Below are 55,664 nucleotides of genomic sequence, written 5' to 3'. Positions count from 1 at the left end.
TCGGGGCAAGCGGCCCCTAGTCCACCGTCAGCGTGGTGCTGGCGGAAATGGCGGTGCCGTTCACCGACAAGGGCCGGTGATCGTTGCTGTTCAATGTGACCTCAACTGTGACCTCGCCCTTGGGCAGGCTGGCGATGTGCAACCAAGGCCCATAAACGCGGCCCAGCTTTTCTCCGTTGATATAGACATGCGCGTGGCCTTCACCCGGCGTGTGGGCAAGGCTGGCCTGCTGCGGGGCATAGGCAAAGTTGCTGGTGATGATGTGCAGGTTGTGACCTGCCATCGGATCGTCGGTCAACTCCATCGCGACTGTCGGCGCATTTGCTGCAGGCAGGTCGATGGGCGTGTCGTGCATCATCTCGTGATCGCTGCCATGGCCCATTGCGGCGTGATCCATTGCACCGCCGTGGGCGGATGGATCGGCGTGGTCATGGCCATCAAATGTGACGCCATTTCCGGCCGCAATGGCAAAGCCAAGACCGCCGCCAAACACCAGACCAATCACAAAAAGAGAAAGCGTCCGGTTCATGTCACTGCTCCCCTTCACGCTGCCAGAAATAGGCCGCGAAGGCACCAAGCATCACCCAAGCGGCAAGGCCAACGCCAAAGGCGCGGGCGGCAAACAGGGCCCCGATTTCGGTTGGGACAGGCCCGGCAAAGGTATCAGGTTCGGGCGCACCGATCAGGTGGGGCGCGGCCAACAGAACCGCTGCGATCAAGATCATGATCGGCGACCGGCCAAAAGCGATCAGCCAGAGCGCCACAACCGCTGCTGCCACGGTGGCAAACCACCAGACTTGCCGGGCGGTCACGTCAGCGGCAGCAACACCCGGCACTTCGGGTGCAAGGGTAAATCCGGGAGCGAGGTGGAATGCAACAAACCCCGCAATCCCCCACAGGATACCCCAACGGGCCGTGATGGGTGTGCCGCGCTCTTCGGCAAAACTCATCGCGCCGATGAGGATCAAGGCATAGCCCGTATACGTGAGCATGGTGAAAATCACGCTAAGGCCGTCGCGCATCAGGTCAAATCCGGGCAGTTCCGGATGGGCGCTGACGGCTTCGGCGCCAAAGTGGACAAGATCGCCGCCTTCGTAAAGTTCGGCGTGCAAGAGGACAGGTTGTACAAAAACAAGCTGTAGTAGACCGGTCAACAGACCAGCGGCGGCACCGGCAAAAACGGCGCTGATGGTAAAACGGGACAACATGGAAATCCAAATCCTTGTGGTACTGCGCCTGTGGCGCGAGATGCGGGATTTAAAAAAGCGGATGCCATAACGCAAAGAAAGCAGCCGATAACCGGCCGCCACTCCAAGCAATCAGAATACGGAAACGCCAAAAACCCCGCGAAGGGAAGACTATTTCAGCGGCTCACCCAACAAGGTGAGGCCGCAGAAAACCTAAACGCAATCGCGCTTAGTGGCAGGGAAAGCCTGTGGCGTGGCGGACATCATGTGCCGCATCGTGCAGGGCCGCTGCCTGAACGTGGCCGGTCAGGGTGATCAGTGCCGCACCCAGTGCCACTGCGAAAACCGCAGGAACAAAACGGGATGTGCTGATTGCGCGTGTCTTGGTTGTTGTTGTCATCTTCTTTTTCTCCTTACCGTCACACCCGACGGCATATTGCGTTTCATTTGCTTGGCAGGTCTCCTGGCTCGCGGGTCGTGGCCTTTGCCCGCCTTCCCCGTCCGAGGACGAGTGGCATAGTGGGCGCAGGCTCACCGCTTACAGTCGCGGGGGCGGCTTCGGCTTCGGATCGCGGACGATCCTTACTGAATTCCCTGTTCGGTTCCACACCCAGATTGGATGCGCTTCGGAACACCAAGCCCGGCAAATGTCGCATTTGACCAGAATGTTGGCAAGGTTGTTTTGCGACAGGCAAAGCGCCTAAAACGCATCTTTGCTGGCCTTATCTGAGGAATGTGCAGATAAATCATCGCATGGGCGCAGCGCCGCGCGAATCGTGCCCGCCAGAACGGAGCCTTATGCACCTCAGCCGAACGACCCTAGCGATATGTTATTCAATGATCGCGCTTGTCTTGTTCGATTCCATGGGATTGATCATCAAACACCTGTCCGGCGCTTACGGCGCGGCGGAATTGTCGGCCTATCGCAACCTCTTTGGCCTGATCCCGGCCGCGATTGCGCTTTGGTCGTCGCGGGCTTGGCATCAGGCGGGACGGCGCTGGTATCTGCGGCAATGGAAGCTGGCGTTGTTGCGCGGGTTCATACTGACCTTTGCGCAATATTTCTTCTATCTTTCCCTCGGGTTACTTAGTTTTGCCACCGCATCGACCATCACTTATGCCAATGCGTTGTTTATGGTCGCATTGGCGGCCGTACTGCTGGGTGAAAAGGTTGGGCCGGTCCGTTGGGCGGCTGTTCTGGTCGGCTTTGTCGGGGTGATCTTGGTGGTTGGTCCGGGGCGGGATACCTTTACGCCAGCGGCGCTTTTGCCCCTAGCCGCGGCGGCCTGCTATGCGCTGACCGGCGTGACCGCGCGGATGATGGACGCCGAAGTGCCGACAGGTTTGATCAACCTCTATTCATCGGCCCTCGCAGCCATCGGAGCACTTTTGCTTGCAGTGCTGACAACGGGTTTTTCACCGATCAGAGACACTGGTGATCTGATCTGGATCGGCGGGATGGGCGCCTTTGGCGGTACCGCCGTTTTGTTGCTGATCGCCGCCTACCGCATGGCCGAACAAAGCGATCTGGCCCCGTTCAGCTATTTCGGCATCCCCATCGCCTTTGTCTTTGGCTGGGCGTTCTTTGATGAGGCCCCATGGGGCGAACTTTTCCCCGGTGCGTTGTTGATCATCGTTGGCGGGTTGCTGATCATCTGGCGCGAACGGCGGTTGAGGCGGGCAGAACGCGCTTAAACCACCACCTCTTCTGCGGCCTGATCGCCAACGCCAAAAACGTGCTTGTAACGGTCGATCTGGTCTTGCGGTCCCATCGCCTTGTTCGGGTTGTCCGACAACTTGACCGTAGGATGCCCATTAGCCGACACCGCCTTGCAGACCAATGAGAATGGCGCAAGCGCGTCATTGGGCACCAGACCGCGAAAATCATTGGTCAGCAACGTACCCCAGCCAAAGGACACTTTGACCTTGTCGGCAAATTGCGCGTGCAAGGTGCGAATCTTTTCGACGTCCAATCCGTCTGAAAAGATCACCCGTTTCTCAAGCGGATCTTCGCCGCGTGACTTCCACCAATCAATCGCCGTTTGGGCACCGGTTGCAGGATCGCCGCTGTCGATGCGGATGCCGGTCCAACCAGCAAGCCAATCAGGCGCATTGTCGAGAAAACCCTTTGTGCCGTAGGTGTCAGGCAGAATGATGCGCAGGTTGCCTTCGTGCTCATCATGCCAATCGGACAAAACGTCATAAGGCGCTTGGGCCAGCGCGGCGTCATCTTTGGCCAAGGCCGCGTAAACCATCGGCAGCTCATGGGCATTGGTGCCGATCGCCTCAACCTCGCGGCTTTTGGCAATCTTGCAGTTTGACGTGCCGGTGAACGCATCTCCGAGACCTTCGTGCATGGCCTGCACACACCAGTCCTGCCACAGATAGGAATGCCGCCGCCGCGTGCCGAAATCGGCAATCGACAGGTCTGGGATATCACGCAGCACCTCGATTTTTTCCCAGACGCGGGTCATCGACCGGGCATAAAGCACCTGTAATTCAAAGCGGCCCATTTGATCCAGCACAGCACGGCCGCGCAGTTCCATCAGAATGGCAAGGGCGGGAATTTCCCACAGCATGACCTCGTGCCATTTGCCCTCAAAGGTCAGCTCATATTGATCGCCGCGCCGTTCCAATTGATAGGGCGGCAGGCGCAAACCCTCGAACCACTCCATAAATTCGGGGCTGAACATCTGGCGCTTACCGTAGAAGGTATTGCCGCGCAGCCAGGTGCTTTCGCCCCGGCTCAGCGAAAGGGTGCGCACATGGTCCAATTGCTCGCGCAGTTCGGCCTCGTCAATCAGTTTGGCCAGCGGCACATGTTTGGACCGGTTGATCAGGCTGAAGGTGACCTGCGTGTCCGGCTTGTTGCGGAAAATCGACTGGCACATCAACAGCTTGTAAAAGTCGGTATCGATCAGGGACCGGACAATCGGGTCAATCTTCCATTTGTGGTTCCAGACGCGGGTTGCGATATCGACCATGAGAGGCTCCGGCAATTAGGTTCGTCGGTTAAAGCAAAGCCGGGCGGCACTGGCAAGCAGGCTCAGCCCAGCTGTCACGCACTGCTGCGCAGTGCGGACCGGCAAAAACCCGTTCTGTCGGGCATTGCACTTTTTCAACTCACGGTGATAGGCCTGCCACATTATTCACCCATTGATCCGGCAGAATGCGGATATTCAAATGCCAGCGGTGTGGTTTGAAAGGCAGGTTCATGGATCAGTTTGATGTTATTCGTCTCGGCACGGTAATTCTGGCCTTCGTCGGTTTTTTCGCCTGCCTTGCCCGCTTTGGTTTAATCACCTTGGTTTTGACAGCGTTGTTCGGTGTGTATCTGTCCCGGTTTTATCCACTGACTGGGATCTATCAACCCTATTGGATCGGTGCGGCCCTGTTTGTCCTGATCCTCGCCCTTGGTGCGCGGCTGGGCAAATCCCGCCCTCCGGCACAAGACCGAACCGCGCCGCAGGATCCACAGCCTGACAGCAAGGAGATCGTCATCGACGGCACCAACGTCCTGTATTGGGATGGCGAACAAGCCGAACTGTCGACATTGTGTATCGTTGTCGATGACCTGCGCCGCCGCGGCTATGCGCCGTTTGTGTTTCTCGACGCCTCGTCGCGGCATCATTTGAACGACACATCCCTGACCGAAAAGAGCTTTGCCAAGGCTCTGGGCCTGCCGCAGGCCCGCGTGCGGGTTTGCCCGGCCAAAACCGAGGCAGATGCATTTATCCTGAAGTTCGCCCGAGAGCAGACCCTGCCCGTGGTATCGAACGACCGCTTTGGCGATCGCCACCAACAAACCCGCGGTCTCAAACTGGTGAAAGGGATCATTGCGCGGGGCAGGCCGATCTTTGACGGGCTTTAAGCCAGCGTCACACCAGCCTTTTCCATGCCTTCAAGCGCGGCGGCCAATGAGCCATCAAGATCAATCGCGCGGCATAGATCGCGGCGCACTGTCACGTCAAACCCCAGATTGGCGGCATCCACCGCTGAAAAGTTCACACAAAAATCCAGCGCAAGACCCACCATCGTCAGCTCCGTGATGCCCCGCGTGCGCAGATAGCCTTCGAGACCCGTTGCGGTCTTGTGATCGTTCTCGAAGAACGCGGAATAGCTGTCGATGGCCGGGTTGTAGCCTTTGCGAATGATCAGATCGGCGCGGTCTTGCTGCAATTCCATGTGGAACTTCGCGCCTATACTGCCCTGAATGCAATGGTCCGGCCAAAGCACCTGTGGCCCGTAAGGCATGTCGATCACGTCATAAGGGCTCTTGCCATCGTGACTTGAGGCAAAGGATGAATGCCCCGCCGGATGCCAATCTTGCGTGAGAATCACCGCATCAAAATCCGCCATCAAAGCATTGATCCCCTGCACGATCTGGTCCCCTTCTGGCACGGCAAGGGCGCCACCAGGGCAAAAATCGTTTTGCTGGTCGATCACGATCAGGGCTTTCATGGTGAATTCCTTTGTTTTTGGGCCGTTCTCAAGGGAAACTAGCCCAGCCCCCTCTTGCAGAACAGCCCCCCAAAGCCGTAATTGCAGGCCATGTATATTATCGCTGCACTCTACCATTTCACCCGGTTCGATGATCCGGCTGCCGTGAAACCTGCTTTGCTGGAGCTGTGCCTCGCGCAGGATGTCTCAGGTTCCCTGTTGTTGGCCCGTGAGGGGGTAAACGGCACCATCGCCGGCCCGCGTGCAGGCATTGATGCAGTGCTTGCCCATCTCAAGGCCCTGCCGGGATGCGCCGATCTGGAGTGGAAAGAGGCGACCAGCGATCGCGCACCCTTTGGCAAAATGAAAGTGCGGCTGAAAAAAGAGATCGTGACAATGGGCCAGCCCGATGTCGATCCGCGGGCAAGTGTCGGCCACTATGTCGATCCGCAAGACTGGAACGCCTTGATCCAAAGCCCCGACGTCGCCGTGATCGACACCCGGAACGACTATGAAGTGGCTATTGGCACATTTGATGGCGCGGTTGATCCTGAAACCAAAACCTTTGGTGAGTTCCCGGCTTGGTGGGAAGCCAACAAACACAGGTTCCACAACAAGAAAGTTGCGATGTTCTGTACAGGCGGGATTCGCTGTGAGAAATCCACCAACTACCTGCTCGGCCAAGGCGTCGAGGATGTTTATCACCTCAAGGGCGGCATCCTGAAATATCTCGAAGAGGTGCCCCAGGATGACAGCACCTGGAGCGGCGAATGTTTTGTTTTTGACAACCGGGTGAGTGTTGGACACGGCTTGGCGGAAGGCCCGCATGTCCTGTGCCACGGATGCCGCCAGCCAATTCTGCCAGAAGACATGAAACGGCCGGAATACGAGATGGGCGTGAGCTGTCACAAGTGCCATGACAAAACGTCGGACTGGGACAAGGAGCGGTTCCGCGAGCGGCAAAAACAGATCCGACTGGCCCAGGAACGCGGCGAACTGGCCTGAACGGCGGCATCATCACTCAATTTCCAGCGAAAGAAGGGGCCAGCCCCCATCGCCGCTGCGCGGCGATTCCCCCGGAGGTTTTTCTGGCCAAATGAAGACAAGGACGCCTTTTTCTTCATTTGGCCCTTAAACCTCTGGGGTCCGGGGCAAAGCCCCGGGTGTCTGCTGCAGGCTCAATTGGTTGGATATCTAGGCCGTTACTGCGCCGCGCGGCGCACGTGGCTTGCTGCGCAGCAAGAGCCAGAGCATGATTGCGATGTTCAGCCCATTCCAGAAAATGCCGTTGATAAAGGCCAGATGGTAAGACCCGCTGAGGTCATAGATCTGGCCAGACAGCCATCCGCCCAGCGCCATGCCCATGATGGTCGCCATCATCACAAAGCCGACCCGCGCACCTGCCTCTCGCGCGGGCATGTATTCGCGTACGATCAAAGCGTAGCTTGGCACGATGCCGCCTTGTGACAGACCGAAAACCAAACTGACCACATAGAGCGAGACCAGCCCGCCTGCGGGCAGGTAAAGAAACAGTGCCAAACATTGTAGGGTAGACCCGATCAACAGCGTTCGCACGCCCCCAAGCCGATCCGCCAGCAAGCCAGAGACCACGCGCGAGCCAACCCCGCCAAGCAACATCAGCGACAGCATTTCGGCGCCAACCACAGGGCCGAACCCGAGATCAACGCAATAAGACACGATATGGACCTGCGGCATGGACATCGCCACACAGCAACCGATCCCGGCAAGTCCCAGAAGATATTGCAAGGCGCGCGGGCTGAGCCCGGAAGACTGCGCATTCAAAGAGGAGGCCAACTGCGCCGCCTCATGGGCAGCATCCGAAACCTGCCGGCGCAGGGCAAGGGCCAGCGGGATCACCCCGACAAGCGTCACGACCGCCATCACTTGATACACCGCCCGCCAGCCGCTGTCTTGCAAGACGCCCGCCAGCAGCATTGGCCAGATTGCCCCACTGAGATAATTGCCGCTTGCAACCAGCGCCACCGCAATGCCGCGGCGACGCACAAACCAGTGGGATATGTCAGCAATGAGCGGGCCAAAGCCGATGGCTGACGCAAAGCCGATGATCAGCTGCGCCGCTGACAGCAGCACAATGGAATGTGACATGATCGCCAGCACAAGCCCGAGCGCCACCGTCAACGCTGCAAAAATCAGTGACAGGGCTACCCCAAACCGGTCGACCGCCCGGCCGAGGTAAAAGTTGCCAAGCGCAAAGCCGATCATCGTCAGCGTATAGGGCAAGGATGCTTCGGCCCGGGTGGTACCAAACTCGGCCTCAACCGCTGGCATGATCACGATGATCGCCCACATCCCCGCGTTTGCAATGGTTGCCACCAGCAGGGTCAGGACCAATCTGAACCAGGAATATCTGCTGTCCGTTTCGATGGTTTGCATGCAAGGCTCTCCGTTCGCTGCCATCTGGCGTCAGGTCCGGGCAAAGCGCAAGAGCCACAATCAAATCGTGACAATTGAACTTGTTAAGCAGGCGGTAAGCCCTGCTGCCGTAAACCTGTTGTCGGGTGAAAAGAGGTGGTGGAGATGAGTGCGCAAGCAAATGCAGCGCCAGTCATCATCAAGAAGAAAAAGGTCATCGCAGGCGGCGGGCACCATGGGGGTGCCTGGAAAGTTGCCTATGCGGATTTCGTGACAGCGATGATGGCGTTTTTCATGTTGATGTGGCTGCTGAATGCAACAACCGAACAACAACGCAAAGGGATCGCGGATTATTTTTCACCGACGATTCCGATTAATCGGGTCTCCGGTGGTGGCAATGGCGCCTTTGGCGGCGAGAGTATTTTTTCGGAAATGACCTTGCCGAAAAACGGCACTGGCGCGACTGCACCGCATTCCTCGATGGAGGATCAGGCGCGCGGGGCCAGTGGCACGTCCGAGGGCGAAAAGAACGCCGAGCAGGAGGCGGTTGAGGCGGTTGAGGCGGTTGAGGCTATGTTGATGGGCCGTGGCGGGGAAACCATGGTGATGGAAAACGCTCTCAAGCATATTGTCACGCGGATCACCGACGAGGGGTTGGTGATCGAGCTGTTCGAGCTTGAGGATGTCCCTCTGTTTAAAGCGGAGGATGATGAACCTGCGCAACTGCTTAGGGATCTGGCGGCGGTGATTGCAGAGTTGGCCAAGACCGTGACGAACCGCATTGCCATTGGCGGGCATGTACGATCAGACCCCGTGGTGTTGGCGCAAAGTGTTGTTTGGGAACGGTCTGCCAATCGCGCCGATCAGATGCGTCACCTGCTTGAAGAGGTGTCGATCGATGCCAAGCGGGTCCAGCGTGTGACAGGACATGCCGACCGATCTTTGGCGGTGCGTGATCCAATGGCGCGGCGCAACAACAGGATCGAGGTGATCTTGCTGCGGGATACCAAGCGGAATTGATCAAAAGGGTGGCGGAATAAGACGCATTTTATCTGTTAGCCTGCCCTTAAGTCCATGGCGGCTATGGGTTGGGGCAACGTTGATTGCCACCGCAGAAAGGCGCTTCCATGACAATCTCATCTTCCCTGAACGCTGGTGTGGCTGGGTTGCAGGCCAATGCAACCCGCCTTGCCTCTATCTCTGACAATATCGCAAATTCGTCGACCTACGGATACAAGCGGGTGCAAACCGACTTTGAATCTCTAGTCGTCTCGTCTCGGGGCGGCACGTATTCTGCTGGCGGCGTACGGGCAGACACCCAGCGGTTGGTCGACGAACGTGGGCCGCTCGTGTCCACCAACAATGCCACTGATCTGGCGATCCGAGGGCGAGGCTTTTTGCCGGTGGCACAAGCCACAGAGGTTGAGGTGGCCAATGGCGATACCTCGCTGTTTTTGACAACAACCGGTTCGTTCCGCACCGATGCAGAAGGGTATCTGCGCACCAGCTCCGGACTGGTCCTGCTTGGATGGCCCGCAAATACGGATGGTACAATCCCAACCTATCCGCGCGACACTGCTGACGGGCTGGAACCGGTGCAAATCAACGTCAATCTGTTCTCGGGTGAACCGACCACAAATATGACCTTGGGCATCAACCTTCCTGCCACGGAAACCGAAGCATCAGCCAGCGGCGACACACAGCAATTGTCGATCGAATACTTCGGCAATCTCGGTACATCAGAAAGCGTCAACATTACATTCACACCAACGGTTCCAGCGACGGGATCTTCGAACGAATGGACGATGACGCTGACCGATTCTGTCGATCCGCTTACCACGATCGGCGAATACACTTTGACCTTTGCCGATGATCGAACATCGGGCGGCACCCTGGCAACGGTGACCACGGTGTCCGGCGGGGCGTATGATCCCCTGACCGGCAGCCTGATCGTCAATGTCGCAGGAGGCCCGATTGAGATCGACATTGGGCAAATCGGGGAAAGCGACGGGATCACACAGCTGTCTGACAACTTTGCGCCGGTGTCGATTGCCAAAGACGGATCGCCCGTGGGCAATATGACCTCCGTTGAGGTGGACGCCAACGGCTATGTCTATGCCTATTTCGACACCGGGATCACCAGCCGGATTTATCAGGTGCCACTGGTCGATTTGCCAAACCCCAACGGGATGGTCGCGCTTGACCACCAGACCTTTCAACCATCCGTGGACAGTGGATCTTTCTTTTTATGGGACGCGTCCGATGGCCCAACGGGGGACGTACTGGCCTTTGCGCTTGAGGAATCCGCTACTGATGTCGCGGGCGAGTTGACCTCGATGATCCAGACCCAGCGGGCCTATACCTCCAACGCCAAGGTGATCCAGACCGTGGAATTATCTTTGGCTGATCCGATGTCTTTACCCGTCGAGATCGCGTTTTGCGTCATCGCCAGATCTTTGTTGATCGACCGCAGCGTTTGCAGCGCAACCATTGCGGAATTGTTTGTAAGAATGCTCGACATAAGCACGTTCCTTCAGTCATTGACGCTTTGCGTCCGTGAGGTCCCACCCCCCTGGGGCTGGACGAAATGTCGTTCTGACATGTGCAAGCGCCTTGTCTGAAAAGGCTGCGCCATCCGACCTCGGATGCAGGGACAACTTGCCGCGTGGAGCCTTAACACCTCCTAAATGCGTTGTGACTGAGTAGCCCGATTTTTATTTAAACCTCCAAACCCGACTTCTAGGCGCGTTTTTCGACCGAGGTTTCGGCGTTCATTTCGATGCTGTGTTTACGGCCGTCTGCACCATAGGTTTCCAATGAACCTTTGGTCTCTCGCAGGGCGGCCATGCGCCGTGCGACTTCGCGAATACCTTCCAGTGCCCCGTCCAGCAAAAGCTGATTGCGTCGCACCTTACGATCCAAGGCCTCCAGCGATTTCAGATCGTGTTTCTCGGGGTTTTGGTTCACCGATCCGATCAGGGCTTCTTTGGTCGAATACATGTCCGCCAAACTTTCCAGATCGCCACCAATGAGCGCCTCGCGTTCCGCATCCAACAACGCGCTCAGGTCGTCCAAGGCTAGGTCAGTCGATTGGGGTTGCATCATTTCTCTCCTTTAGGGATTCAAAAATTGTTTCGCTTAGTCCGATACCACCAGCACGCACCATTGCAGCCGCCTGTTCACGCAACAGAAATGAGGCGAACTGATCCTCGCCCGCACCTCCGCCAAAGGCCCCACGGGTTTCCCCCAGCCCTGCTGACTTGAGCATTTCTGCCAGAAACGTCGTTTCAAGGTCTTGCGCGGCAGTCCGTAATTGCTGGTCCCTATGCGCGGCGGCTTCAGGGGGGATGACGGGCACAATCTGCATCGTGTGATCCTTAAATTGCTGCGTATATTTCTCGGTTATCCGTTGTTTCGGTAAACAACAGGTAAGGACGATCGCGCATACCAGCAGCCACGGGCAGAAACTTCCGGAGGATGCGATGCAATCATTGGTAGGTCTATTGACGGGCACGGGCACCGCAGATGTGGCAAAACAGGGCGCGCTGGGTCAGTTGGCGCCTGCGGAGGTGCCAGCAAATGCTGAGGGAATTGCATTCAGCGATCTGTTTTCGGCCATGTTGCCAGCTGAAGTTCCGGTGCAGAAAGCGGCTCCAGAACCTGCCCCCAAGGTTGTTGAGAATGATCCCGCGTCTCACGTCGATGCTGCAGATGATCCTGAGGCGCAGTCTATTGAGGGTGAGATATTGGATGCCCAACAGGTGGACACCCCGGATCAGGGCAATCCAAAGCAGGCACTGACGACGTCATCCCAACCAACCGAAATAAGGGAAAAATCGACGTTTCCGCAGGCCGGGGTGGAGGAATGGGCGGCGATGCATCATGGCAAGAAACTCGCGACGCCTACCCCCGCCAGCTCCGCAGTGCCGGAGACAAATCTCGATCCAGACCGCCCCAACATGACCCCGGTTCGGGGCAACACCGGCGTAGTGTCAAAAGATGAAGTGCGGCCCCTACCAATTGTTCAACGGATCATTCTACGACCCTCGACGCAAGCGGATGGGCAAAAAACATCACTCCAAATGCCAGCGCATGCCCCAACACCAGCTCAATCACAGCCTTCGGCTGTCGCAACTCAGCCGCGCCCGGTCGAACCAGCCTTGGTGACGGCAGGAGAGGCGACGACTACACCTGAAAACGCACGGTCTTTGCAGGTAAATCCTTCCGAAACGCAAATAAGACCTGTGCAACACATGCCGCAAGAAGTTCCTGAATTCGGCAAGCCGGGCCGGCCAATTCTGACGCAAAATCAAGTGCAACCACTGGCCCCAAAAGTCCAAGACCAAGTGCCTGATCTACCTGCGGCTCCTGAGGTTCGCGCAACGAACAAAACGCCGGTTCGTTCGATGACAACATTCGTGGATGATGTGGCTCCGCCCCCAATCGTCAATCGCGAAACCCCCGCAGTACCCAATGACAAGATCCAGCCGCAGATCCGGCACCCTTTGCCAACTGCCCGTTTTGCCGATCCTCTAAAGCCCGATGCGGCAGGCACCAAAACTGCGCGAGCATCAGAGCTCCCCGCATCAAATGTCGCGCCGGCACTCCGAAGTCCTATCCAGCCTGTAACGTGGCAGACCCAGACGGGCGCCCAAACACCCTCGACCGCTGATCGTTTCAATGATCTCGGGCGGCGCCATTCCTATGTTGAGCAAAGCCCAATTGCACCTCCACGCAAACCAATACCGCGCCTCTCTCAAGCACACGTCGAGCATCTGCCAGCGCCTCCCAAGGCAGCCGCCGCGCAATCCTCCAAGATTGAACCGCGGCAAGCCTCGCAATTGCAACCGCAGGCCCAAATGCAAGCGAGCCCTCAAACCACATCGCAAATCGGCGCAACAACAGCCGCTGCACCCATGGCCAAGCTGCAAGTCGATCAACGGACCGAGGGGCGAAACAATTTGTCATCCGGGGCTGACTTTGCCCTGTCCTTTCGCACAGAACTGGCGGCCAGCCCCACGGTTATGACCCCAGTTATGGCCCGTCCAGAGCTGGCCAGCCATGTCGCGCAACAGATTGCCGATGCGATGCAATCCCTTCCCAATCGACCAGTTGAAATCACACTGAACCCCGAAGAGTTGGGACGCCTGAAATTACATCTCGTCTCCGCTGATGGAGGGCTCGCCGTCCATGTCACTGCAGAACGGCCCGAGACAATGGATTTGCTGCGCCGCCATATCGGCATTCTGGATCAGGAGTTCCTGAAGCTAGGGTTTGAAGACGTCGCCTTCTCCTTCGCCGGGGGGCAAACGCCCCAAGATCAAGCAGACGCATCCAAGGATCAAACCTCGGATCAACAAACAGGCAATCCAGATCTGCCGCCACCAACGAACACCGTACAGGCCACCGCACCGCCGCAGCGCGGCGGTGGTCTTGATTTGCGCCTATAGAAAGGAACGTCATGGACGTCACCGCCGCCACCTCGCCAACATCTGGCGCCCCGGCCCCACCGCCACAGACCAACGCAGTTCTTTCATCCGACTTTGAAACGTTTCTGCAAATGCTCACCGCGCAGGCCAAGTATCAAGATCCGCTAGAACCCATCGATTCTTCGGAATATGCCGCCCAACTGGCGCAGTTTTCCATGGTGGAACAGCAGGTCAAATCCAATGATTTGCTCACGGCTCTCACCGCCCAATTGGGGGCCAGCAACATGGCGCAGATGTCCAGTTGGATCGGGATGGAAGCCCGCACAACAGCGGCTGTACACTTTGACGGGGCGCCGCTGACAATCTCGCCAACTCCCGCAGCAGTGGCCGACAATGTGCAGTTGGTAGTCTATGACGCCGCCGGGGCCGAGGTGCAGCGCCTCACAATTCCCAACTCCACCGAACCGGTGCAGTGGGCAGGCGTCACGTCTGGTGGCGCACCCTTTCCGCCCGGCCTTTACCGTTTTGAAGTCGAAAGCCGCGCTCAGGGTGCGTTAGTCTTGTCAGAGCCGGCCGAAACCTACGGAAAAGTCACAGAAGCACAGATAATTTCCGGCCAAACGCTCTTGGTTTTGGAAGGTGGATCAACAGTAGCGGCCGATACGGTGACAGGTTTGCGCAGCCCAACGCCGCTGTGATCAAAGATCCGTCAAGGCAAAACCGGCATAGGCAAGAGGCATAACAGCCCGGCGATAACGGCCCAATTCAAACTTGGCCAAGGGGCGCTGGACGGCTTCGGGATAGATGTGTTGCGTCTGCTTGCCCTGAACCAGATCGGCCAGCAACGCGCCAGAAAAGCTCGCCATTGCGACACCATTGCCATGGTAACACAGGCCTGCAAACATCCCCGGCTGGTCTGGAACTTCGCCAACAAATGGCATCATGCTGCGGGCGATGCAGACCATACCGGACCAGGCATGCGGGGTTTCCACATGCCGCCATGCCGGGAACATACGGTCAAAATCCGCACGGGCCCGTTTCATCGCGCGGGCCTCTGATCCGGCTGTCGCCATCAAGCCGCCGCGCACCCCAAACAACATGCGATTGTCGGGCATCAGGCGAAAGTAATGCAGCAAACTGCGGGTGTCATAGCAAGCTTGCCTGCTGGTCCAGTTTTGCGCGGACAGTTCCTCTTGGGTAAGGGGCCGCGTCACGATGATGCTGGATTGCGTCGGCATATACCGCCCGGCCAGCCAAGGCGGCAGGTCTTCGGAGGAATACCCGTTGGTCGCAACAATGACTTTGTCTGCTGTCACGGTGCCATTGGGCGTTGCGACAGAGAATCCACTTGCTGTTCTGCGCACCGAAGTCACCGGGCTTTCGTGGTAGATGTTGGCGCCCGCCGCTTCGGCAGCGGATGCCAATCCGGTGATGTATTTACGCGGGTTCAACCCAAACCCAATCGGAATGGTCAGTGCCCCGTGATACCCCGCGTTCATCCCGGCATCCTGCAGGTCTTGCGGACCGGTAAGTTCCGTCTCTACGCCGTAGTTTTCAGCGTAATAGGCCCGAGCGTTCTTGAGGGCCTCGAAATGCCGCGCACGATGGACAAACATGGTTTCGCCGTTTGAATGGCGGTCCACGTCCATGCCAAAACGCGCAATCAGGTCTTCGACCAACTTGACTGCAGCCACCTCTGCGCTGCGCCAATCCGCCCGGCCTCGGCGACCAAACGCTTTGTCGAGCGAGGCGTCTTCCATCATGCCACCACCCAGGCAGCAGAATCCGCCATTGCGCCCGGACGCCCCCCAACCAACATATCGGCTTTCAAGAACAGTGGCAGAAACGCCTGTTTGCGCCAGATGAAGCGCCGCAGAAATCCCCGTGAACCCGCCACCGATAATGGCAACGTCACACCGGTGATCCCCGATCAGTTCTGGCCGATCTGGCGCCGCGCAGGTTTCATCCCACCAACACCCCGCGCGGGGTCCATCACCATAGGCAAAGTCAGGATAGATCCGTGTCATCCGTTGGCACGTTCCGCCGCCTGCGCATCCTTTTGGGCGCGAAGCGAATTGCGTTTGCTGACCAAAGAGGCGCTGATCACGCCCACGGTCACAATGGCGATCATAATCGTGGAAAGCGCGTTAATCTCGGGAGAGACGCCCAAGCGCACCGCGCTGAAGATCTTGATCGGCAATGTCGTGGCAGAGGGGCCAGAGGTGAATGACGCAATCACCAGATCATCCAAGCTGAGTGTAAACGCCAGAAGCCAACCGGAAATCACAGCTGGCGCAATGATCGGCAAGGTCACAAGGCGAAACGCCTCCCATGGGGAGGATCCCAAATCAAGCGCGGCCTCTTCCAACGACCGGTCAAAGGAGACCAGCCGCGATGAGACAACCACCGAGACATAGCACATGGAAAAGGTCGTATGCGCCAGAACGATGGTCAGAACACCGCGATCCAGCCCAATCCCGATAAACAAAAGCAGCAACGACAGACCGGTGATCACTTCGGGCATCACCAGCGGGGCGTAGATCATGCCAGAGAACAATGTCCGACCCAGAAAGCGCCCGCCACGCACCAATACATAGGCGGCCATCGTGCCCAGAATGGTCGCAAAGGTTGAGGATATAACCGCAACCTTGAGTGTAACCCAAGCCGCATCCAGAAACGCCTCGTTCTGGATCAATTCGCCGTACCATTTGGTGGAGAACCCGGCCCAAACCGTGACCAGTTTTGATGCGTTGAAACTGTAGATCACCAGAATGACCATCGGCAGGTATAGAAAGGCAAATCCCAGCGTCAGCGACGTGACATTGAACCAGCTTAAGCGCCTCATTGCTCTGCCTCCGCCTGTTTTTGCTGATTGCGCTGGAACAGCACAATCGGGATCACGAGGATCAGCAGCAAGATCACCGCAACCGCGCTGGCGACCGGCCAATCGCGGTTGTTAAAGAATTCTTCCCAAAGCACTTTGCCGATCATCAGCGTGCCTGATCCACCAAGCAGAGACGGGATCACAAATTCGCCCAACGCCGGGATGAACACAAGGAATGAGCCTGCAATGATTCCGTTTTTGGACAGAGGAATGGTCACCAACCAAAACGCCTGCATGCGCGAACATCCCAGATCTTCGGCGGCTTCGTTCAATGAATCGTCAAGCCGATCCAGCGCTGCATAAATTGGCAGGATCATAAACGGCAGATAGGTATAAACGATACCGATATAGACAGCGGTGGTCGTGTTCAGAATGGTCAGCGGATCATTGATCAGCCCGAGCCACTGAAGGAATTGGTTCAACAGTCCTTCGTTGCTCAGAATACCCATCCACGCATAAACGCGGATCAGAAAGGAGGTCCAGAACGGCAGGATCACCAACATCATCAAGGTCGGCCGCCATTCTTCGGGGGCGCGGGCCATGCCATAGGCGATGGGGTAGCCGACCAACAAGGTCAACACCGTAGAGATAACAGCGATCTTGAGAGAGCTGAGATAAGCCTTCCAGTAAAGATCATCTTCGGTCAGAAAGACAAAATTTTCAAAATCCAATTCCGCCAAGAGGGCAAATAACCCGTCGCGCATCGTCGGCGCGTAGGGCGGGATCGCAAGCGCGGTATCAGATAGCGAGATTTTGAAAACGATCAGAAACGGCACCAAGAACAGCAGCAAAAGCCACAGATAAGGCACCGTGATCAGGGCGGCGCGGCGCATCATTGGTCTAGCAAAACGCCGGCGGTGGCGCTCCATGAGATCCAGACGGGATCTTCCCATGTGATGTCTCGGCGTGCGAGGCGGCGGGTGTTGGCGGTCTGGGTTTTGATAATCTGACCGCCGGGCAATTCAACATGATAGGTGCTGAGATTGCCCAGATAAGCGATATCAAGAACCTTGCCCTGCATGGCGTTTGGCGCATCTTCCGGCTTCTCGGTCGAAATGCGGATTTTCTCGGGGCGAATGGCCAAATGGGCCTGCTGCCCTTCGGTGAATGGCTTGGTCGAGGTTGCCTTGATCGGGGGCTGACCATCAGCCCAGTTGAGATCATACATCTCTTCGCCGGACGCCTTTGCCGTCGCTTCGATGATGTTCACATCCCCAATGAAATCCGCCACATAGACCGAATTGGGATACTCATAGATCGCGGCGGGCGTGGACACTTGAATGATCCGGCCTTCGTCCATGACAGCCACGCGGGAGGCAACTGTCATGGCCTCTTCTTGGTCGTGGGTCACGATCACAAAGGTCGTACCGGTGGTTTCCTGAATGTCCATCAGCTCAAACTGTGTGTCTTGACGCAGCTTTTTGTCCAACGCGCCCAAAGGTTCATCCAGCAACAATAGTTTGGGTGCCTTGGCCAAGGATCGCGCCAGCGCCACACGTTGTCTCTGACCACCAGAGATCTGATGCGGCTTGCGTTGGGCAAATTTTTCAAGCCGGGTGAGTTTGAGCATTTCCTCAACCCGTGCATTGATCTCGTCTTTGGATTTGCGATCACGGCGGAGGCCAAATGCAATATTTTCCCAGATCGAAAGATGCGGAAACAGAGCATAAGACTGGAACATCATGTTCACCGCCCGCTTGTTTGGCGGCACCGGACCGATATCCTGACCGGCCAGTTCGATCCGGCCTTCGCTGGGCGTTTCGAACCCGGCCAACATGCGCATCATCGTGGTTTTGCCGCAGCCAGACGGGCCAAGCAGGGCAAAGAATTCCTGTTCAAAAATATCCAGCGTCAGATCGTCAATCGCGACAAATTCACCAAACTTCTTGGTTACATTTTGAAAGCGGATGAGGGGTTTTTCTTTGGGATCATCCCAAGGCGCAAAAACGGTTTGGCTCACGGCTGGCAATCCTTCGCTCGGCCCAATTGATCGGGCATGTAAAAAGGGCAAGGCATCGCTGCCTTGCCCCAATCAATTTTAGGTACCGGACTTAATCTTGGTCCACATACGCGTCACCAAACGTTGGGTTTTTGGCCCGTAAGGCGATGTCGTATAAAGATTTTCCAGTGTCGCGGCGTCTGGATAAATCGCGGTATCGCCGATCACGTCTTCCTCAAGAAATTCCTGAGACGCCAGATTGCCGTTGGCGTAGTAGACATAGTTGGAGGCCGCAGCCATGTTCTGCGCATCCATGATAAAGTTCAGGAATTTATGCGCGGCATCGGGGTTTGGTGCGTCAACTGGGATTGCCATGTTGTCAAACCACATCAGCGCGCCTTCGGACGGCGCGTAATATTCGATCTCAACACCATTTTCCGCCTCTGCCGCACGATCACGCGCCTGAAGGATATCACCCGACCAACCGAATGCGACGCAGATATCGCCATTGGCCAGCGCGTTGATGTATTCCGAGCTGTGGAATTTCTGCACAAACGGCGCGACGGGGGTCAAGACGCCCTCGGCCTTTGCGATCACGTCTTTGTCCTGGCTGTCGGGATCCTCACCGATGTAGGCCAGTGCCGCCGGGATCATTTCAGCAGGAGCGTCGAGGAAATGCACGCCGCAACCGGCCAGCTTTTCCATATTGGCAGGATCAAACAGCAACGCGAGAGAGCCGACAGGGGCATCCTCGCCCAGTGCCTCTTTGACCTTGCCAATGTTCACGCCGATACCTGTGGTGCCCCACATGTAGTTGATGGCGTATTCGTTGCTTGGGTCATATTTCTTCAGGCGATCTTCGATGACGTCCCAAAGGTTGCCGTTGTTGGACAGCTTGGACATATCCAGCTTCTGAAACGCACCCGCGCTGATCTGGCGTTGCAAGAACGTGCCGGAGGGCACCACAACATCATAACCGGACCCACCGGCCAGCATTTTGGTTTCCAGAACTTCGTTGCTGTCAAACACGTCATAGATCAATTCGATGCCGGTTTCCGCCTCGAACTTTTCCAGCAGGCTTTCGTCGATATAGTCCGACCAGTTGTACACACGTACTTCGTCGGCCATGGCGCTGACCGCGGTCAGGGCTGTCGCGGCAACGCCGCCAAGAATTCGGTTCTTCATAGTAAGCTCCCATCAGGTGACCGGGTTGACCCCGGCCTTACGTTAATTTGATCAAGTTTTGCCTCTTCGGGCAAGATGATTTATGGTTTCACGCACAACGCATTGGTGCAAGGTACCGTAACAGCGTAGAATTTGGGCGGCAGAAAATGGCGACAGACGTGATTTCATCCAATAGGGAAAACGGGGGGGAACAATCCGTAAAAACGCCCGCGCACCAACATGTCTACGAAGAGCTGCGCCAGATGATTCTTTTTGGCGATCTGGCCCCCGGCCAAGCGGTGACCATCCAGGGCCTGACCAAGCAGTTGGGCGCAGGGATGACCCCGGTGCGCGAGGCCTTGCGCAGATTGATCTCTGAAGGGGCGCTCACCCATCAAGGCAACCGCCGCGTTAGCGTCCCGGAGTTGACCGAAAGCTGCGCCAACGAGCTTTATTTTATGAGAAAAACCCTCGAAAGTGAACTCACACGTAGGGCTGCAGAACGCATGACACCGGATCGGCTTGCGGCGCTGCAATCCTGTGACAGGGATCTTAATCAAGCAATTGCACTGGGGGATGTGGGTGGATATTTGACGCACAATTACCGGTTTCACAGCCTGATTTATGATGGCGCCGATGCCCCGATCATGAGCGCAACAGTTGACAGGCTTTGGCTGCGCTTTGGACCCTCGTTGCGGGTCATTTGCGGGCGGTTCGGAACCAGCAATCTGCCGGACAAACACAAAGACCTGCTTGAGGCCCTGGCCGCGAACAATATCGAAGCCGCGGTTGCAGCCATGGCAGAGGACGTAGAGCAAGGTATGCTTCAGGTACAGGCCGCCTTTGAAGAAGGTCAGCAAGCCAACTGATTCGATTGACTTCGGATAATTTGATCATATTCTGCGCTCACTCCGTTAGGCCATATTGAAAGGCGCAGAATCATGTCTATCATCTCAAACCACCTTCCGACTGATGAATTGCAGGCATTGGATGCCGCGCATCACCTTCACCCTTTTTCGGAGAACGAGGCGCTGGGCAAAAAGGGTGCGCGGGTCATCACGCGGGCCAAGGGCGTCTATCTCACAGACAGCGAGGGCCACGAAATTCTGGATGCAATGGCGGGTCTGTGGTGCGTCAACATCGGATATGGCCGCGAAGAGATGAGCCAGGTCGCCGCTCGCCAGATGCTTGAGCTGCCGTATTACAACACCTTCTTCCAGACGACCCATGTGCCGGTGATCGCATTGGCGGCAAAACTGGCCGAACTCGCCCCCGGCGATCTGAACCATGTGTTTTTCGCCGGTTCCGGCTCTGAGGCCAATGACACCAACCTCCGGATGGTGCGGACCTATTGGGCGCAAAAGGGTCAGCCAGAGAAAAGCCATGTGATCAGCCGCAAGAACGCTTATCACGGCTCCTCGGTTGGGTCTGGGTCACTGGGCGGCATGACCTACATGCACGAACAGGGCGGCATGCCCATTCCCGGCATTCACCACATCGCACAGCCCGACTGGTGGGCCGAGGGCGGAGATCAAACACCCGAAGACTTTGGTCTGGCCTGTGCGCAGGAACTGGAAACCAAAATCCTTGAGCTGGGTGCGGATAAGGTTGCAGCCTTTATTGGTGAACCTGTTCAGGGTGCAGGCGGTGTGGTTGTGCCCCCCAGCACCTATTGGCCCGAAATTCAGCGGATCTGCAAAAAGCATGATGTTTTGCTGATCGCCGATGAAGTGATCTGCGGGTTTGGACGAACCGGCAATATGTTTGGATCTCAGACATTTGGGATCAGCCCAGACATCATGACCATCGCCAAGGGGCTCAGCTCCGGCTATGCGCCCATTGGCGGGTCGATCGTCAGTGATGAAGTGGCCTCTGTGATCAGTGCCTGTGAGTTTAACCACGGTTATACCTATTCGGGTCATCCTGTTTGTGCCGCTGTCGCGCTGGAAAACCTTCGGATCATCGAAGAAGAAAACATCGTCGATCACGTGCGCAATGTTGCAGCCCCTGCCTTAAAAGCCGCCTTTGAAGCGCTTGAAGAACATCCCTTGGTTGGGACGATCAATATGTCTGGTCTGATGGCTTCCATTCAATTGGCCCCCATCAAGGGCAGCCGCGCACCCTTTGCCGGAGAGCAAGGCGCAGTGGGCTATATCTGCCGCGAGAACTGCTTTGCCCAGAACCTCGTGATGCGTCATGTGGGCGACCGGATGATCGTATCGCCGCCGTTGGTCATCACCCTTGCAGAAATCGAAGAATTGGCAACTCGGGCCAAAGCCGCCTTGGATGCGACCTATGCGGAGCTTCAGGAAAAAGACATGCTCAAAGCGGCATCTTAAACAACATCTCTATAGGCCGGATTTATACCGGCCTATAGCGCTCTCAAACGCTCCAACAACCGCAATGACGGATAACCATCTGGCAAGAGCCCTCTGGCTTTCTGGAAATTACGCACGGCGTTGATGGTCAAAGGCCCCATTTTGGCGTCGATCTTGATGGTATCAAAGCCCGCCGCCGTCAGCCGCTTTTGCAATTCTATCCGCTCATCAAATGTCAGGGCGCGGTCGCCGCGCGGCCAATCATGGCGAATCGGCCCGCCGCCTTTGATCCGGTCGCTAAGATGCCCGACACCGATTACATAGGCATCTGCGGTGTTGTACCTTTCCAGCACTTCAAAGTTATCGAACACCAAGAACGCGGCACCCTCCGCACCGCCCGGCAACAGCACCGATGCCGTGCCGTGGTCGGCGATCGGACCATTCGTGCCCGTTACGCCTTGGGCGGCCCATGCGCTTGGCAGTTTCACCAGATCGCGGCGGGCGGTCGTGTAATCAAACCCCTCGGGCAACGAGACCTCAACACCCCACGGTTGTCCTTTGGTCCAGCCAAAATGTTTCAGATAGGCAGCGGTTGACGCCAAAGCATCCTTTGGATCATCCTCCCAAATATTGCGCCGACCATCGCCGTCATAATCGACCGCATGTGCCTGAAATGATGACGGCATAAACTGTGTATGCCCCATCGCACCGGCCCAGCTTCCGCGCATCCGGGACCGGTCGGTGTCCCCCGATTGCAAAATGGTCAGCGCATGGATCAGCTCCGCCTCAAAGAACGCGGCGCGGCGTGCATCATAGGCCAACGTGGCCAGTGAGCGGATGACGTTGTCACTGCCGCGAAAGGTGCCATATGCGCTTTCAAGCCCCCAGATTGCGGTGACAACTTCCTTCTCTACCCCATAACGCGCTTCGATATTGGTCAGCGTGCCTTGCCATTTGGCCAAGGCCTTGCGCCCGTTCGCAATGCGCAGATCAGATACGGCAGTGTCCAGATAATCCCAAATCGTTTTGGTAAATTCCGATTGGTTCCGATCGCGTTTAATCACCTGCGCATCATAGCGAAGACCAGTCATTGCAGTGTCAAAGGTCTGTGCCGAAATGCCTTGCGACAGAGCGCGTTTGCGAAAACCCGCAATCCAATTTCTCAGCCCTGCAGGCTCTTGTGCGGCCACGCCCGCAACGGCAGCCAAAGCGCTGCGCTGACCCGGTGGCCGAGACGATATTTCCGGCCCTGCCGCCAGTGCCAGAACCGGTGCAATAGCCAATGACATCGCACATAGAAGACTGCTCATCCGCATCATTTTTTACCTGTTGCCTGCAAGGCCATCTTATCAGGTTTTGCCATCCGCAGAAGGGCCGGTTGCGCTTGGGCGGCATCTTGCCCGCTCTTCGGCTTCGGCCCGCAATTGCTTTGTGTATTCTCGAAGCATTGGCACCCTGCGTGGCCGAAAACTTTGCCCGGTGCGCCGCAGATCATCCATCCGGTCAAGGCGGAACACCCTGAAATCACGGCGTAAATGACACCATGCCATTAGCATATTGGTGTCTTGCATATAGACGATACCCAGTGGATCAACCTCGCGCATCGACGGGGCGCCTTTGGCATCAACATAAGAGAACGCAACTGTTTCTTCGGCCCATGTGGCGGCTCGCAAATCCGCCACATCAATGCGAGGTGGATCGGGGCGAAAGAAACGGCGGGCATCTAGAATGGCGTGTTGCAGGCGATGGGCCTGCCGGGGCGGCACCCGCGCAGTCAGCTTGGCAAGCGCAGATTCCGCAGCGCGGGACAGGGCCGGATCGCCAATCACCGCCACATCGCGCAGGCCCAAGACCAACGCCTCCAGCTCGTCGTCTTCGAACCCAAGCGGCGGCAATGCGGCGTCCTCGATCAAGGTGTAGCCAAATCCGGCCTCGCCATCAATCACGGCTCCAAGCCCGCGCAACGCGTCAATATCGCGATAGACAGTGCGCAGGGACACGTCCATTTCATTTGCCAACTGCACTGCCCGAACGGGCGCAGGCAGGCGGCGCAAGGTTGTCATCATCTGAAAAAGGCGATGGGTGCGGTTCATCCTAAGATCATACTCTATCCTGTCAGAAATTGACAGTATCGAATGTTACTCCAGCTTCAGAAACAGGAGACACTGATGATCACCCTCTACACTTACAAACCCGCCTTTGGCGAACCCGCCGCAAGCCCATTTTGTACAAAGGCCATCTGGCTTTTGAATATGTCAGGGCAGGCTTGGCAACGTGAAGACCTTGCTGATCCGCGCAAGATGCCCAATCAAAAACTACCCGCAATCCAAACGGACGGCCAGCTGATCCATGACAGCGACAATATCCGCAGCCATCTTGAAGGTCTGGGCGCGGAGTTTGATCCAGGGTTGTCCGATATGGAAAAGGCCACGTCGCGTGCATTCATCCGCATGGCGGAAGAGCATATGTATTTCCACATCGTCGCGGACAGGTGGTGCAACGATGCAGTTTGGCCAGTGATCCGAGAAACCTATTTTGACAGCATTCCCAAGATGTTGCGCAAATTGATCACCAACAAATTGCGCAAGTCAGTCATTCAGGGCACGCAATTTCAAGGCCTTGGCCGATGGTCCGACGAAGAACGCCTCGCTAGGCTTGAGCCAGACCTGCAAGCCATTTTGACGCGGCTTTGGCTTGGCGCCTACCTGTTCGGCGACAGGCCCACAGCGGCTGATGCTTCGGTCGCGGCGATGCTGACCAATATGCGGGCCACGCCGGGCAAAACCCTGCTCAAGACACGCGTTGCCGAAGACGAAGTGCTGTGCCGTTATATCGACCGGGTCAGTGACGCCTTGGGCAAACAATGGGTCACCGACGGCTCCGCGTCACTTTGCGCTTGATCTTGTCCTTCTTGCGTTTGGCTTTATGCGCCTTGCCACGCGGGCTTCGGCCTGCGGGGCTGCGCGAGCCTTGTTTTATCTTCTGATCCTCGATCTCAAGCAGCTCAAGTGCGATGCCACCAGTGACAGGAACGGCCTCCGAAAGCCTCACTTTGACCCGCTGGCCCAAACCAATGATCATGCCAGTGTCAGACCCCATCAGGGTCTGGCTATCCGCATCGTGGTGGAAGTATTCACGCCCCAGATTGCGCATCGGAATAAGACCGTCCGCGCCGGTCTCGTCCAGCTTCACAAACACTCCGAACCGGGCAATGCCGCTGGTCCGGCCAGTCATTTCATTGCCAACACGTTCTGACAAATAGGACGCAAGATAACGATCCGTCGTGTCACGCTCCGCCATCATCGACCGGCGTTCAGTGTCCGAAATATGCGCCGCGGTTTGTTCCAGCCGCTCGGTTTCTTCGGGGCTGAGCCCGTCTTTGCCCCAGCCATGCGCCGTGATCAATGCACGGTGCACGATCAGATCGGCATAGCGGCGGATGGGCGAGGTGAAATGTGCGTAGGACCGCAGCGCCAAACCAAAGTGACCCAGATGTTGCGGCGCATAATAGGCCTGTGTCATTGACCGCAGGGTCGAGATGTTGATCAGCTCGGCCTCATCACTGCCCGCCGCATCATTGAGCAACCGGTTCAGATGTGCAGTTTGCAAAACTTGACCCTTGGCCAGCTTGAACCCTGCCGCTTGCGCGGTCTCCCGAAGGCTTTCCAACTTTTCGGGTGAAGGTTCCTCGTGGACCCGAAACAGCAGATCAACCTTCTTTGCCAATAGCGTTTCTGCCGCCGCGACATTGGCCAACACCATGAATTCCTCAATCAGCCGATGCGCGTCCAGCCGTTCCTTGAAATTCACCGATTTAACAGTTCCGTCAGCCTCAAGTTCGATGCGCCGCTCTGGCAAGTCGAGATCTAGCGGTTGCCGCTCAGCGCGGGCCAGTTTTAGCGCCTCGTAAGCGGCATAAAGCGGCCTTAGCACCGGCTCCAGCAAAGCTTCGGTCCGGTCGTTGGGCTGTCCGTCGATCGCGTCCTGCACTTCTTGATAATGCAGCGATGCCGGAGATTTCATCAGCCCCCGATGAAAGCTGTGGCGCAGTTTGTTGCCTTTGGAATCAAGCACCATGCGCACAGCAATACAGGCCCGCGGCACGCCTTCATGCAGGCTGCACAAATCCCCAGAAAGGCGGTCCGGCAACATCGGAACAACGCGGTCCGGAAAATAGGTCGAATTGCCCCGCCGGCGCGCCTCTTGGTCCAGCGGCGATCCGGGTGTGACATAGGCGGCCACATCCGCAATCGCGACCCAGACGACATGTCCGCCTTCGTTCTTGGGATCGTCATCGGCATGGGCATAACAGGCATCATCATGATCCCGCGCATCGGAGGGATCAATTGTGATCAACGGCATTTCGCGCAGATCCTCCCGCCCTTTCAAACCCATCGGTTTGGCCGCATCCGCTTGCGCGATCACATCATCGGGAAACTGATCGGGAATACCGTGTTGATGGATCGCAATCAGTGACACGGCTTTGGGCGCTGATGGATCGCCCAACCGGTCAACGATGCGCGCACGCGGCAGGCCCATCCGACCTTTCGGGCCGGCCAATTCCCCTTCGACCAGCTCACCGTCCTTGGCTCCGAAGGTGGCATCATCGGCGACGATCCACTCTTTGTCAGAGCCTTTGTCGATGGGAATAATCCGGCCGCCTTCAGTCCGTTTGCGGAAAATACCCAAGACTTTCTTGGGATTGGTCCCGATGCGCCGGATAAGCCGCGCCTCATAATGATGATCTTCGTTCTTGATCAGGGTGAGCCGCGCCAGAATGCGATCCCCCTCGCCCAGCGCCGGATCAGTGGCACGCGGCAAAACCAGCACACGCGGTTCCTTCCCTTCGCCCTGCCATTCCATCGGCTTCGCGTAAAGGTCGCCGTCGCGGTCCGGGCCAGTGACCACCAAAACGGAGACCGGCGGCAAACGGTCAGGGTCTTGGTAGCTGCGATTGCGCTTTTCCAGATGACCTTCGGCTTCCAGCTCTTTCAGCACCCGCTTGAGGTCGATACGCGCGGCACCTTTGATCCCGAACGCCTTGGCGATGTCGCGCTTGGCGGTCAAGGTCGGGTTCTGGGTGATCCATTCGAGAATTTCGGGTTTGGAGGGGATTTTGCTCATATCCCTGAGGTAGCACGCGACCTGCGGCGCGTCATCGCAAATCGTCTGCTGTGTCTATGTCCCGCAGTGGCGTAATCTCAGCAATCCGGTAGCCCGCAAGCGTTGCCTTGCTGTCTGACAGTGCATCTGCGCTGGACCAATGCACACCCGCGAAAAACCCAGCTGGCTGGCGTGCGGGATGTTTCAACCCGACAAGCCAGTAACCGCCATCTGGCGCGGGGCCAAAAACCGCATCATGATCGCCCAGCGCGGCAAATGCCTCGGCAATGTGGTGACGGGTGATGCCGGGAATATCGGCGCCAATCACGCAGGCCGGCCCCGGTGCGGACAGACGCAGCATCCGCGCCATACGGTCGCCCAGGTTTCCGTTGCCTTGAGGAAAGCGGGGGAGATGTGACGGCCAGTTGCGGCTTTTCAGGCCTTCAACATCCGGCGCGACAGCCAGAACAACCTGCCAGCGCGGATCTTCGATTCGGCGCAACAGACGGCGGGTTTGATGGCGGAACCACCACGCCGCAGCTGTCATTCCAATGTCACGTCCCAGCCGTGTTTTCACCCGTCCGGGTCGCGGTTCCTTCACCATCACGATGAGGGTGGCGTTTTTCACGCAAAATAGTCCCACAGAATGCGGCCATAGATCGCTTTGAGCTGGTGAATATGGTCCACCTTCACATGTTCATCGACCTTGTGCATGGATTGGCCGACCAACCCGAATTCCACCACCGGGCAGTGATGTTTGACAAACCGCGCATCCGATGTGCCGCCCGATGTGGACAACACAGGTTTCACCCCCGTTTCAGCCTCAACCGCCTTGCCGATCATATCCGACAGGGGTCCAGGCGGTGTGATGAAGCTTTCACCGGAAATTTTGACGCTCATCTCGATCTCAACGCCAAATTCGTCACGGATGAGCGCGTTTTGTTGCTCCAGCCATGTGGTCAAGCTGGCCCCTGAGTGAAGATCATTAAAGCGGATGTTCAAACCCGCTGTGCAATTTGCCGGAATGACATTTGTAGCCGGGTTGCCGGTATCAACGGTCACAATTGCCAGTGTGGAGGCGTCAAAGTGATCTGTGCCTTGATCCAGCTCATGCGAGGCCAACCTGTCCATCAGGCGGACCATCGCATTGAGCGGATTGTTGGCGCGGTGCGGATAAGCCGAATGCCCCTGCACGCCCGTGACCGTGACGCGGGCATTCATCGACCCGCGGCGCCCGATTTTCATCATCTCGCCCATGGTTTCCGGGCAGGTCGGCTCGCCCACCAAACACACATCCATGCGTTCGCCATTGTTTTTCATGTACTCAAGCAGCGCAGTGGTGCCATCCAGCGCGTCACCTTCTTCATCGCCCGTAATGGTCAGAATGATCGACCCGTCGGGCGGGGTGTCTTTTACAAAATCCACGGCTGCGGCGGCAAAAGCGGCAACGCCGGATTTCATATCCGTGGTGCCGCGCCCGAACATGATGCCGTCTTTGATCTCGGCCCCGAACGGCGGCATGGACCAATCCTCAGGATTGCCAATCGGCACGACATCGGTGTGACCATTGAACCCGAAGGAGCGTGTGTTGCCCTTGTTGCCCCAGCGGGCGAACAGATTGCGAATGCCGCCCCGATCCGCCCAGGCACAGTCAAAACCGGCCTCGCTCAGCAGATCATGCAGGATTTCCAGAGCACCTTCATTGGCAGGCGTTACAGAGGCACAGCGCACCAGTTGCGCGGTCAGTTCGGCGGGATCAACACCGGGCATGGCGGTTCCTTTTGGCTAGGTCAGTCAAATTTGCCCTGTTTTGTGGCGAAAAACACGTGATGCCAAGGGGGATGGCCCAGAAAAGGTTAACAGTTCTTAAATCCTCGTGTTAAGTTTGTGGCAATAATATGACCCGAGGCAGGGCGCAGCAGCATATCGCAAATGACGGAACCGGAAAAATCCGGCCGCGCTTGCATCCAAGAACAATCGCATGGGCATACCATGCAGGCTGCCACGTTCTGTCTGAACCAGAGGTTTGAGGCACATGGTAGCAGCGTCGGAACTCCCTATTGAAACGGTGCGCGAAGGCACAACTGCGCTTGATATGGCGCAGGCGATCTTTGGCAATGGCGTCACGGTCACTGGCGCCACATACTACGGTGATCGCGACAGCGCAGGCATCTACTCCAACGGCAACAGCGTCGCGCCGGGGGTCACGCCATCTGATACCGGTGTGATCATGTCCACGGGCGAGGCTGAGGATTTCACCAATTCCAGCGGCCAGTCCAACCAAAGTACGAACACCGGCACCAATACCTCTGGCAGCAACAACGTCAGCATGTACAACAACCACGCTGGCGCACGTACCTATGATGCCTCAACGCTGGATGTGGATTTCATCCCCGATGCGGCCACCATGACGATGCAGTTTGTGTTTTCATCCGAGGAATACCCCGAGTTTCAAAATTCGATCTATCAGGATTTTGTAGGCGTCTGGGTCAATGGTGATCTGGTGGAGATGGATGTTGGCAATGGCGATACCGATCCGGGTAACGTCAATACGACCAACAACATCAACATGTACGTCAACAACCAGTCCGACGATTACAACACCGAGATGGACGGCTTTACCATCACCATGACTTTGACGATGGCCGTGAATCCGAATGTGGTGAACTCCATGCGGATCGCCATTGCGGATGTGTCGGACAACCAATTTGATTCAAATCTCTTGATCGCGGGCAATTCGGTTCAGACCGGCCTTGTCGCGGTGTCGGATGACATTGATCTTTACCCCGACGGTGACAAAGACATTGATGTTCTGGCCAATGACATCAACAACGCACCCGGCAGCACGCTGACGATCACACAAATCAACGGACAAGACGTTTTTGCCGGTGATACGATCACCCTGCCCACGGGCCAGACAGTCAAGCTGAACCCGAACGGCACCTTTACCGTGACAGGTGACGGCGATGTCGAGAACTTCAATTTCACCTATACTGTCGACAACGGCAGCAACACTGATGTCGGCTTTGTCAACGCGACTGGCGTGCCTTGCTTTGTCGCTGGGACAATGATCGATACACCGGAGGGTGAGCGCCCTGCCGAGACCCTGATGCCGGGAGATCTGGTGCTGACCCAAGATGACGGGCCGCAACCGTTGCGCTGGATCGGGACACGCACAGTTGAGGCCGAGGGCGAGTTTGCCCCGATCCATATCCGCGCCAACACGTTTGGCGATCACCGCGACCTGCTGGTATCTCCGCTACACCGGGTCTTGATCCGTGACAATCTGGCAGAGCTTCTGTTTGGTGAGGCCGAGGTCTTGGTCGCGGCGCGTGATCTGGTCAACGACAGGTCCGTGCGGCGCAGGCCGGGCGGCGATGTGACCTATGTTCACCTGCTATTTGACCGTCATCAGGTGGTGTTCTCCGAGGGGCTTGAGACAGAAAGCTATCTGCCCGGCCCGCAAACCAACAAGAGCTTTGAAACAGAAGTTGTCGCCGAGATCTGTGCGCTCTTTCCCGAAATTGATCCCGAAACCGGCATCGGCTATCCCCCCGCGGCACGTCGGACCTTGAAGCGGTTTGAAGCCGATCTTCTGCGATCTGGTCAGGTGGCTTAAGATGACCTGGCTGGCCCTCAGCGATCACGATGACCGCCGGTTTTCCCTGCGCGGTCTTGGCGCCGACAAGAAAGACAAACCTCTGCTGGCAGATCATCCCGGCAGCTTGCTCAACCGTGGCACGATCATGTTTGAGACCCGGCTGACCCCTGATGGCAAACCGCAGGTTCTGTTCGGGTACAAAGCCACCTATCCCGAGTTGCGCAGCCTGACCTTTCAGGCCATCCCAGGCGGTGGGATCGCGATGGTTCAGGTACAAGATCAGGATATCTGCCATGCCGCGATCCAAAGATCCGAAACCGGGCGTACAGATGTAGTCAGGATTACATATTCGTGGGATTGCAACGCAAACTGGGCCCGGATGACGCTGGAGCGGCCGGAAGACGCGCAAATTTCGCATGCCTATATCGATGTGCCAAAACCGCTATCGCTGGATGACATTCGCGACCTGATGTTGGGGCGCAATGATCACAGCTTTTCTGCCGATATGATCTTTGCCGCGCTGTCAGATCAGATCGAACCAATTGGCCCGATGCCAAGCCTGCTGCCAAGTACACCGGTTGCGACGCCGCGCGGGTACAAGGAAGTGGGGCAGCTACAGCGCGGTGATACCGTCCTGACGGGCAACGCGGGCATCGTGCCGGTTCTCCATAGCTTGGGTAGAATGGTCCCGGCCCGCGGCAGTTATCGCCCCGTACGGTTGCGCGCGCCCTACTTTGGCTTGCAACAAGATATCATCGTTTCCCCCGATCAAAGGCTGATCATCGACGGGCCGGAAGTGGAATATCTGTTCAACCAAGAGGCGGTACTGGTGCCCGCACGTCATCTGGTCAACGGGTTCGCCGCGCTTGAGGAACCCTGCGGACCCGTCATTCGCTATGCCCAGTTGCTGTTGCCGTCTCATGAAACCTTGCTGGCCGCTGGGACCACGCTGGAAAGCCTTTATATCGGACGCATTCGGCGCAATGGCCAACATCTGGCCAACAGCCTGCTCCAATCATTTGACCGTGGTTCCCTGCCCGAACATGGGCGCCCGGCGCATCACGTTCTGCGTTGGTATGATGCCATCCATCTGGCGCGTCAGCGGGCCGCTTGATGTAAAATGGGCAAGTCAAAGGATAGCAAACCTTGCGATCCTTGGCTCATTCCGGTGACGGCAATTCCTTGTCAAAGAACGGGGTCATTTGCGCCACGATCACCGCATTTTCCTCAAGCGCGCGCTGCATCAAGGCGCGTTCTTCATCGCTGATGTCTTGCCCGTCCGCTTCGCGTTCTTCCATGGTGCCATAGCCAGTCACATCCAAAGGATTGGTGTCCGCCTGTTTGAGAATAGCGACGGTTTCACGCACGGCTTCGGCCTCATCCACGCCGGAGGCGAAACACATCAGCGCGGCACCTGTTGCCTTGTCCGGCAAGCCATCGCCCTCTTTGCGGCCAATCTGCACCAGCAAGGTGAACACCTGTTGGCGTGACTTCTTTTTGGCTTTCTTAGGATCAGACATGACAAGGGCCACCTTTTTCGCGTGAAAGGCAGCCCTAGCGTGATCTGTGGGAATTGAAAAGCCTCGGCTCAGGACCGGCTGCGAAAGGCGTTGATCGCCGCAATCAGGATACAGGCCCCGACAACACCGGCAAACAGCTGTCCGATCCACCCGCCCAAAGACGAGCCAAAAATAAACCCGAGGATCGCGTTGAACAGCATCGCACCCACGATGCCCATAAAGATGTTCAGCAGCAAACCGTGGTCACGCTTCATGATCTTTTCAGCAATCCAGCCTGCAAGCGCCCCGACAACAAGCGCCGCAAACCATCCAAGTCCTGTCATGTCGTTCTCCTTCACTTTGTTAGAAGGAGAACGCACAAGTCCGGGGTTTGGTTCCCGCGCTGCGGATCAGTCGCGCAGCAGCTCGTTGATGGAGGTTTTGGAACGGGTCTTTTCATCCACGCGTTTGACGATCACAGCACAGTAAAGGTTCACACCGTTCTTGGATGGCATGGAGCCCGCCACCACAACGGAACCGGAAGGCACTTCGCCATACATGACTTCGCCGGTTTCGCGATCCACGATCTTGGTTGATTGGCCGATGAAAACGCCCATGCCCAGAACGGAGCCTTCACGGACGATACACCCTTCAACAACTTCGGAGCGCGCCCCGATAAAGCAGTTGTCTTCGATGATGGTTGGACCCGCTTGCATCGGCTCCAACACGCCGCCAATGCCAACACCGCCAGACAGATGCACGTTCTTACCGATCTGGGCGCAAGACCCGACAGTAGCCCATGTGTCGACCATTGTGCCGCTGTCCACATAGGCACCGATGTTCACAAAGGATGGCATCAACACCACGCCAGGCGCGATGAAAGCCGATTTGCGCACAACACAGTTGGGCACGGCGCGGAAACCCGCGGCTTTCCACTGGTTGTCGCCCCAACCCTTGAACTTGCTGTCAACCTTGTCCCACCAGCCAGCACCCTGCGGACCACCTTCTTGGTGTTCCATGTCTTTGATGCGGAAGCCAAGCAGAACCGCCTTTTTGGCCCATTGGTTCACATGCCATGACCCATCTGCCTGTTTCTCGGCAACCCGCAGATTGCCGCTGTCCAGCGCGTTCAGGGTGTCTTCGATAGCATCGCGGACCTCGCCCGTGGTGGCCGAAGTGATCTGATCGCGGGCGTCCCATGCTGCCTCAATGGCGGTTTCCAGCTGCGCGTTCGACATATCCGTATCTCCAATTTCAATTCTCAGGCTTGTCGCGGGCTATAGCCGCTCCCCCCCCTTGGATCAATCCGGCATTCCGCGCTCCGCATCGCTTTCAAAACCGCCGCCCGCCACCGCAAAAGCGCCAAAGATGTTGCGGATCAACGCCAATGCCCGGTTTGGGGTAAGGTCAGGATTGAGTTTTTCTTGCCAAATGAAGATCAGATTCGGCCAGATTGCGAGGCTGGCGCGTTATGCAATCGGATCAGGGGCCGGGTTTGCACCGCAGAGCAAGACAGCGACCTTTTCGCCCGGCTCTGGCTGGTAGGCGCCGCTCATCAAGGCGGCGAGGGCGGCCGCACCGGCAGGTTCGACCAAAATGCGCCATTCGCGCCAAAGTGCCACCTGCGCAGCGGTGATCGCATCGTCATCCACCAAAACGGAAGCGCCCAAATGGGCCTGCGCCAAACCAAAACAAATTTCGCCTATGCGCCGCGCACCCAGGGCATTGGCCGCGACACCCGAAACAGGAACATCGCAGGGTTCACCGTATTCCAGCGCCTTGTGCAACGCGCAGCAATGGCGCGGTTCAACGCCCACCACCTTGCGGCGGCCCTGAAGCCAACCCAGCGCACCGCCGATCAGCCCACCGCCACCCACGGCGATCAGAACGGTGTCGGCATCAAGGCCTTGGGCCTCCCATTCCGCCATCATGGTGCCTTGGCCCGCGACGGTGCCCGGCGCATCATAGGCATGGATCTGCATCGCACCGGTTTTGGCCTCATGGGCCTGTGCGGCAGCCAGCGCGTTGGCGTATTCGCCCGGCACGACGGTCAGTTCGGCACCCGTTCGACGGATCAGATCAATTTTTGCCGGCCCGGCCAGTTCTGGCACAAATATATGCGCGTCATGGCCCAGCGCCTTGGCCGCATGGGCGACCGCCGCACCGTGATTGCCGCCGCTGGCCGCAACAACGCCGCCATCTGGCACATCGGTGGACAACAAGGTGTTGAATGCGCCCCGCGCTTTGAATGTGCCAGTGTGCTGCATATGCTCAAGCTTCATCGTGATCGCATGGGACAAACCAAAGCTTTGCGTTGTGATCACCGGGGTTTCGCGAACATAGGGCGCAACCCGTGCTTTTGCCGCCTCAATCTCAGCTTTCCACTCCATGATCACGCTCCTGTTGCTGGTGCTCAAAGCGCAAACCCTATAGCTCTGGATCAAACGCGCAAGCAGGAAGTGACCCTCATGAAAGACGACCGTACCAGCCCGTTCAGGGACGCCCATACAGACCGCGATTCTGCGGAACATGTCCCCGATACACCGCAAAGCCGCGCCCCTGCATATCGGTTGGCCTTTGCGGACGAAGATTTCCTGTGCCGGGATGAGTTGCGACCCGTGCGTCTGCAACTTGAGTTGCTAAAACCTCAGCTGATGCTGGATGAGCAAGGCATCGAGAGCACCATTGTGCTGTTTGGTGGCGCACGCATTCCCGCCCCTGCGGACAAGGACAAAGCCCGCACGCAAACACTGGCGGATCTGTCACGGTTTTATGATGAGACCCGCGAGTTTGCGCGGCTGATGACCCTGAAATCCATGCAAGGTGGCGGTCATGAGGATGTGATTGTCACCGGCGGCGGGCCGGGTGTGATGGAGGCAGGCAACCGCGGCGCGATTGACGCAGGCGGTCATTCCATTGGTCTCAACATCGTGTTGCCGTTTGAGCAGGCGCCAAACGAATATGTCACGCCTGAGCTGTGCTTTAACTTTCACTACTTTGCGATCCGCAAGATGCATTTCCTGATGCGGGCAAAGGCGATTTGTGTGTTCCCTGGCGGCTTTGGCACCATGGATGAGTTGTTCGAGGCGCTGACACTGATCCAGACGGGCCGGATGCAGCGGGTGCCATTCCTGCTGTTTGGCAAGGAATTCTGGCAAAAAATCATCAACTGGGATGCGCTGGCGGATGCCGGCACCATCTCTGCCGAGGATCTGGATCTCTTCCGCTTTGTCGAAACGGCGCAAGAGGCTATGGATCTCATCGAAAATTGGGAAACTGCCCCAGCACGGGATGCTATTCCGGGGAGGTAGCGGGTGAAAGTATTGAGTTTGCCTGCGGGTTACGCAGGCAAAACACCCACTTCGACGTGATGTGGAAGGGTTTCAACGACCTGACCGTGCAGCGTTTCTTTGATCGCATAGCCATATCCAGCCAGACGGTGCTTCCATTCCCGAACCGACAGGGCGCAGGCGCGTTCGCTCAGGATAAAATCGAACACCTTGCTGGTGTCAAATTGGTCTTTCTTAGAGATAAAGGACATTGGTCCGCTCCTTGATTGGTTTCAATCTGGAAACAACCTTTGCGCGGGACCATGGCAGTAATTGAACCGAATTGCGGCAGAATAAAGGTATTTTCCTAGGCCCGGTGCGCCCTAAAAATAAGGGGTCGCACCTCAGGTGCAGCTCTATTCTTCGAAATTGAGAATAAATTGCCGCTGTTCGATTGTATCTGGAATGGAAACGCCGCGGCCGGTGCTGACCTGTTCAATGGCCTGTTCCGGGGTTTGACCTAGCCGGATCAATACGGCGGATGCCACCATGCCGGATCGCCCGATGCCCGCGCGACAGTGAATGGCGACATGTGCGCCGCTTTGCAGATGATCCGCGATATGGATTACCAGCCTGCGAAAGGCGGTTTCATCTGGCAATCCAAAATCAACAATCGGGTGGTTTTCAAACACCATGCCCGCATTGGCGCATAATGCCGCTTCGGATGCGACGCCCAGCAAGGCCGCCTCATCCGGGGCCAGCATAGAGACGATGCGTGTGATACCCGCCTTCGCAAAGGTTGTGAATTGATCCGGCAACTTCTCGCCGGTTGGGCAAGGCATGATCGTCAACTGTCCGGGCAGATCTGCCGCGATCAAAAACCGTTCTGGCAAGGTCAGTTTCCTGTCAGGCCCGCCTCTTGGGCGATCTGCTTGCGGGATTTGCGTTCGCGTTCGGTGGCAGACTTCAGCTGTCCGCAGGCGGCCATGATGTCTTCGCCGCGCGGGGTGCGGACGGGGCTGGCATAGCCGGCCTTGTAGACGATCTCGGAAAACGCGCGGATGCGGTTGTTTGACGAGCGTTTGTAAGGGGCGCCGGGCCATTCATTGAACGGGATCAGGTTGATTTTGGCGGGAATGCCATCGATCAATTTCACCAATCTCCGGGCGTCTTCGTCGCTGTCGTTGATCCCGTGCAGCATCACATATTCAAATGTAATCCGTTCAGAGTTAGACACTTTGGGATAGACCCGCAGGGCATCCAGCAATGTCTCGATGTTCCAGCGTTTGTTGATCGGCACCAGCTTGTCGCGCACCTCATCCGTGGTGGCATGGAATGAAACGGCAAGCTGGCAGCCGATCTCTTCGGCGGTGCGGGCGATCTCTGGCACTACGCCAGAGGTGGACAGGGTAATGCGGCGGCGAGACAGCTGAATGCCCTCAGCATCCATTGCGATCTTCATCGCGTCGCGCACGTTCTCAAAGTTATAAAGCGGCTCGCCCATGCCCATCAAAACGATGTTCGACAAAAGCCGCCCTTCGACGTTTTTCGCACCAATCTCGGGCCATTCGCCCAGGTCATCGCGTACCACCATCACCTGACCAATGATTTCAGCCGCGGTCAGGTTGCGAACCAGTTTTTGGGTGCCGGTATGGCAGAACGAACAGGTCAACGTGCAACCCACTTGAGAGGAGATGCACAGCGTGCCGCGTGAATCCTCGGGGATATAGACAATCTCGACCTCGTGACCGCCCGCAATTTTCACCAAGTATTTGCGCGTGCCATCTTCGGAGATTTGCCGTGTGACCACTTCGGGAATCTCAATGACAAATTGTTCCGCCAGTTCGGCACGATACGCTTTGGACAGGTTGGTCATCTCGGCAAAGTCGCGCACGCCCCAGAGATAAATCCACTGCCAGATCTGGCCGACCCGCATTTTGGCCTGTTTTTCAGGTGTACCGCTGGCAATCAGAACTTCGCGCAGTTTTTCCCGCGTCAGCCCGACAAGGTTCATTGGCCCATCCGGCAATTTGCGCGGAATGGTCATGACGTCCTGTGTGATCGGTGCAGTGCCGGACATGGCGAATCTCCAATGAGGGGTGATGCGCCTCTATATAGAGGATCGCGCCCGGATCAAAAGAAAACAGCCCCGCGCAGGCAGGGCCGTTTTGACAAACCACAACAGGATTTACCCGCCGCAGCGTTTTCCCGCGTCTTCCACAGCGGCGGTAAAGCCCAGCAGAGAAAAGGTATCTTTGGTGTTGGTGCCGCGCCCGGACCGGCCCGCAAGGATCGCAGTCGCGCCGCGTTTCATCGCCGTGATGATCTTGGCATCGTCATCGGTGGTCGCAGGCCAGGCCCATTCGCCTTCGGTGAACAGCTCAAACGTGTTACCGGAGATATCCATGTTGACTGTGGAACCGGCCGCAAACGGATAGCCGCCGGTAAAGGCAACCTGACCCTTGGCACCGGCAGAGGGACGATAAAAAACCATAAGCAGGGTTTGACCCCGGTTCACCGCCACAACGCGCCCGTCGCGGGTGTTTACAGATTCCTTAGGTGTTGAAACGCCCCAGCATTCCGTTGGGTTGTCTTCGACAAAAACGCTCCAATCGGTTTTTGCGGCAACCCGGTTTGTGCTTTGTTCTTGCGCGGCAGCGGGGAATGCGGCAAGGGCCATAAACCCAAACGCATATCCAAGTGTTCTTCCAGTTCGCATCTGTGCAGCCTCCAGCTGACTTCTACCTCAATTTATCCAGATCCCTTGGCCAACCTTAATGTGGATCGCTCTTTTGCTGGGTCTGTTATACTCTCGACAACAAGCATATTAACGCCAAACACGCGACCGACGAAAGCCTGATTGGCAGGTTTTCGCCCACGAAAAGGACGAAATCATGACCAATCCGGCCCCCTTTGCAGAAATTTGGCGCGGTCCCTTCCTCGAAAGCGTGCATTCGGGGCATGCGGTGATTTGCGACGGCACTGGCCAGATCGTTGACGCATGGGGCAATCCAGAGGCGGTGATCCTGCCACGCAGCTCTTCCAAGATGATCCAGGCCTTGCCTTTGATCACCTCTGGTGCGGCTGATAAGGCCGGGCTGACAACGGAACAATTGGCGCTGTCTTGCGCCTCTCATCAGGGCGCGGCGATCCACACGGACCGGGTTGCTGTCTGGCTTGAGACACTTGGGCTGAACGATGATGATTTCCGCTGCGGCCCGCAAGAACCCAGCGACACTCCTGCCCGCGAGGCGCTGATCCGGGCTCATGAAACGCCCTGCCAGATCCACAACAACTGCTCGGGCAAGCATTCAGGGTTCCTGACGCTGAACCAGCATCTGGGCGGCGGCGCGGATTACGTTGACCCCGACCACCCGATCCAGCGCGCATGCCTTGAGGCGTTTGAGACCGTTACGCAGGAAACATCACCGGGCTATGGCATTGATGGCTGTTCTGCGCCGAATTACGCCAGCACCTTGCATGGTATGGCCCGCGCCATGGCCCATTTCGCCAATGCAGCGGAGGGCAGCGCAGAGGCGCGGTTGCATCAGGCAATGCGCCTGCACCCCGAATTGGTCGCCGGCGAAGGGCGGGCCTGCACCGAATTGATGCGTGCGATGGATGGCAAAGTGGCACTTAAGACCGGTGCCGAAGGGTTCTTTATCGCGATCCTGCCCGAGCAGAAACTGGGTATCGCGCTCAAGGCGGCCTGCGGCACCACCCGCGCGGCGGAATGTGCCATCGCGGCCTTGCTTGTGCGTTTGGGGGTATTGGACGCCAATCACCCCGCCACGTTGAAGCGGCTGAATGCGCCGATCAAAAACTGGCGGGGGATTGAAACAGGTGTTCTGAAACCAGCGGCGGGCCTGAACTGACCCGCCGGACCGGTCTTACATTTCAACGATAGGGGCGACTTCGGCGGTGCCGCTGCCATCTGCGACCATCGGGCAGGCCGCCGCCATTTTGCAGGCCGCCTCGATGCTGTCCGCTTTGACAATGGTAAAACCCGACAAAGGATTTGATCCACCATCATCAGCGATCCCGCCGGAGCTGACCGTCTTGGACATGCCGACGGGATTGCCGGGATGGACAACACTTTCACCCAGATCTTTGTACCACGCCTCCCAAGCGGCCATTACCTTGGCGCCCTCTTCGGGTGTCTCGGGCATTTTCCCGCCGTGATAGGCAAACATAAACTCTGGCATAATTTCCTCCTCCTAATTTTTGGTTTCGATGCTCAACAGGCGCTCAAGCCGTGACAGTGGGCCGCCCCAACCTCTTTCGTGTTGTGCTGCAATATCGTCCGAGACCAACTCGCGGTGATCCACCACCAACCGCGCCCCTTTGGCGGTTTCGGCGATGGTAAAGGTGACATGGCTTTCGGGCCCGCGCTGGTCCTCTTCGTCGTGCCAGCCCCAAGTGAAGCCGATGATGTCATGCGGTGAAACCCGTGTGACTTGACCGGACAGTTTGAACCGGTTGCCTTCTTCGCTGCGCATGTCGGCAAACCACGGTCCGGTGCGCGAGAAATCAAGTTGTTCCTCGATCATGATCCAGCCGTCATGCCCCCACCATTGCACAATGTGGGACTGGGTGGTCAGCACCTCGAAAAGTCGTTTCTGTGTGACGGGAAATTCCCGTTCCAGTCTGATGTCACTCATTGTGCGCACCCCCCTCCTCAGCCAAAATCGCATCCAACCGGTCAAGGCTGGCCTCCCAAAAGCTACGGTGCGCAATTGTCCAATCCACAATTGCGCGCATCGATTCCGGGGCAACACGGTAATATCGTTTGGTGCCATCCGCCCGCTGTGTCACCACACCCGCCTCGCGCAGCACCTTGAGATGCCGCGAGACCGCGGGCGGCGACATGCCGACATGTGAAACAAGATCACCCGCAGGCAATTCGCCCCGCTGCATCAGCTCTTCCACCACCGTCAGGCGGGTTGGATCAGCAAGGGCAGCAAAAGTGCGGGTCATGTTGTTCATGACCTCAACTTAACAGATTCGTTAATTAAGTAAACCGTTAAGTATTAAAGCCAAGTTAAGTCGCAAAATCGTCGCGGCTAAAGCCCTGCACAAACAGCAGCGCGGTGAGATCGCCGTGATTGATCCGGACATCACATTGCGCGGCAACAGTCGGCTTGGCATGCAGTGCAACGCCAAGCCCTGCGCGGGTCAACATGCCCAGATCGTTGGCCCCGTCACCAACCGCCAGAACATCCTCATCGGTAAGGCCCAGTCGGGCGGTGATCTGCTCTAACGCATCAACTTTGGCCTGTTTGCCGAGGATCGGCATGCCGACTTCACCAGTCAGCTTGCCATCTGCGATTAGCAGGGAATTGGCGCGGTTTTCGTCAAATCCAAGCGTGCCTGCGACCTTGGCTGTAAAGGCGGTGAATCCGCCAGAAACCAATGCCGCATAGGCACCATGCGCCTTCATGGTGGCCAGCAGGGCCGCGCCGCCCGGCATCAGGGTGATACGTTCTGCCAGCACCTTATCGATCACGGCAGCGTCCAGCCCTGCCATCAGGCCAACCCGTTCCTTGAGCGCCCCGTCAAAATCCAATTCGCCGTTCATCGCGCGGGCGGTGATGTCTTTTACGCGCTCGCCTACGCCTGCTTCATCCGCCAGCTCATCAATGCACTCTTGCTGGATCATCGTGCTGTCCATGTCCGCCAGCAGCATCTTTTTGCGCCTGCCTTCGGTGGGCACCATCACAAGATCCACCCCCATATCCTGACAGGTTTCCCAAACCTCCCAGAGATTCGCAGGGACGGTCTGCACGTTAAACTCCGCCGCTTCATCCGGTGAGAGCCAAACCGCATCTCCGCCGCCCCACGCGTTGCGCAGGCTTTCAACCAAGGCAGGCTCAAGCCCCTTTGTTTCCGGAGAGGTGAGCAAAACAACTGTAAACATGGGGAAGTTTCCGATCCGCGCCAATGATGTCGCAAAAAGCGACCCAAGCGGCGTTCTAGCCCCGTTTTGCGGCTTGTGCCAGAGGTCGCCTGCCCGTATTTCGATCCGTGGGACACCCTTCCCCAACGAAGGGCGCATATCTGAGAGGGTAGCATTCATGGCTATTGAACAACCGGCAACGCGGCCGGCCAATCCGCGTTTTTCTTCTGGCCCCTGCGCCAAAATCCCCACATTCGATCTGAACAATCTGTCGGACGCCCCGCTTGGCCGCTCGCACCGTGCCGCTGTCGGCAAGGCAAAGCTGCTTGAGGCGATCGAGACAACTCGCGAGATCCTTGGCGTGCCTGCCGATTACCGGATCGGCATTGTGCCCGCCTCTGACACCGGCGCGTTTGAGATGGCTATGTGGTCCATGCTGGGCGAACGGCCGGTGCAAATGGTCGCTTGGGAAAGCTTCGGCGCGGGCTGGGTCACGGATGTGGTCAAACAGCTCAAGATTGAGGCAACAACCCACACCGCCGAATATGGCGAGATCGTCGATATGACGACGCTGAATTATGACAATGACGTGTGTTTCACTTGGAACGGTACCACCTCAGGCGTGCGCATGGCCAATGGCGATGCGATCCCAGAGGGCCGCGCGGGTTTGACTCTGTGCGATGCAACATCCGCCGCCTTTGCGATGGATCTGCCGTGGGACAAGCTGGATGTGACAACCTTCTCTTGGCAGAAGGTTCTGGGCGGTGAGGCGGCACATGGGATGCTGATCCTGAGCCCACGCGCGGTCGAACGTCTGGAAAGCTATACGCCCGCGTGGCCCCTGCCCAAAATTTTTCGCATGACCAAAGGCGGCAAGCTAAACGAAGGTATTTTCCGGGGCGAGACGATCAACACGCCCTCCATGCTGTGTGTTGAGGATTATTTGCAAGCCCTGACTTGGGCCAAATCCGTTGGCGGCTTGCAGGGCATGATCGCCCGTGCCGATACCAACGCGCAGGCCGTGGCCGATTTTGTCAAAGCTCATGACTGGATTGATTTTCTGGCGGCTGATCCTGTCATCCGCTCCAACACCTCGGTTTGCCTGAAGTTCTCCGATGAGCGGATCACCGATGGCGCAGCCTTTGCCAAGGCTGTGGCCAAGCGGCTGGCGGATGCGGATGTGGCACTGGATATCGGCGCCTACCGCGATGCCCCTCCCGGCCTGCGGATATGGTGCGGTGGCACGGTGGAAACCTCAGATGTGGCCGCCATGTTGCCGTGGCTCGCCTGGTCGTTTGAGGCCGAAATCAACGCCTGAGCATTGGCGGGATCTATCCCGCCCTACCCATTCTTGCGGCGGGGATTGCCCCGCCACACCTCCCCCATTCAATAAAGGACCAGACCCATGGCTCCCAAAGTTCTCATCTCCGACAAACTCAGCGATGCAGCTGTGCAAATCTTCAAAGATCGCGGCATTGACGTCGATTTCCAGCCCGATGTGGGCAAGGACAAAGAAAAGCTGGCCGAGATCATCGGCAATTATGACGGTCTCGCTATCCGCTCTGCCACCAAGGTGACGGAAAAGATTTTGGCCGCGGCGGACAATCTCAAGGTCATTGGCCGCGCCGGGATCGGCACTGACAACATCGACAAAGAGGCCGCATCCAAGAAGGGTGTGATCGTGATGAACACGCCCTTTGGCAACATGATCACCACAGCCGAACACGCGATTGCGATGATGTTTGCCGTGGCCCGCCAAATCCCTGAGGCCAGCGCGTCGACTCACGCAGGCAAATGGGAAAAATCCAAGTTCATGGGGGTCGAGCTGACCAGCAAGACCCTTGGTGTGATCGGCGCGGGCAACATTGGCGGCATCGTTTGTGACCGGGCACGTGGGCTCAAGATGAAAGTCGTGGCTTATGATCCCTTCCTTGGCGAAGAAAAGGCCGAGAAGATGGGCGTTGAAAAGGTTGAACTGGATGAGCTGCTCAACCGCGCTGATTTCATCACCCTGCATGTGCCCTTCACCGAGGCGACCGCCAATATCCTGAGCCGTGAGAACCTTGAGAAAACCAAGAAAGGCGTTCGGATCATCAACTGCGCGCGCGGCGGTCTGGTGGATGAAGAGGCACTGGCCGATCTGCTTAAGTCCGGTCACGTCGCTGGCGCCGCCTTTGATGTGTTTGCCAAGGAACCGGCGACAGAGAACCCCCTGTTCAACCTGCCCAACGTGGTTTGCACGCCGCACCTTGGCGCGGCCACATCTGAAGCGCAGGAAAACGTGGCGCTACAAGTGGCAGAGCAGATGTCCGATTACCTGCTGACTGGCGCGGTTTCCAACGCGCTGAACATGCCGTCGGTCACTGCCGAAGAGGCCAAAGTGATGGGGCCATGGGTCAAACTGGCCGGGCATCTGGGCGCGTTCATCGGCCAGATGACGGATGAGCCGATCAAGGCGATCAACATCCTTTATGATGGCACCGTGGCCGAAATGAACCTTGATGCGCTCAATTGCGGTGTGGTTGCCGGGATCATGAAACGCGCCAACCCGGATGTGAACATGGTCAGCGCCCCCGTGGTCGCCCGTGAAAAGGGCATCCAAATCAGCACAACCAATCAGGACAAATCAGGGGTGTTTGACGGCTATGTCAAAGTCACCGTTGTGACGGAGAAGCGCGAGCGTTCCGTGGCTGGCACTGTGTTCTCTGATGGCAAGCCGCGGTTCATCCAGATCAAGGGCATCAACATCGACGCCGAGGTCGGTGCGCACATGGTCTACACCACCAACGAAGACGTGCCGGGCATCATCGGTGCCTTGGGTCAGACCATGGGTGAGAACGGCGTGAACATCGCCAACTTTACCCTTGGTCGGTCCGAGGCAAAGGGCGAGGCAATTGCGTTGCTTTATGTGGATGATGTCGTGCCAGCCTCTGTCATCGACAAACTGCAAGGCACAGGTCTGTTTACGCAGGTTAAACCGCTCGCGTTTGAAGTGGCTTAAGATCAATCGTTGGCGCGGCAACGGCTGCGCCAACTCCCTTGAAGTTTCAGCTTTGCCGCGTCCGCAGCACCACCGCCAGAAACAACAGCATACTGACCAGGGCAACAACCGATCCGACCTTGGCCAGCACATCGGTACCGCCCGATAGCACCACTGCAATTCCCGGAACGATCAGGATCAGCCCTGTCAGCGAGACGATCAAATGAATCCGAGCCAAGCCATTTTGCGCCGCTGCGGGCACCACATGGTAAAACACCGCAAACAGCGTCATTCCGACCCAGCCTATCAGGTTGAGGTGTCCATGTGCCGGTGAAAGATCGTGGTTTTGCGAGGCGGACATTTGGATGCCCCAAACCATACCGCAAATCCCCGACACGATGCCGGCCAACAAGAAATAGAGCGCAATTCCTTTCATAATGGTCCCCGTTTGAAATGCTTGTAATTCACGTGACTACAGGCTGATTGTCGCTAGCGCAGGGTTGCATACCCGGCGGCATATCAAAAATTTATTATTTGTATTATCATCATACAGAATATGGATTTACGCACCTTTGATCTCAATCTCCTGCGGGTTCTGCGCGCCTTGCTAGAGACCCATTCCACCACCCGTGCGGGGCAGATGATCGGTCTGTCCCAACCAGCGGTTTCGGCCGCGCTGGGGCGGCTCAGGGAGCATTTGAAAGATCCTCTGTTTGTGCGGATCGGCCCCCGGTTGGAGCCCACAGATTACGCCCTAACTCTGTCAGAACCGCTGCGCCGTATTCTGGATCAGACAGAAGCCATATTGTCAGGGCCACCTGCGTTTGATCCTCTGGAGGCGCAGGACAGTTTTCGCGTGTCCGGTAGCGATTTCTTTTCTGAATTGTTGATGCCTGATCTGGCCACTTTTCTGTGCCAGACCGCACCGGGTGTGCGGGTGCAAATGGTCGATCTGATGCCAGGTCAGCACGGCGGCAAACTGGAAAACCATGAGATAGATCTGGCGCTTGCGCCGCATTTTGAGATCCCCGGCTGGATGGATTGGCGGCCCATTTTTGAATCTCCCATGGTGATGGTCGCACGTGGTGACCACCCTTGCCTTGATGGCCTGCCGCCTTCTTCCGCGCTTGACCTTGAGACCTACTGTACCCTTGGCCATATCTTGTTTTCGCCAGAAGGAAACTATGCCGGAACCGGAGATACCGCCCTGTCGCGGATCGGTAAAACCCGCCGTGTCGTGATGAGCCTGCCTGTCATGCATGGGGTGTGCAGCACGGTGGCCAAGACCGATCATCTGGCGCTGATCCCGCTGCAAATGGCGGTAAAGATGGCAGCCACCCACGGCCTTGCCATCCGGCCCGCCCCGATGCCGATTGAAGTTCCGCTCGTCGGGATGAGCTGGCATCGCAAACATACCACAGCACCAGCCCACCAGTGGCTGCGCGACAGTATTGCGGATCTGATGTCCGCGCTCGACCAACCGGGCAGGGGTTTGCCGCTTTAGACACCGCAGACCAACCTTTTCATTTCGGGCCGCGTCCGCTACCAGCGATCTCATGACAGAGCAGATTTATGCCATCGGCGATATTCACGGCCAATTGGCCGAATTGCAGCGGGTTCTTGGCCTGGTCGAACAGGACGGCGGACCGGACGCAAAGATCGTGTTCCTCGGCGATTACACCGATAGAGGCCCAGACAGCAAAGCGGTGTTGGACTTGCTGATTGACGGTCAGTCACAGGGCCGGAATTGGCATTTCATTCTTGGCAATCATGACCGCATGTTCACGCATTTCATGGAAGAAACGCCGCGGCACGACCCACATTTGCCCATCAATCTTTATTGGCTTCATCAACGGCTTGGCGGTGACACCACCTTGGCGTCCTATGGGGTAGAATTTGTAGAGACCGATCGCAAGTCGGAGGTGCATGAACAGGCACGATCCGCCGTGCCGCAGGCGCATGTCGATTTTCTTTCCGGATTGGACCTGTCCTATCAGAACGAAGAGTTGTTTCTGTGTCATGCAGGGATCAGACCCGGTGTTCCGCTTGCCGATCAGACCGAGCACGATCTGATCTGGATCAGGCAGGAGTTTCACAATGATCCGCGCCAGCATCCAAAGCTGATTGTCCACGGCCATACGCCGGTGGCCAAGGCCACGCATTATGGCAACCGCGTCAATCTCGACAGTGGCGCGGGTTTTGGCAAACCCTTGAGCGTTGCAGTGTTTGAGGGTGTTGATTGCTGGCTGTTGACCGATCAGGGCCGCACGTCATTGGTGCCTTCCGCCTAATCTTGCGCTGCGATGGCATCGATTGACGGCGCAACACCTGCAAAATCAACGGCGCTGAGCACCGGAACGCCTGCGCCGCGGATCTCGTCCATCGCGGCGCGGCTTTGGGCATCTGGCCCCGGCCCTGGCTCGCGCAGAACCACCGCCATCACCCGCCCCGGATGGCGCAGTACAGCATCGCGGTAGACCATTGCATCATGCTGGCCCGTATCCCCCATCAAGACATAGCCAAGCTGCGGATTGGCCGCCATCAAAAGGTCAATCGCGCCGCCTTTGTGATCGCCATGGGTGCCGGTCACAAATTGGGTCTGGCTGAGCCCCAGATCGCGCAGAAATTTTGGGCCTTTCACCAGATCAGCCAGATGAAAAATCCGGTCAAGAAAGTGGTGCAGGTTCCACGGACTTGAGTTGACATAATAGACCGGGTTCCGCCCCCCTTCTGAAAGTAATTGCAGGCAAGTGACTGCATCAGGGAAGATCCGCCGCGTCAGCGCATTGCCGGTCAGCGAATTCCACAGATTGCGGATCAGGGAATAGGCACCGGTTTTGAGAACCGTGTCGTCAATATCCGAAATGATACCAAACCGTGCTGTCCCGTCCGGAACCAGCACCGGACAAAGGGTTTGCCCCGTCTGCCCTGCGATGGTGACAGGGATATCCACCCAGCCGCTTTGCCGGTCTCGGGGCAATAGCAACGTGAAATAACCTTCATCGTCGCTGATCGCATTTATCTTGCCTGATTGAACCGTAACGTTGGCCACTTCGTCCGTCAGAAACAGCGAGAACATCTGCTTGAAATTGACCCACCGCGATTGGGTGGGGGTGGGCGCATTGCGGCGCAAGGCGGTCAACACCCTGCCCCGCACCACGATATGATCGGGATTGGCATAACCGATGTAGGGCTCAATGATCCGCCGTGGATCACGCTGCCCTTTGATCCGGTCCAGCAGGCGCTCGGCCCGCCATGCAATTGCGTGCAGTGTTTTCTTGATCATAAGAGGCTAACGCCGCAGCCGGGGGATTGGATCCCTCCAGCCGCGACAATACCTCAGGTCCAGTCCAGAACCACCTTGCCCGATTGACCCGATTTCATCGCGGCGAACCCCTGTTCGAAGTCATCGACCCCAAACCGATGGGTGATGATTGCCGAGATGTCCAAACCGTTTTCCAGCATGGCAATCATCTTGTACCAAGTCTCAAAAATCTCGCGGCCATAGACGCCTTTGATGGTGATCGCCTTGAACACGATGCGCGACCAATCCACAGGGCTTTTGCCCGGCGGTATACCCAACATGGCAATGCGTCCGCCCATCGTCATCGCCTCAACCATCTGGTCAAGTGCGACCTGATTGCCGGACATTTCGAGACCCACGTCAAACCCCTGTTTCATCTTCAGACGCGGGATCACATCACGCAAATCGTCCTTGGCAACATTGACCGGCACAACATCCGTGACCTTTTGCGCCAATGCCAGACGATCCTCGTTGATGTCGGTGATCACTACATGCCGTGCGCCCACATGCCGCGCCACAGCAGCGGCCATGATGCCGATTGGGCCGGCCCCGGTGATCAACACATCCTCGCCCACCAGATCAAAGCTGAGGGCGGTGTGCACAGCATTGCCCAAGGGATCAAGGATCGCACCGATATCGTCTGAAATCTCATCCGGCAGCGGTACGACGTTGAACGCGGGCAGGCGCAAATATTGGGCAAATGCGCCCTGTTCATTCACCCCGATACCGCGCGTGGCCGGATCAAGGTGGAACTTTCCCGCACGGCTCTGCCGCGAGTTCTTGCCGATCAAATGCCCCTCGCCAGAACAGCGCTGCCCAATCTCAAGCCCTTCGACATTGCGGCCAAGCTCGACAATCTCACCGGCAAACTCATGCCCGGTGATCATCGGCACAGGCACTGTCTTTTCCGCCCATTCATCCCAATTCCAGATGTGGATATCGGTGCCGCAGATGCCGGTCTTGTTGATCCGGATCAGCACGTCATCTGGGCCGATCTCCGGCACGGGCGCGTGGGTCATCCAAAGCCCTTCGCGGGCGTGCAGCTTGGACAGGGCTTTCATTTCATTGGTGGTCATTTTGATCCTCCCACAGATCCGTGGACAGGTATTTCAGCCCGCTGTCACAGACGATCATCGCAACGGTTCCGCCGCGCTCGGCCCCGCGCAGCAAGGCAATGGCGGCGGCCAGATTTGCGCCCGCGGAATAGCCACCAAACACCCCCTCAAGCTGCGCCAGCATTCGCGCCGCATCGCGGGCCTCTGGTCCGGTGACAGCCAGCGTTCCGGCAATATTGGTTGCCTCAAGATGGGTAAGGTCAGCCATGGCATAGCCGCCACCCTGAATGGGGTGGTTCGGATCAGATACGGGATGGCCCGCGATCACCTCGGCGCCAGCAGGCTCAACCGCATAGCAGCGCACACCCTTTGGCGCCAACGCCTGCGCCACGCCGGCCAGTGTCCCGCCTGATCCGGCAAAATCGCAGAACGCCGTGACCGTACCGCCAGATTGCGCCCATAGCTCTGGCCCGGTGCCTGTTTCATGGCCTGCGGGATTGCCCGGGTCTTCGAACTGATCGGCGCGAAAGGCACCCGTCTGTTCGGTGATCCGCCGCACCTCTTGATCGACTTCCTCAAGATCCGCCGCTGTCACCTGACCGGAAATGCCGCCGCTGGCTTGTGGCACAATCACCACCTCGGCGCCCAACCCGCGCATCATTCGGGCACGTTCAGTGGAATTGCCCGCGCTCATCACCGCCGTAAACGGATGACCCAAAACGCCGCAGACAATCGCAAGACCCGTACCCATGTTGCCAGAGGTCAGTTCGACAACCGGCTGACCGGATTTGAGCCGCCCATCTGCGCGGGCCGCCTCAATGATCTGCCGGGCGGCGCGGTCTTTCTTGGAATAGCCGGGCAACAGGTTGTCCAACTTGGCCAGAATCCGCCCCTCTAGCCCCAGGTGCGCGGTGATACGGCTCAGATCGACAAGCGGGGTATTCCCGATCACGTCAATCACTGAGGCTTTGATATCCGTCATTTCAACACGCCGCAGGCTTTGCCCGCTGTTTCAAATGCAACCAAGGCGCGGTCCAGTTCATCGCGAGTGAGGGCTGCGTTCATCTGGGTTCTGATCCGGGCCTGCCCGCGCGGCACCACCGGAAAGAAGAATCCCGATACATAGACGCCTTCTTCAAACAATCGCGCCGCCATGTCCTGCGCCAGCTGTGCCTCGCCCAGCATCACGGGCACAATCGGATGTTCCCCCGGCAGCAGATCAAAGCCAAGCCGTTCCAGACCGGCGCGCCAATAGGCGGTGTTTTCAAACAGCTTGGCCCGCAGATCATCACCCTGCATCACCAGTTCCAAAGCCTTGATCCCCGCCGCCACGATGGACGGGGGCAGTGAATTGGAAAACAGATATGGCCGCGCCCTTTGGCGCAGCAGATCGATCACCGGTTGCGGTCCGGCGATATACCCGCCAATGGCCCCGCCCAGCGCCTTGCCCAAGGTGCCGGTCAACACGTCAACATCGACGCCAAAATGCGCCGGCGTTCCTGCGCCCTGCGGACCCATGAAGCCGGTGGAATGGCAATCATCGACCATCACCAGCGCCTCATACTTTTGCGCTAGCGCGGCAATCTCCGGCAGCTTGGCCAGATAGCCATCCATCGAGAACACACCGTCGGTGGCGATCATGATGAATCTTGCGCCGTCCTCACGGGCCTGTTTCAGTTGCCCTTCAAGATCGGCCATATCGCTGTTGGCATAGCGATAGCGTTTCGCCTTGCAGAGCCGGATCCCGTCAATGATCGACGCATGGTTCAACGCATCGGAAACGATGGCATCTTCTGGACCAAGAAGCGGCTCAAAAAGACCGCCGTTGGCATCAAAACAAGCGGCAAACAGGATCGAATCGTCCTTGTTCAGAAACGTTGCGAGCTTTTGTTCCAGCTCGCGGTGAATGTCTTGGGTGCCGCAGATAAACCGCACGGATGCCATGCCGAACCCTTTGGGGTCCATCGCGGCTTCGGCCGCTTGGATGAGGTCGGGATGATCGGCCAAACCGAGGTAATTGTTGGCACAAAGGTTGATCACCTTTCGGTCGCCCACGGTGATCTCGCCGCCCTGAGGCGAGGTGATCAGACGTTCGCGTTTCATCATACCTTCGGCGTCAATCTGGGCGAGCGTTTCGGTGAGATGGTCAAGATAGGCTTGGGTCATGATGAGGCTCCTTTGCGGGCCCTCTATCATATCGGAAGCATTTCCGGAATAGCAGAAATCTACTATCACGGATTTTTTCCGTCATTCTGGAATGTCAGGCGTCCTGTACCACAAGGAATGCCCGCGCCGCGCCGCCTTGTGCGGTGATCTTATGATGCAGATCCGCTGCATAGCGAGCGGTATCGCCCTGCTCCAACCGGCTGCTGGCCTCTCCGCTGATCACTTCGACAACACCGCTGACGACAGTCAGGTGTTCGCGTGCGCCGCGAGTGTGCGGCTGGCTGTCCAGAACGCCGCCTGCATCCATCAACAGTTCATAAACCTCATGTTTCCCGGCCTCTTCGGGCGGGGACAGGATACGAATGCGGCAGCCACTGCCCAGATTATTGATCGTCGGGACATCTGCAGCCCGCAACACTTCGATCAGATCTTTCGCCGGTGCACCGTCAAGCAATCCGGCAAAATCCACCTGCAAGGCCCGTGTGAGGTTCCACAATGTCGCAATGGTCGGGCTGGATTCGCCGCGTTCGATCTGGCTGACCATGGAGCGGGACACGCCAGAAAGTTTCGCCACTGCATCCAGCGACAAACCCTGACTTTGCCGCGCTTCTTTGAGGCGGGCGGGCAAATGGGTTAGGATAGCGTCATCGTTTTCCGACATGACGGACAGATGCGCCTTGGCCGCTGACAAAGTCAAGAGAGTGGACACATGCCTGTGACGGTACGTCCCTCCTGACAATGGTCGCCCCCCGCCCCATACTCGCCACAACTGAGATAGGAGAGACCCATGACCAACGAGATCGTGATACTGGGCGGTGCACGAACCGCCATCGGGACATTTGGCGGCGCATTGGCCGCAACGCCCCCTACAGAGCTGGGCCGGATTGTCGCCGCCGAGGCGATGCAGCGGGCAGGCGTCGCACCCGATCAAATCGGGCATGTGGTGTTCGGCAATGTGATCAACACCGAACCGCGCGATATGTATCTGTCACGCGTAGCAGCACGGGAGGCCGGTGTGCCCGATGAGGTGCCCGCGATGAACGTGAACCGCCTGTGCGGATCAGGGGTACAGGCGATCGTGTCGGCAGCGCAGAACCTGATGCTGGGCGATGCGGATTTTGCCCTTGCGGGCGGTTCTGAGAGCATGTCGCGCTCGCCTTACATCATGCAAAACGCCCGCTGGGGCCAGAAAATGGGCGATGTGCGCACGCTGGACATGATGTTGGGAACCCTGAACTGTCCGTTTGGCACGGGCCACATGGGGGTTACGGCCGAAAATGTCGCGGCCGAACATGACATCAGCCGCGCCGATCAAGACGGTTTTGCGCTGTCCAGTCAGGAACGCGCCGCTGCGGCTATTGAAGCAGGTTATTTCAAGGACCAGATCGTGCCGGTCGACGTAAAGGTGAAACGTGACACGGTTGCCTTTGACACAGACGAGCATCCCAAAGCGACATCAGCAGAGGCGCTGGCGGGGCTGCGCCCGGCCTTTCAAAAAGACGGCAGCGTGACAGCGGGCAACGCCAGCGGCATTAACGACGGCGCCGCGGCAATGGTTCTGGCCACAGCATCCGCCGCGGAACGTGCGGGCCTGACACCACGCGCACGAATTTTGGGTTATGCCCATGCCGGCGTGCGCCCTGAAGTGATGGGGATTGGACCGGTGCCAGCGGTGCAGAACCTGTTGGAGCGGACCGGATTGAAAGCGGCCGATTTTGACGTGATCGAAAGCAACGAGGCTTTTGCCTCGCAGGCCTTGGCCGTGACCAAGAACCTTGGCTTTGACCCGGCCATCGTGAACCCCAATGGCGGCGCAATTGCCTTGGGTCATCCCGTGGGCGCAACCGGGGCGATCATCACCATCAAGGCGCTGTACGAGCTGGAGCGTATTCAAGGCAAGCGGGCGTTGATCACCATGTGTATTGGCGGTGGTCAGGGGATCGCAATGGCGATTGAACGCATCGCCTGAGGCTAGACCCGGGGGCTGTCTGCCCCCGGACCCCCGAGATTATTTAGGGCCAAAAAGGACAGGTTCAGGTCAGCGCGACCATCAGGGCGATGGCACCAGAGGCAAGCGCCGCGCCGCCCAGTGCAGAGAGCACCATCCAGCCGAGACGGCCGTTGCGCACTTCGGGCTGCGGGTTGCTTTGCCGCAGCAGGGCGGCCTCGACCAGACCGGGCAAGCGCGGACCGAAGCGGGCGAGGACCATGGCGGTGTTGGCCAGATCATTGAGCGCGGCGCGGGGGCCAATGGATTTGGTGATGTAGTCGGTGACGATGGGACTGGCGACTTCCCAGATGTTGATATGCGGATTGAGCGAGCGGGCCACCCCTTCGACGACAACCATGGTACGTTGCAGCAAGATCAGCTCTGTCCGGGTTTCCATGCCAAATCTCTCTGTTACTTCAAAGAGATAGGACAGAAGCCGCGCCATCGAGATATGTGTGGCATCCATGCCAAAGATCGGCTCCCCCACGGCGCGAAGGGCGCGGGCAAATTCGTCCACATCTTTGTCCGCAGGCACATAGCCTGCCTCAAAATGCACCTTGGCCACGCGCATGTAATCGCGGCGGATGAACCCGTAGAGAATTTCGGCGTAGACCCGGCGGGTGTATTCGTCGATGTGTCCCATAATGCCAAAATCGTAGGCGATGATATCGCCATTGGGCGCAACCTTGAGATTGCCCTGGTGCATATCGGCGTGGAAGAACCCGTCGCGCAGGGCGTGGTTGAGGAACAGGTGCAGCACCCGGTCGCCCAGCACAACGCGGTCATGTCCGGCGGCATCAATCGCCGCATTGTCACCCAGTGGCAAACCATCAGCCCAACCAAGCGTCATCACCCGCCGGGCAGAGAGGTTCCATTTGATCGCAGGCAGTTGGAAGCCCTGATCTTCGGTTGTATTGGCGGCAAATTCAGAGGCCGAGGCGCTTTCGAGACGCAGATCCAACTCGCCGCGGACCACACCGTCAAAATGTTCAATCACGTCCATGGGGCGCAAGCGGCGCGATCCGGGTGAGAACAATTCGACCATGCGAGCGGCCAGATAGAAGGCATCTACGTCCTTGCGGAAGGCGCGTTCGATATTGGGGCGCAGCACTTTGACTGCAACTTCTTCGCCTGTGTCTGCAATCCGCGCCTTATGGACCTGCGCGATGGAGGCCGCCGCGACAGGTTCGCTAAACTCAGAGAACATCTGATCCAATGGCAGGCCCAGCTCGCGCTCAACCTCGGCTTTGGCTTCTTCTATGGAAAACGGAGGGAGTTTGTCTTGTAACACCCGCAGCTGCAGAGCCAGATCATCCCCAACCACATCGGGGCGGGTCGACAACACTTGGCCAAATTTTATGTAGGCCGGGCCAAGCGCCGTGAGAGCGCGTGTTGCGGGGGGCATGGACGGATCGCCCTTGTAGCCCAGGAACTTGAACGGCAAACCCAGTGCACGGGCGACAAAGCGCACGGCCGGTGTGGCCTCGAAAGCGTCCAGCACGACATTCATAGCGCCGGTGCGTTCAAGCGTGGCGCCCGTTCGGATCAATCGCCAGATGTTGTGTGGGCCGCGCATCTCAGAGTTTCCAACCGGAGTGCAGGGCCGCGATGCCCATCGTCAGATTGCGATATTTCGCCTGATCAAACCCGGCCTCTCGCACCATGCCAAGGAAGGTATCCTGATCAGGGAAATTGCGGATCGATTCGACCAGATACTGATAGCTGTCACGGTCATTGGCGATAACTTGGCCCATGCGCGGGATCACATTGTAGCTGTACAGATCATAGGCCTTTTGCATTGCGGGGTTGGGCAGCTGGCTGAACTCAAGCACCATCAAACGCCCGCCAGGGCGCAAGACGCGGTATGCCTCGTTCAATGCCTCTTGCGGGCGGGTCACGTTCCGGATGCCAAAGCTGATGGTGTAGACGTCAAAAGTATTGTCCTCAAAGGGCAGCGCCATTGCGTCGCCAACCACCCAATCAAGGCTATTGGCCATCTGCTCCGCTTCGGCGCGTTTGCGGCCCTCGACCAGCATCCCTTCGGTCAGATCGCAGACAGTCGCATGTCCTTGCCCGGCGCGTTTGAGGAATTTGAAGGACACGTCACCCGTGCCGCCCGCCACATCGAGCAGTTTCTGACCCGCTCGGGGCGCCAGCCAATCCATCATCGCCTCTTTCCAGATGCGGTGAATGCCCATGCTCATCACATCGTTCATGACGTCGTATTTGTTGGCGACGTCACTGAACAATGACCGCACTTTGCCGGCTTTTTCATCTTCGCGGATGGTCTGCGCGCCGAAATGGGTTGTATTGTCCGTCATGTCATTGTCCCGATAGTGTCTTGGCGGAGATATAGCCTCAGTTGCGCAGATACAAACCGCCATTTGCCGCAGACCGGCGAACATGGTCAGAAAAGGATGCCGAAATGCCCGAACTTCCCGAAGTTGAAACCGTGCGCCGGGGTTTGGCGCCGGTCATGGAAGGCAGCGTGATCATCAAGGCAGAGGTGAACCGACCTGACTTGCGTTGGCCGTTTCCGGCACGGATGGCAGAGCGGTTGACCGGGCAAGATGTCAAACAGTTGCGGCGGCGGTCCAAGTACATTCTGGTCGATCTGGGATCGGGGGAATCACTTTTGGTGCATCTGGGAATGTCCGGGCGGATGCTGATCTCGGGTGATCCGTTAGGGCAATTTGTGCATGATCATCCTGCGCCTGAAAAACATGACCATGTGGTGTTTCACATGGCAAACGGCGCGCGGATAACGTTCAACGACCCGCGGCGGTTTGGTGCTATGGATCTGCTGGACACAGCTACAGCAGACGGGCACAAGCTGCTGGCCTCCATTGGGCCGGAACCCTTGGGGAACAGTTTTCATGAGGCGCATTTGGTTTCCGCTTTGAAGGGCCGGAACATGCCAATCAAATCGGCGCTGCTGGATCAGCGGATCGTGGCCGGGCTGGGAAATATCTATGTTTGTGAGGCACTTTATCGGGCGGGCCTGCACCCGGCCCGCAAAGCCGGGCGGATATCGGAAGGCCGGATC

Annotated in this window: 58 protein-coding genes and 1 riboswitch (1 of these 59 only partly in view); of the genes, 20 read left to right on the top strand and 38 right to left on the bottom strand. The window is 57.6% G+C overall.

Features of this window, described 5'->3' with window-relative positions:
• Positions 1-16 precede the first annotated feature (16 nt).
• The 3 genes from C8N31_RS09780 to C8N31_RS09770 form a co-directional block, all read right to left on the bottom strand.
• The gene (locus tag C8N31_RS09780) at positions 17-529 is read right to left on the bottom strand and encodes a hypothetical protein (RefSeq protein WP_025049305.1); all 513 of its coding nucleotides are present in this window, start codon (positions 527-529) and stop codon (positions 17-19) included.
• Between the two features lies 1 nt (position 530).
• Positions 531-1,208, bottom strand: a complete 678-nt coding sequence (locus C8N31_RS09775) for a CbtA family protein (RefSeq protein WP_025049304.1) — start codon at positions 1,206-1,208, stop codon at positions 531-533.
• 208 nt (positions 1,209-1,416) lie between these two features.
• Positions 1,417-1,587: a CbtB domain-containing protein gene (locus tag C8N31_RS09770; protein WP_081785728.1), complete on the bottom strand. Its 171-nt coding sequence runs from the start codon at positions 1,585-1,587 to the stop codon at positions 1,417-1,419.
• A 36-nt stretch (positions 1,588-1,623) separates the two neighbouring features.
• A riboswitch (cobalamin riboswitch) is annotated at positions 1,624-1,841 on the bottom strand.
• Between the two features lie 99 nt (positions 1,842-1,940).
• Here C8N31_RS09770 and C8N31_RS09765 point away from each other — a divergent pair.
• A complete protein-coding gene (locus C8N31_RS09765) occupies positions 1,941-2,882 on the top strand; it encodes an EamA family transporter (RefSeq protein ID WP_037918824.1) in 942 nt (313 codons plus the stop codon).
• On the opposite strand, the gene pncB is transcribed toward C8N31_RS09765, so the two are convergent.
• Positions 2,879-4,171, bottom strand: coding sequence for a nicotinate phosphoribosyltransferase (gene pncB, locus C8N31_RS09760; protein WP_025049302.1), 1,293 nt, complete (start codon positions 4,169-4,171; stop codon positions 2,879-2,881). The genes C8N31_RS09765 and pncB overlap by 4 nt on opposite strands.
• Before the next feature lie 230 nt (positions 4,172-4,401).
• On the opposite strand from pncB, the gene C8N31_RS09755 reads away from it, so the two are divergent.
• On the top strand, positions 4,402-5,058 hold the full coding sequence (locus C8N31_RS09755) for an NYN domain-containing protein (RefSeq protein ID WP_025049301.1): 657 nt from the start codon (positions 4,402-4,404) through the stop codon (positions 5,056-5,058).
• Here C8N31_RS09755 and pncA read toward each other — a convergent pair.
• Positions 5,055-5,648 (bottom strand): bifunctional nicotinamidase/pyrazinamidase, encoded by a 594-nt coding sequence (gene pncA, locus C8N31_RS09750; RefSeq protein WP_025049300.1) that lies wholly within the window; start codon positions 5,646-5,648, stop codon positions 5,055-5,057. The genes C8N31_RS09755 and pncA overlap by 4 nt on opposite strands.
• 90 nt (positions 5,649-5,738) lie before the next feature.
• Between pncA and trhO the strand changes: the two genes are divergently transcribed.
• The gene (gene trhO, locus C8N31_RS09745; protein ID WP_025049299.1) at positions 5,739-6,632 is read left to right on the top strand and encodes an oxygen-dependent tRNA uridine(34) hydroxylase TrhO; all 894 of its coding nucleotides are present in this window, start codon (positions 5,739-5,741) and stop codon (positions 6,630-6,632) included.
• A 189-nt stretch (positions 6,633-6,821) separates the two neighbouring features.
• Here the strand turns inward: trhO and C8N31_RS09740 are convergent, their stop codons facing one another.
• Positions 6,822-8,042: an MFS transporter gene (locus C8N31_RS09740; RefSeq protein WP_025049298.1), complete on the bottom strand. Its 1,221-nt coding sequence runs from the start codon at positions 8,040-8,042 to the stop codon at positions 6,822-6,824.
• Positions 8,043-8,186: 144 nt separating this feature from the next.
• Here C8N31_RS09740 and C8N31_RS09735 point away from each other — a divergent pair, with 144 nt between their 5' ends.
• Both C8N31_RS09735 and C8N31_RS09730 read left to right on the top strand, forming a co-directional pair.
• The gene (locus tag C8N31_RS09735; protein ID WP_025049297.1) at positions 8,187-9,041 is read left to right on the top strand and encodes a flagellar motor protein MotB; all 855 of its coding nucleotides are present in this window, start codon (positions 8,187-8,189) and stop codon (positions 9,039-9,041) included.
• A 107-nt stretch (positions 9,042-9,148) separates the two neighbouring features.
• Positions 9,149-10,642 (top strand): flagellar hook protein FlgE, encoded by a 1,494-nt coding sequence (locus tag C8N31_RS09730; protein ID WP_025049296.1) that lies wholly within the window; start codon positions 9,149-9,151, stop codon positions 10,640-10,642.
• 118 nt (positions 10,643-10,760) lie between these two features.
• Here the strand turns inward: C8N31_RS09730 and C8N31_RS09725 are convergent, their stop codons facing one another.
• Both C8N31_RS09725 and C8N31_RS09720 read right to left on the bottom strand, forming a co-directional pair.
• Positions 10,761-11,123 (bottom strand): flagellar biosynthesis protein FlgN, encoded by a 363-nt coding sequence (locus C8N31_RS09725; protein ID WP_235190177.1) that lies wholly within the window; start codon positions 11,121-11,123, stop codon positions 10,761-10,763.
• Positions 11,104-11,388, bottom strand: coding sequence for a rod-binding protein (locus C8N31_RS09720; RefSeq protein WP_025049294.1), 285 nt, complete (start codon positions 11,386-11,388; stop codon positions 11,104-11,106). Before C8N31_RS09720 ends, C8N31_RS09725 begins: the two co-directional genes overlap by 20 nt.
• A gap of 1,492 nt (positions 11,389-12,880) precedes the next feature.
• Here C8N31_RS09720 and C8N31_RS20355 point away from each other — a divergent pair.
• Both C8N31_RS20355 and C8N31_RS09710 read left to right on the top strand, forming a co-directional pair.
• Positions 12,881-13,471 (top strand): flagellar hook-length control protein FliK, encoded by a 591-nt coding sequence (locus tag C8N31_RS20355; RefSeq protein ID WP_162933353.1) that lies wholly within the window; start codon positions 12,881-12,883, stop codon positions 13,469-13,471.
• Positions 13,472-13,482: 11 nt separating this feature from the next.
• Positions 13,483-14,148 carry a flagellar hook capping FlgD N-terminal domain-containing protein gene (locus C8N31_RS09710; protein WP_025049292.1) on the top strand — a complete coding sequence of 222 codons (666 nt, stop codon included), beginning with the start codon at positions 13,483-13,485 and terminating at the stop codon, positions 14,146-14,148.
• Here the strand turns inward: C8N31_RS09710 and C8N31_RS09705 are convergent, their stop codons facing one another.
• The 5 genes from C8N31_RS09705 to C8N31_RS09685 all read right to left on the bottom strand — a co-directional run bounded on the left by C8N31_RS09705 (position 14,149) and on the right by C8N31_RS09685 (position 19,458).
• Positions 14,149-15,477, bottom strand: coding sequence for an NAD(P)/FAD-dependent oxidoreductase (locus C8N31_RS09705; RefSeq protein ID WP_025049291.1), 1,329 nt, complete (start codon positions 15,475-15,477; stop codon positions 14,149-14,151).
• Positions 15,474-16,295 (bottom strand): ABC transporter permease, encoded by an 822-nt coding sequence (locus C8N31_RS09700; RefSeq protein ID WP_025049290.1) that lies wholly within the window; start codon positions 16,293-16,295, stop codon positions 15,474-15,476. The genes C8N31_RS09705 and C8N31_RS09700 overlap by 4 nt, the downstream gene beginning before the upstream one ends.
• Positions 16,292-17,167: an ABC transporter permease subunit gene (locus tag C8N31_RS09695; RefSeq protein WP_025049289.1), complete on the bottom strand. Its 876-nt coding sequence runs from the start codon at positions 17,165-17,167 to the stop codon at positions 16,292-16,294. The genes C8N31_RS09700 and C8N31_RS09695 overlap by 4 nt, the downstream gene beginning before the upstream one ends.
• Positions 17,167-18,294 carry an ABC transporter ATP-binding protein gene (locus tag C8N31_RS09690; protein WP_025049288.1) on the bottom strand — a complete coding sequence of 376 codons (1,128 nt, stop codon included), beginning with the start codon at positions 18,292-18,294 and terminating at the stop codon, positions 17,167-17,169. Before C8N31_RS09690 ends, C8N31_RS09695 begins: the two co-directional genes overlap by 1 nt.
• 78 nt (positions 18,295-18,372) lie before the next feature.
• Positions 18,373-19,458, bottom strand: coding sequence for a polyamine ABC transporter substrate-binding protein (locus C8N31_RS09685; protein WP_025049287.1), 1,086 nt, complete (start codon positions 19,456-19,458; stop codon positions 18,373-18,375).
• 146 nt (positions 19,459-19,604) lie between these two features.
• Between C8N31_RS09685 and C8N31_RS09680 the strand changes: the two genes are divergently transcribed.
• Both C8N31_RS09680 and C8N31_RS09675 read left to right on the top strand, forming a co-directional pair.
• Positions 19,605-20,306, top strand: coding sequence for a GntR family transcriptional regulator (locus C8N31_RS09680; protein WP_025049286.1), 702 nt, complete (start codon positions 19,605-19,607; stop codon positions 20,304-20,306).
• Positions 20,307-20,378: 72 nt separating this feature from the next.
• Positions 20,379-21,776, top strand: a complete 1,398-nt coding sequence (locus C8N31_RS09675; RefSeq protein ID WP_025049285.1) for an aspartate aminotransferase family protein — start codon at positions 20,379-20,381, stop codon at positions 21,774-21,776.
• Between the two features lie 32 nt (positions 21,777-21,808).
• On the opposite strand, the gene C8N31_RS09670 is transcribed toward C8N31_RS09675, so the two are convergent.
• Together C8N31_RS09670 and C8N31_RS09665 are read right to left on the bottom strand one after the other, a co-directional pair.
• Positions 21,809-23,065, bottom strand: coding sequence for a lytic murein transglycosylase (locus C8N31_RS09670; RefSeq protein WP_420834953.1), 1,257 nt, complete (start codon positions 23,063-23,065; stop codon positions 21,809-21,811).
• A gap of 39 nt (positions 23,066-23,104) precedes the next feature.
• A complete protein-coding gene (locus tag C8N31_RS09665; protein WP_025049283.1) occupies positions 23,105-23,848 on the bottom strand; it encodes a helix-turn-helix transcriptional regulator in 744 nt (247 codons plus the stop codon).
• 75 nt (positions 23,849-23,923) lie between these two features.
• Here C8N31_RS09665 and C8N31_RS09660 point away from each other — a divergent pair, with 75 nt between their 5' ends.
• Positions 23,924-24,655: a glutathione S-transferase family protein gene (locus C8N31_RS09660; protein ID WP_025049282.1), complete on the top strand. Its 732-nt coding sequence runs from the start codon at positions 23,924-23,926 to the stop codon at positions 24,653-24,655.
• On the opposite strand, the gene rnr is transcribed toward C8N31_RS09660, so the two are convergent.
• The 3 genes from rnr to dapE are packed head-to-tail and all read right to left on the bottom strand — an operon-like array spanning position 24,624 to position 28,628.
• Positions 24,624-26,879: a ribonuclease R gene (gene rnr / locus C8N31_RS09655; RefSeq protein ID WP_025049281.1), complete on the bottom strand. Its 2,256-nt coding sequence runs from the start codon at positions 26,877-26,879 to the stop codon at positions 24,624-24,626. The genes C8N31_RS09660 and rnr overlap by 32 nt on opposite strands.
• Positions 26,880-26,910: 31 nt before the next feature.
• Positions 26,911-27,462, bottom strand: a complete 552-nt coding sequence (locus C8N31_RS09650; protein WP_037918820.1) for a TIGR04282 family arsenosugar biosynthesis glycosyltransferase — start codon at positions 27,460-27,462, stop codon at positions 26,911-26,913.
• A 20-nt stretch (positions 27,463-27,482) separates the two neighbouring features.
• Positions 27,483-28,628 carry a succinyl-diaminopimelate desuccinylase gene (gene dapE, locus C8N31_RS09645; RefSeq protein WP_025049279.1) on the bottom strand — a complete coding sequence of 382 codons (1,146 nt, stop codon included), beginning with the start codon at positions 28,626-28,628 and terminating at the stop codon, positions 27,483-27,485.
• Between the two features lie 265 nt (positions 28,629-28,893).
• Here dapE and C8N31_RS09640 point away from each other — a divergent pair, with 265 nt between their 5' ends.
• Both C8N31_RS09640 and C8N31_RS09635 read left to right on the top strand, forming a co-directional pair.
• Complete coding sequence (locus tag C8N31_RS09640; RefSeq protein ID WP_025049278.1) at positions 28,894-30,477, top strand: Hint domain-containing protein; 1,584 nt, start codon at positions 28,894-28,896, stop codon at positions 30,475-30,477.
• 1 nt (position 30,478) lies between these two features.
• Complete coding sequence (locus C8N31_RS09635; protein ID WP_025049277.1) at positions 30,479-31,573, top strand: Hint domain-containing protein; 1,095 nt, start codon at positions 30,479-30,481, stop codon at positions 31,571-31,573.
• Positions 31,574-31,619: 46 nt separating this feature from the next.
• On the opposite strand, the gene C8N31_RS09630 is transcribed toward C8N31_RS09635, so the two are convergent.
• From C8N31_RS09630 to C8N31_RS09615, 4 genes are all read right to left on the bottom strand, one after another.
• Positions 31,620-31,979 carry a hypothetical protein gene (locus tag C8N31_RS09630; protein WP_025049276.1) on the bottom strand — a complete coding sequence of 120 codons (360 nt, stop codon included), beginning with the start codon at positions 31,977-31,979 and terminating at the stop codon, positions 31,620-31,622.
• A 68-nt stretch (positions 31,980-32,047) separates the two neighbouring features.
• Positions 32,048-32,302: a GlsB/YeaQ/YmgE family stress response membrane protein gene (locus tag C8N31_RS09625; protein WP_025049275.1), complete on the bottom strand. Its 255-nt coding sequence runs from the start codon at positions 32,300-32,302 to the stop codon at positions 32,048-32,050.
• Between the two features lie 66 nt (positions 32,303-32,368).
• On the bottom strand, positions 32,369-33,196 hold the full coding sequence (gene dapD / locus C8N31_RS09620; protein WP_025049274.1) for a 2,3,4,5-tetrahydropyridine-2,6-dicarboxylate N-succinyltransferase: 828 nt from the start codon (positions 33,194-33,196) through the stop codon (positions 32,369-32,371).
• Between the two features lie 231 nt (positions 33,197-33,427).
• The gene (locus C8N31_RS09615) at positions 33,428-34,348 is read right to left on the bottom strand and encodes a threonine/serine dehydratase (protein WP_025049273.1); all 921 of its coding nucleotides are present in this window, start codon (positions 34,346-34,348) and stop codon (positions 33,428-33,430) included.
• A gap of 78 nt (positions 34,349-34,426) precedes the next feature.
• On the opposite strand from C8N31_RS09615, the gene C8N31_RS09610 reads away from it, so the two are divergent.
• On the top strand, positions 34,427-35,269 hold the full coding sequence (locus C8N31_RS09610; RefSeq protein WP_025049272.1) for an LOG family protein: 843 nt from the start codon (positions 34,427-34,429) through the stop codon (positions 35,267-35,269).
• A 29-nt stretch (positions 35,270-35,298) separates the two neighbouring features.
• Here the strand turns inward: C8N31_RS09610 and C8N31_RS09605 are convergent, their stop codons facing one another.
• The 4 genes from C8N31_RS09605 to C8N31_RS09590 all read right to left on the bottom strand — a co-directional run bounded on the left by C8N31_RS09605 (position 35,299) and on the right by C8N31_RS09590 (position 37,946).
• Positions 35,299-35,499, bottom strand: a complete 201-nt coding sequence (locus C8N31_RS09605) for a hypothetical protein (RefSeq protein WP_025049271.1) — start codon at positions 35,497-35,499, stop codon at positions 35,299-35,301.
• Positions 35,500-35,643: 144 nt separating this feature from the next.
• Positions 35,644-36,120, bottom strand: a complete 477-nt coding sequence (locus C8N31_RS09600) for a protein-tyrosine phosphatase family protein (protein WP_025049270.1) — start codon at positions 36,118-36,120, stop codon at positions 35,644-35,646.
• 2 nt (positions 36,121-36,122) lie between these two features.
• Entirely contained in the window at positions 36,123-37,307 is a 1,185-nt protein-coding gene (gene rlmN, locus C8N31_RS09595; protein ID WP_025049269.1) for a dual-specificity RNA methyltransferase RlmN, read from the bottom strand.
• Between the two features lie 108 nt (positions 37,308-37,415).
• Positions 37,416-37,946 (bottom strand): invasion associated locus B family protein, encoded by a 531-nt coding sequence (locus tag C8N31_RS09590; protein WP_025049268.1) that lies wholly within the window; start codon positions 37,944-37,946, stop codon positions 37,416-37,418.
• 175 nt (positions 37,947-38,121) lie between these two features.
• Between C8N31_RS09590 and C8N31_RS09585 the strand changes: the two genes are divergently transcribed.
• Positions 38,122-39,102, top strand: coding sequence for an asparaginase (locus tag C8N31_RS09585; RefSeq protein ID WP_025049267.1), 981 nt, complete (start codon positions 38,122-38,124; stop codon positions 39,100-39,102).
• Positions 39,103-39,117: 15 nt separating this feature from the next.
• Here C8N31_RS09585 and C8N31_RS09580 read toward each other — a convergent pair whose 3' ends face one another.
• The 4 genes from C8N31_RS09580 to serB are packed head-to-tail and all read right to left on the bottom strand — an operon-like array spanning position 39,118 to position 41,144.
• Positions 39,118-39,432: a YciI family protein gene (locus tag C8N31_RS09580; RefSeq protein WP_025049266.1), complete on the bottom strand. Its 315-nt coding sequence runs from the start codon at positions 39,430-39,432 to the stop codon at positions 39,118-39,120.
• Positions 39,433-39,444: 12 nt separating this feature from the next.
• Positions 39,445-39,888 (bottom strand): SRPBCC family protein, encoded by a 444-nt coding sequence (locus tag C8N31_RS09575; protein ID WP_025049265.1) that lies wholly within the window; start codon positions 39,886-39,888, stop codon positions 39,445-39,447.
• A complete protein-coding gene (locus tag C8N31_RS09570) occupies positions 39,881-40,213 on the bottom strand; it encodes an ArsR/SmtB family transcription factor (protein WP_025049264.1) in 333 nt (110 codons plus the stop codon). Before C8N31_RS09570 ends, C8N31_RS09575 begins: the two co-directional genes overlap by 8 nt.
• Before the next feature lie 55 nt (positions 40,214-40,268).
• Entirely contained in the window at positions 40,269-41,144 is an 876-nt protein-coding gene (gene serB, locus C8N31_RS09565) for a phosphoserine phosphatase SerB (protein ID WP_025049263.1), read from the bottom strand.
• Between the two features lie 157 nt (positions 41,145-41,301).
• On the opposite strand from serB, the gene C8N31_RS09560 reads away from it, so the two are divergent.
• Together C8N31_RS09560 and serA are read left to right on the top strand one after the other, a co-directional pair.
• Positions 41,302-42,441, top strand: a complete 1,140-nt coding sequence (locus C8N31_RS09560; protein ID WP_025049262.1) for a phosphoserine transaminase — start codon at positions 41,302-41,304, stop codon at positions 42,439-42,441.
• Between the two features lie 87 nt (positions 42,442-42,528).
• The gene (serA, locus tag C8N31_RS09555; RefSeq protein WP_025049261.1) at positions 42,529-44,124 is read left to right on the top strand and encodes a phosphoglycerate dehydrogenase; all 1,596 of its coding nucleotides are present in this window, start codon (positions 42,529-42,531) and stop codon (positions 44,122-44,124) included.
• Positions 44,125-44,170: 46 nt separating this feature from the next.
• Here serA and C8N31_RS09550 read toward each other — a convergent pair whose 3' ends face one another.
• Complete coding sequence (locus tag C8N31_RS09550; RefSeq protein WP_025049260.1) at positions 44,171-44,539, bottom strand: hypothetical protein; 369 nt, start codon at positions 44,537-44,539, stop codon at positions 44,171-44,173.
• Positions 44,540-44,659: 120 nt separating this feature from the next.
• Here C8N31_RS09550 and C8N31_RS09545 point away from each other — a divergent pair, with 120 nt between their 5' ends.
• Entirely contained in the window at positions 44,660-45,607 is a 948-nt protein-coding gene (locus tag C8N31_RS09545; RefSeq protein WP_025049259.1) for a LysR family transcriptional regulator, read from the top strand.
• A gap of 52 nt (positions 45,608-45,659) precedes the next feature.
• Positions 45,660-46,394, top strand: coding sequence for a metallophosphoesterase family protein (locus C8N31_RS09540; protein ID WP_025049258.1), 735 nt, complete (start codon positions 45,660-45,662; stop codon positions 46,392-46,394).
• Here C8N31_RS09540 and C8N31_RS09535 read toward each other — a convergent pair.
• The 5 genes from C8N31_RS09535 to C8N31_RS09515 all read right to left on the bottom strand — a co-directional run bounded on the left by C8N31_RS09535 (position 46,391) and on the right by C8N31_RS09515 (position 51,289).
• Positions 46,391-47,389: a phosphatase domain-containing protein gene (locus tag C8N31_RS09535; RefSeq protein ID WP_025049257.1), complete on the bottom strand. Its 999-nt coding sequence runs from the start codon at positions 47,387-47,389 to the stop codon at positions 46,391-46,393. The genes C8N31_RS09540 and C8N31_RS09535 overlap by 4 nt on opposite strands.
• 53 nt (positions 47,390-47,442) lie before the next feature.
• Complete coding sequence (tdh, locus tag C8N31_RS09530) at positions 47,443-48,483, bottom strand: L-threonine 3-dehydrogenase (RefSeq protein ID WP_025049256.1); 1,041 nt, start codon at positions 48,481-48,483, stop codon at positions 47,443-47,445.
• On the bottom strand, positions 48,470-49,444 hold the full coding sequence (locus tag C8N31_RS09525; RefSeq protein ID WP_025049255.1) for a PLP-dependent cysteine synthase family protein: 975 nt from the start codon (positions 49,442-49,444) through the stop codon (positions 48,470-48,472). The genes tdh and C8N31_RS09525 overlap by 14 nt, the downstream gene beginning before the upstream one ends.
• Positions 49,441-50,628 carry a glycine C-acetyltransferase gene (locus C8N31_RS09520; protein WP_025049254.1) on the bottom strand — a complete coding sequence of 396 codons (1,188 nt, stop codon included), beginning with the start codon at positions 50,626-50,628 and terminating at the stop codon, positions 49,441-49,443. The genes C8N31_RS09525 and C8N31_RS09520 overlap by 4 nt, the downstream gene beginning before the upstream one ends.
• A 94-nt stretch (positions 50,629-50,722) precedes the next feature.
• Positions 50,723-51,289 (bottom strand): helix-turn-helix domain-containing protein, encoded by a 567-nt coding sequence (locus C8N31_RS09515; RefSeq protein WP_025049253.1) that lies wholly within the window; start codon positions 51,287-51,289, stop codon positions 50,723-50,725.
• 126 nt (positions 51,290-51,415) lie between these two features.
• On the opposite strand from C8N31_RS09515, the gene C8N31_RS09510 reads away from it, so the two are divergent.
• Positions 51,416-52,597, top strand: coding sequence for an acetyl-CoA C-acyltransferase family protein (locus C8N31_RS09510; RefSeq protein WP_025049252.1), 1,182 nt, complete (start codon positions 51,416-51,418; stop codon positions 52,595-52,597).
• 64 nt (positions 52,598-52,661) lie between these two features.
• On the opposite strand, the gene ubiB is transcribed toward C8N31_RS09510, so the two are convergent.
• Together ubiB and ubiE are read right to left on the bottom strand one after the other, a co-directional pair.
• Positions 52,662-54,194, bottom strand: coding sequence for a 2-polyprenylphenol 6-hydroxylase (gene ubiB, locus C8N31_RS09505; RefSeq protein ID WP_025049251.1), 1,533 nt, complete (start codon positions 54,192-54,194; stop codon positions 52,662-52,664).
• Between the two features lies 1 nt (position 54,195).
• Positions 54,196-54,939 carry a bifunctional demethylmenaquinone methyltransferase/2-methoxy-6-polyprenyl-1,4-benzoquinol methylase UbiE gene (ubiE, locus tag C8N31_RS09500; protein ID WP_025049250.1) on the bottom strand — a complete coding sequence of 248 codons (744 nt, stop codon included), beginning with the start codon at positions 54,937-54,939 and terminating at the stop codon, positions 54,196-54,198.
• Between the two features lie 104 nt (positions 54,940-55,043).
• On the opposite strand from ubiE, the gene mutM reads away from it, so the two are divergent.
• A protein-coding gene (mutM, locus tag C8N31_RS09495) for a bifunctional DNA-formamidopyrimidine glycosylase/DNA-(apurinic or apyrimidinic site) lyase (protein WP_025049249.1) crosses the window boundary here: on the top strand, positions 55,044-55,664 show its 5' portion. Its footprint extends 231 nt past the window's final position; the window shows 621 of its 852 coding nt (coding positions 1-621); its start codon is at positions 55,044-55,046; its stop codon lies beyond the right edge, outside the window.

Origin of the sequence: Sulfitobacter mediterraneus (assembly GCF_003054325.1) — a bacterium.
In the GTDB taxonomy this organism is placed as follows: Bacteria; Pseudomonadota; Alphaproteobacteria; order Rhodobacterales; family Rhodobacteraceae; genus Sulfitobacter; species Sulfitobacter mediterraneus.
Note: the sequence above shows the minus strand (reverse complement) of the source record. Positions and strands in the feature narration are given on the sequence as shown.

Coding starts and splice junctions, on each gene's coding strand:
- rnr (WP_025049281.1), bottom strand. CDS start 26,879: ATGAGCAAAATCCCCTCCAAACCCGAAATTCTCGAATGGATCACCCAG.
- ubiB (WP_025049251.1), bottom strand. CDS start 54,194: ATGCGCGGCCCACACAACATCTGGCGATTGATCCGAACGGGCGCCACG.
- C8N31_RS09525 (WP_025049255.1), bottom strand. CDS start 49,444: ATGACGGATATCAAAGCCTCAGTGATTGACGTGATCGGGAATACCCCG.
- C8N31_RS09610 (WP_025049272.1), top strand. CDS start 34,427: ATGAAAGACGACCGTACCAGCCCGTTCAGGGACGCCCATACAGACCGC.
- trhO (WP_025049299.1), top strand. CDS start 5,739: ATGTATATTATCGCTGCACTCTACCATTTCACCCGGTTCGATGATCCG.
- C8N31_RS09550 (WP_025049260.1), bottom strand. CDS start 44,539: ATGAAAGGAATTGCGCTCTATTTCTTGTTGGCCGGCATCGTGTCGGGG.
- C8N31_RS09535 (WP_025049257.1), bottom strand. CDS start 47,389: ATGATCAAGAAAACACTGCACGCAATTGCATGGCGGGCCGAGCGCCTG.
- C8N31_RS09680 (WP_025049286.1), top strand. CDS start 19,605: ATGGCGACAGACGTGATTTCATCCAATAGGGAAAACGGGGGGGAACAA.
- C8N31_RS09695 (WP_025049289.1), bottom strand. CDS start 17,167: ATGCGCCGCGCCGCCCTGATCACGGTGCCTTATCTGTGGCTTTTGCTG.
- C8N31_RS09720 (WP_025049294.1), bottom strand. CDS start 11,388: ATGCAGATTGTGCCCGTCATCCCCCCTGAAGCCGCCGCGCATAGGGAC.
- C8N31_RS09635 (WP_025049277.1), top strand. CDS start 30,479: ATGACCTGGCTGGCCCTCAGCGATCACGATGACCGCCGGTTTTCCCTG.
- C8N31_RS09515 (WP_025049253.1), bottom strand. CDS start 51,289: ATGTCGGAAAACGATGACGCTATCCTAACCCATTTGCCCGCCCGCCTC.
- C8N31_RS09560 (WP_025049262.1), top strand. CDS start 41,302: ATGGCTATTGAACAACCGGCAACGCGGCCGGCCAATCCGCGTTTTTCT.
- C8N31_RS09725 (WP_235190177.1), bottom strand. CDS start 11,123: ATGCAACCCCAATCGACTGACCTAGCCTTGGACGACCTGAGCGCGTTG.
- C8N31_RS09775 (WP_025049304.1), bottom strand. CDS start 1,208: ATGTTGTCCCGTTTTACCATCAGCGCCGTTTTTGCCGGTGCCGCCGCT.
- C8N31_RS09685 (WP_025049287.1), bottom strand. CDS start 19,458: ATGAAGAACCGAATTCTTGGCGGCGTTGCCGCGACAGCCCTGACCGCG.
- C8N31_RS09580 (WP_025049266.1), bottom strand. CDS start 39,432: ATGCCAGAGTTTATGTTTGCCTATCACGGCGGGAAAATGCCCGAGACA.
- C8N31_RS09510 (WP_025049252.1), top strand. CDS start 51,416: ATGACCAACGAGATCGTGATACTGGGCGGTGCACGAACCGCCATCGGG.
- C8N31_RS09585 (WP_025049267.1), top strand. CDS start 38,122: ATGACCAATCCGGCCCCCTTTGCAGAAATTTGGCGCGGTCCCTTCCTC.
- C8N31_RS09670 (WP_420834953.1), bottom strand. CDS start 23,065: ATGAGCAGTCTTCTATGTGCGATGTCATTGGCTATTGCACCGGTTCTG.
- C8N31_RS20355 (WP_162933353.1), top strand. CDS start 12,881: ATGCAAGCGAGCCCTCAAACCACATCGCAAATCGGCGCAACAACAGCC.
- C8N31_RS09780 (WP_025049305.1), bottom strand. CDS start 529: ATGAACCGGACGCTTTCTCTTTTTGTGATTGGTCTGGTGTTTGGCGGC.
- serA (WP_025049261.1), top strand. CDS start 42,529: ATGGCTCCCAAAGTTCTCATCTCCGACAAACTCAGCGATGCAGCTGTG.
- ubiE (WP_025049250.1), bottom strand. CDS start 54,939: ATGACGGACAATACAACCCATTTCGGCGCGCAGACCATCCGCGAAGAT.
- C8N31_RS09540 (WP_025049258.1), top strand. CDS start 45,660: ATGACAGAGCAGATTTATGCCATCGGCGATATTCACGGCCAATTGGCC.
- C8N31_RS09570 (WP_025049264.1), bottom strand. CDS start 40,213: ATGAACAACATGACCCGCACTTTTGCTGCCCTTGCTGATCCAACCCGC.
- C8N31_RS09640 (WP_025049278.1), top strand. CDS start 28,894: ATGGTAGCAGCGTCGGAACTCCCTATTGAAACGGTGCGCGAAGGCACA.
- C8N31_RS09765 (WP_037918824.1), top strand. CDS start 1,941: ATGGGCGCAGCGCCGCGCGAATCGTGCCCGCCAGAACGGAGCCTTATG.
- serB (WP_025049263.1), bottom strand. CDS start 41,144: ATGTTTACAGTTGTTTTGCTCACCTCTCCGGAAACAAAGGGGCTTGAG.
- pncB (WP_025049302.1), bottom strand. CDS start 4,171: ATGGTCGATATCGCAACCCGCGTCTGGAACCACAAATGGAAGATTGAC.
- C8N31_RS09590 (WP_025049268.1), bottom strand. CDS start 37,946: ATGCGAACTGGAAGAACACTTGGATATGCGTTTGGGTTTATGGCCCTT.
- C8N31_RS09675 (WP_025049285.1), top strand. CDS start 20,379: ATGTCTATCATCTCAAACCACCTTCCGACTGATGAATTGCAGGCATTG.
- dapE (WP_025049279.1), bottom strand. CDS start 28,628: ATGCCCGGTGTTGATCCCGCCGAACTGACCGCGCAACTGGTGCGCTGT.
- C8N31_RS09700 (WP_025049290.1), bottom strand. CDS start 16,295: ATGAGGCGCTTAAGCTGGTTCAATGTCACGTCGCTGACGCTGGGATTT.
- C8N31_RS09545 (WP_025049259.1), top strand. CDS start 44,660: ATGGATTTACGCACCTTTGATCTCAATCTCCTGCGGGTTCTGCGCGCC.
- C8N31_RS09630 (WP_025049276.1), bottom strand. CDS start 31,979: ATGTCTGATCCTAAGAAAGCCAAAAAGAAGTCACGCCAACAGGTGTTC.
- C8N31_RS09650 (WP_037918820.1), bottom strand. CDS start 27,462: ATGGTGAAGGAACCGCGACCCGGACGGGTGAAAACACGGCTGGGACGT.
- C8N31_RS09520 (WP_025049254.1), bottom strand. CDS start 50,628: ATGACCCAAGCCTATCTTGACCATCTCACCGAAACGCTCGCCCAGATT.
- pncA (WP_025049300.1), bottom strand. CDS start 5,648: ATGAAAGCCCTGATCGTGATCGACCAGCAAAACGATTTTTGCCCTGGT.
- C8N31_RS09710 (WP_025049292.1), top strand. CDS start 13,483: ATGGACGTCACCGCCGCCACCTCGCCAACATCTGGCGCCCCGGCCCCA.
- C8N31_RS09625 (WP_025049275.1), bottom strand. CDS start 32,302: ATGACAGGACTTGGATGGTTTGCGGCGCTTGTTGTCGGGGCGCTTGCA.
- C8N31_RS09605 (WP_025049271.1), bottom strand. CDS start 35,499: ATGTCCTTTATCTCTAAGAAAGACCAATTTGACACCAGCAAGGTGTTC.
- tdh (WP_025049256.1), bottom strand. CDS start 48,483: ATGACCACCAATGAAATGAAAGCCCTGTCCAAGCTGCACGCCCGCGAA.
- C8N31_RS09660 (WP_025049282.1), top strand. CDS start 23,924: ATGATCACCCTCTACACTTACAAACCCGCCTTTGGCGAACCCGCCGCA.
- C8N31_RS09740 (WP_025049298.1), bottom strand. CDS start 8,042: ATGCAAACCATCGAAACGGACAGCAGATATTCCTGGTTCAGATTGGTC.
- C8N31_RS09705 (WP_025049291.1), bottom strand. CDS start 15,477: ATGACACGGATCTATCCTGACTTTGCCTATGGTGATGGACCCCGCGCG.
- C8N31_RS09575 (WP_025049265.1), bottom strand. CDS start 39,888: ATGAGTGACATCAGACTGGAACGGGAATTTCCCGTCACACAGAAACGA.
- C8N31_RS09730 (WP_025049296.1), top strand. CDS start 9,149: ATGACAATCTCATCTTCCCTGAACGCTGGTGTGGCTGGGTTGCAGGCC.
- rlmN (WP_025049269.1), bottom strand. CDS start 37,307: ATGTCCGGCACTGCACCGATCACACAGGACGTCATGACCATTCCGCGC.
- C8N31_RS09735 (WP_025049297.1), top strand. CDS start 8,187: ATGAGTGCGCAAGCAAATGCAGCGCCAGTCATCATCAAGAAGAAAAAG.
- C8N31_RS09770 (WP_081785728.1), bottom strand. CDS start 1,587: ATGACAACAACAACCAAGACACGCGCAATCAGCACATCCCGTTTTGTT.
- C8N31_RS09615 (WP_025049273.1), bottom strand. CDS start 34,348: ATGGAGTGGAAAGCTGAGATTGAGGCGGCAAAAGCACGGGTTGCGCCC.
- C8N31_RS09665 (WP_025049283.1), bottom strand. CDS start 23,848: ATGAACCGCACCCATCGCCTTTTTCAGATGATGACAACCTTGCGCCGC.
- C8N31_RS09755 (WP_025049301.1), top strand. CDS start 4,402: ATGGATCAGTTTGATGTTATTCGTCTCGGCACGGTAATTCTGGCCTTC.
- dapD (WP_025049274.1), bottom strand. CDS start 33,196: ATGTCGAACGCGCAGCTGGAAACCGCCATTGAGGCAGCATGGGACGCC.